Here is a 57,212-nt window from a genome sequence, read left to right on the forward strand (position 1 = left end):
CGGCCAGTCGTACCTCCTATGGGAGCATTGAAATTAACCAATAGGTAACTCAATCACAAACTCCGCTCCCTGTCCAGGTTGGGAATTGCAGTAGAGTTTCCCCCCATGCTTTTGGGTCACAATCTGGTGACTCATTGAGAGTCCTAAGCCAGTGCCTTTCCCAGCATCTTTGGTTGTAAAGAATGACTCAAACAAGCGTAATTTTAACGCTTCATCGATGCCTGAACCATTATCAGCAATCCTAATTCTGACCCAATTATCTTCGATAATTTCAGTTTGAATCTGAATTGAAGGCATCGGGGCTAGTTCAGAATCATCAGAATTTTTACTTTGATCCCTTGCATCCTCTAGGGCATCAATACTATTACCAATAAGGTTCATAAATACTTGATTTAATTGTCCGGGAAAACATTTAATTTTTGGGAATTGACCGTAATTTTTGCTAACAGTAATTTCCCGGTGATTATTGTTAGCTTTAAGTCGGTGTTTCAAAATTAATAGCGTGCTGTTGATACCTTCGTGGATATCGAAAGCAATCTTTTGGGAAGAGTCTGCTCGTGCGAACAACCGCATAGAATAACTGATATCGCGGATACGTTCAGCACTCTGCTGAAGAGATGCCAGCATTAGGGGTAGATCTTCTTCTACAAATTCTAACTCAATGGCTTCGGCGTGTTCGACAATTTCTGACGCAGGTTCGGGGTAATGCTGCTGATAGATGTGCAAATGTTCTAGTAAGTCTTTTAGGTATCTGTCAGTATGGGTTAGGTTGCCGGCTATGGAATTAATTGGATTGTTAATGTCATGGGTTACTCCTGCAATCAACTGTCCCAAAGTCGCCATTTTTTCATGTTGAATTAGGCGTTCTGTGGATGCGGCTTGTTGTTCCTGTAGCAGTTGCTTGACTCGTCGAATCAGTTGATTTAGGGCTGTTGCTAATATACTAATTTCATCTTTAGTGGTAACAGCAGCTTGTAAATCAAAATTGCCCGTTTGGGTTGCTTCCTGAGCAATATTGGTGACTTGTTGGAGAGGACGAGCGATCGCCCGACTGGTATAAATCGCGAGTAAAATGGCGATCGCCACAGATAAAGTCAGAGTCCCAGCAATAACCTGCACTCGTAGCACCTGTACATTTGCAAACTCAGTTTTTGCTTCTGTGTACTCTTTATACGCCCTTACCTTTAATTGCTCTAGATCTTGTAAAAATTTCTTCAATTGCAGCGATGCAGGACTGCTACCAAAAGTCAAAAGCTGGCTGCGGAATATCTGAATTTCTGCTGGTGATAATTCAGCGGCATTAATTGCCTTTAATATCGCCTCTGTCTGCTGCAAGTAAGCCTCTGGAATCTCTTCATTGGCTTGCAGAAAACGTCTGACGGTCTCTATTTCAGCAGGTGACTCCTCAACCTTAGGATTTTTTGTATCCCCTTCTGAAGATTTAAACTCAGACCATTCTTTTTTGAATAGATCCACATGGGTTAAAAAATAGGAATACTGTTGCTCTAGCAAATCTCGATTCTCCAATAGCATCAGGATCTGCTGTTGGTGAAGGAGAACTTGCAAAAGCTGGATCTCCAATTCACTGATGGATTGAGCCTCTTCGATCGCATCTTGTTCGTGTTTAACAGCTTCTTTATGATATTGGTCAGCGATCGATATTCCTGTAGTGGTTCCCAGAATTGCCACCCCCAGCGCCAGTCCATAGCCCAGACTAATCTTTTGTCCTACCTTGAGACAACTGAACCAATGCTTCAGATGACGTAAACGTAACTTTCGTATAACTGAATGCTTGAATAAATGCCTCTCATGTCGATCGAATAAGAGACCGAGTTTGAATCTATTTTTAGGTGCGAGCATAGAACTTATGGTGCAAACTGGATATAATTATAATCACAATTACTTCTAAAAGAACAAAAGTCAGAAATTAAAATAAATCAATTACTTCCAGAAGTTTTTCCAACTTTCATAATAGTAAATGGATCGGATTCCTCGCCAATTAGTTCTCGTTTCTTTTTAGAGATAAAATTGATCGCTCTAACTACCAAGATAAGCGACAGCCAATGAATTTGACAACCCAACCAGGATTTTTTCTCCATCCGCTTCATCACCTGGTTAGCTGGCTGGCTGTCGTCGAGATTTTTTCCACGACTGGTTCCGCATTCTGTGCTTTTTCATTTTGTGTCTGCTTCAATCCTCGACTTTCAAAGCTCTTCTTGCTAACTTCACATAAGTTTTCACAGTTTCATAAGGCATTTCCAAATCAGCAGCAATATCCAACAAAGATTCCCCCAATTCCCGGCGCGCTAAAATCGTCGCCCAAGTTTCTGCAATCTCACCAGCCCGACTCCCGCCTGTACGCTTTCTGTGGGCCATAAACTTCTCTGTCAATTCATCGATTCGCGCCGCCAATACACTTTGGATAGAGACTTCGGGTAGGGATTCTGTCAACCATTGCGATCGCGTTTGTCCCAAACCAAAAGTTGTTTTATGGCCCGTGCCGCAGTAAGGTGCTAATCGCCCCAAGGCATAAAATAATTGTACAAAATCTGGGCGTAATGTGCCCGATCGCCCGATCGCAAATTCTACAGCCCCAGTAAATCCCGTCACCATGCCTTTTTTGCCCGCCGCCACCTTTTGCGACTCCAACTTGTGGCGGCTAATAATTACATTTTCCTCAATCCAAGTCAGAAATTCTGCTTGGTCAAAACTCATACTCGAAAAGTTATTCCAGCGGCGCAAATAGCTGTGAAAAACATTTTCGGGAACTGGTAGGGGGAAATGATGGCCTTTGCTGCGAAAGCTTGTAGGAGTTACAAAACTAAGTTTTACGTTTCTCGATAATGGATGTTCTGCTGTTAGCAATTGCTGGTAAGTTGTGGGAGAAAAAGCAATATCCCAAGAGCGAATTAGTAGCGGAGCATTTCGCAAATCAATCTCTTGGGGCAAATTTTGCAGCCACTGACTCAGCCATTGTACTACTCGCTGGGACAGTCCTGTGACATACCAGCGGTAAATACGATCGCCCAAAAGCTGAAAGTCCTTACCGGCTGGAAGCAAATCACCCTCCAATCCCGAAATAGTAAAGGCTTTTTCTGACTGATCGTCGTGCAAAAGTTGGGATAAATCCGGGTCAGTTTCCTGTATTTGATGCAAAAACCAAGCGTGCAAACCTATAGCATACTGCGCGTACAGATAGCTAGCTGCGCGGGGGGTCAATTCAAACACTAATCCGACTAACTCGGTGTCAGCGGGCCAAATCTGACCAGAGGAAGGAACTTTTTTAGTGGGGGTGGGGTGCGGGGAAATTGCCATAAGATGCCGGAAACAGGGACAGCAGTGTCATATTTTATCTTTTTTTATCCCCGTTGGGGGATGTTTTTGTCTGAGCGGGCGATCGGCAAAATCTATTAGCAGCTCCAAAAACCGGGTCAACCGCCAGTTTCCCGAAACCAGAGGGATGCAGAAAAATCACCAAAAAACCGACAACCTAAAACTCAATTTTTGTCAAGTTTTTCCTCCTTGTAAGTAAAGAGAAATATATAAGTGTTTAAAATCACATTCTGCGGTACAATTGTCAAAAGCTCGTAGCATCCTCAACTCCGATCCTGAACTATGAACACAACAGAAAAATCCAAACTCTCCAACGAAAAAACTTTGGAGGCGATGAAGAATTTCTCCGAAACCTACGCCAAGCGCACTGGAACTTACTTTTGTTCCGAGCCTTCAGTCACTGCTGTCGTCATAGAAGGACTAGCAAAGCACAAAGACGAACTAGGCGCTCCCCTATGCCCTTGTCGCCATTACGAAGATAAAGAAGCCGAAGTCAAAGCCGCCTACTGGAACTGTCCCTGCATTCCCATGCGCGAGCGGAAAGAATGTCACTGTATGTTATTTCTGACGCCAGATAACGATTTTGCTGGAACTAATCAGGAAATTGGCATGGATCAGATTCAAGCTGTCAGAGAGACAATGTAATCGGTTAAGTAGGCGATCGTGAAATTGGCAGCAGTTTTGAAAACAGGTCGTGATTTTTCCTATTTTTAAGACTTAGCTATTAGCAAAAACCGATCGCCGCCTACTCAATCCCAAATCCCAAATTCCCAATCTCCAATCGAATGACAGAGGAAATGCCGATCGAGTTTTGGCAAGGTATCGAAGAATTTAACAGCCAAGATTTTTACGCTTGTCACGATACCTTAGAGGCTTTGTGGATGGAAGCGGGCGAGCCGGATAAAAGGTTTTATCAAGGAATATTGCAAATTTCTGTCGCGCTTTATCACTTAAGCAATCAAAACTGGCGCGGTGCAGTAATCTTGCTGGGAGAAGGCATAAATCGGCTCAGTTATTATCAGCCGAGTTATGGCGGAATTGCCGTTGAAGACTTGATCCGGCAAAGTGCGAAACTTTTGAGTGCGTTGCAACAAGCTGGCTCGGAAGCAGTAACTAATTTTATACCATTGTTCGCAGGTACAGAAGTTGCAGGCTTGCAATTGCCGCGAATTATAAAATTAGAAGGTGAAACCCGATTGAGAAAAGGAGATTCCAACGGTAGGTAAGAAGGGTGGGAAAATCGCGGTATTTTCAGGTTATACCATGTGTTGTACGGCAGATGCGATACAATTATAAGTTGTGCTGCTTAGGTTGTTGATTTCAGTAGTTTTGAGGTTGCCTTTAAGCGGTTTCCATCAAGTTTAAAAAGTATGGATATAGTTGAATTTCGAGGCATTTCGTTTGTTGTAGCGACTCCACCGCTACAGCCTATCTCTATTCAAGATTTATCTGCGATTGAGGACTGTCTAGGCTTTCTATTTCCGGAAGATTACCGTGCGTTCGTGAATACATTAGGACTGGGCGAAACCGACCTGAGCATAAGAACACTTCCTCCACAGGAAATTTTGGATAGTTATCTTAGTGAGGTTCGTGGTAGATTGTCTGGGGACTGGTTCTGGGCTAAAAATCCCGATGTACTTACACAAGCTCAAGCTATTGAGTGTGTCCCATTCTTTGATAGCCCTAGCGGTGACGATATTCTGTTCCATCCATCTGACCTAAATCGTTGGTTCATTTTGCCTCATGAAGGAGAGGAAGCCATTGTTGTTCACTCTTTTCAGGAACTCTGTGATTTCTATTTGCGAAGATCTAATGATTTGCAACCTCCCTATAAGTTCTACGGTTATGATGATATCTGAAAAAAGGTGGGAACGATCGCCACACAATAACGCTCATGCACACAAACCCCCGAAAGTTGATCGGTTGTGATGCAAAGTCTATCTGCGGTGTGCGATGGACAACGTTGCATTTTTCACCGACAGGTGAAATGCGATCGCCCTAGCAATGCGGAGCATTATCGCCCGCAACTTCGGACGATCGATCGCCAGCTTTCCCTATCCTAGAAAAATACAGCCCCCGCCAATACTCAAATGAGATGGAAACTAATTTAAAGAAAGAACCTACCTAATAAATCAAAATTTGCCGAACTCACTGCGGACAGCTTATTCCTTGGTACCTATAGAGTTTGCCCGAAACTTCCGGATGCGAGCAACCGTCAAAAAACTTGCTTTCTCCAGTAAATCATCCAAACAGGCGAAGAAAGGGCTGCTGTCTTGCTAGGATAATTGATTGACGCTCTCGGGCAGGTCGATCGACCTAACCGAAATTTTTCACGGCCGTTAAGATAAAATACCTAACCGATCGCGTGTGGTAGATCTAATCTCCCTAGAGAAAAATCAGGGGTGAGATAATGCCCTTCAGCAATTTCAAAAATTTTGAGGCTTGCCAAGCTATGATGCCCTCCGCTAAACTACTCAATTCCCGCCTATTCAAAGGATTATCGCTGCTCTTGCCGCTGACTCTGGCTGGCGCGATCGCCTCTCCCACCTACCCGCAAGCCGCCCCGCCCCGCACTCTTTCCGTGCGATCGGACGTTCAAGAAGCCGACTCCAAAACAGGCATCGTGACAGCCCGCGGCAACGTCCAAATCAACTATCCAGCCCGCCAAATACAAGCCACCGCAGCCCAAGCTCAATACTTCAGCCGCGAGCGCCGGATCATTCTCAGCGGCGACGTGTACGTATTGCAGCAGGGCAACAGCCTGCGCGGCGAAACCGTGACATACTTGATCGATGAAGGTCGGTTTATTGCCCTGCCAGACAACCCAGGACAGGTAGAATCCGTATATCTGGTGGCGCCAGAACAAGATGCAGCAGCCCAAAATGCGATCGGGCCCAAACCGGCTCCGGTTAATCCAAATCCCGCTGTTAAACCGCCCGCCCGTCCCCGAACAGCCCCCAGATAACAGCCCCCAATCGCAGCAAAATTTCGCACCGGCAAAAACATCAACTGTTGGATATCTGCCTAAAACAATAATTTTTATTGCCATTCTTGTGGAACAGGCATCCTGCCTGTTCCGATATCAAAGCTGAAATGCACGACAATTGAAAGCCCAGAATAGATGCGAATGACAGTTGACAGTTGACAGTTGACAGTTGACAGTTGTTTCTAATGACTAATGACTGATGACTGATGACTGATGACGACTGATGACTGATGACTAATGACTGATGACTAATGACTAATGACTAATGACTAATGACTTCTTCTTAGAATTTGCCTAGGCGAGCATGAAAATTGTACTCGAAAATATTCACAAATCCTACGGAAAACGCAATGTAGTCAGTCGCGTCAACCTTTCAGTAGCCCAAGGAGAAATCGTCGGACTGCTCGGCCCCAACGGTGCAGGCAAAACCACAACATTTTACATCGCCACCGGATTAGAAAAACCCAATCAAGGGACTGTTTGGCTCAACGATTTAGACATCACTAAATTGCCCATGCACAAACGCGCCGAGTTGGGAATAGGCTATCTAGCTCAAGAAGCCAGCATTTTCCGCAATATGAGCGTGCGCGACAACATTTTGTTAGTTTTAGAACAAACTCAAGTCCCCCGCTGGGAATGGAACCATCGAGTCGATTTCCTGTTGCAAGAATTTCGCTTAGAAAAAATATCATCCAGTTTGGGAATTCAAATCTCCGGGGGAGAAAGGCGGCGGACTGAACTGGCGAGAGCTTTAGCTGCTGGGCGAGACGGGCCGATGTTCCTATTTTTAGACGAACCCTTCGCAGGTGTCGATCCGATCGCAGTTGACGAAATTCAGACGATTATTGCCAAACTGCGCGATCGTAAAATCGGCATCCTGATCACCGATCACAACGTCCGAGAAACCCTCGAAATTACCGATCGAGCCTACATCATGCGAGACGGTCAAATTTTAGCCTCCGGGGCTGAAGAAGAACTCTACAGCAACCCTTTAGTGCGGCAGTATTACTTAGGCGACAACTTCGTGCGATAGTCTTTTAAAAGCACAAGACAGAAACAGGACTTACGCATTCAAAGTCCAAGAAACCGGGTTTTTTAGTTAATCTTTGGAATATAACGAAGGATTTTCGTAAAAAAACCCGGTTTCTGACCACCCCTGCGTAACTCCCAAGAAATTTAAAATTGAGAATTTAAATTTTAACTTAAGGAGCGATCGGCAAAAACGCCAAAGTATGAAAATAGCAACGTCCAAATCCTTCAATCCCCTCAACAGGCTGCCGAGAATATCAGTAATGGACTGGTACATTACCAAAGAACTAATCGGCCCATTTCTGTTTGGCGTCGGACTATTTACATCAGTCGCCGTCACCGTGGGAGCCTTATTTGAATTAGTCCGCAGAGTAGCAGAATCAGGCCTCCCCTACGGCGCCGCAATGGAAATTTTTCTGCTGCAAATTCCGTACTTTGTAGTATTAGCTTTCCCCATGTCAATGCTGCTAGCAACCCTAATGAGCTACAGCCGACTTTCCAGCGACAGCGAACTCATCGCCCTCCGCAGTTGCGGAGTTAGCGTGTACCGATTGATAATGCCCGCAGTCATTATGAGTTTAATAGTTGCCGGCTTCACCTTTGCTTTGCAAGAATTAGTCGTACCCGCCGCCAGCTACAGAGCCACATTAACTTTAGACAGAGCCCTGAAGCGAGAAAAACCGACGTTTCAAGATCGAAATATTATCTACACAGAATTTCGCAAACCCGAAAAAGGCGGTGAAGAAATCCTGTCCCGATTTTTTTATGCAGAACAGTTTGACGGCCAGCAAATGAAAGGTTTAACAATTATCGATCGCTCCGCCCCAGGCCTCAATCAAATCGTTTCTTCAGAATCAGCGACTTGGAATCCCTCAGAAAACACCTGGGATTTTTTCAACGGCACCGCTTATATAGTAGCTCCCGACGGCTCTTACCGCAATATAGTTAGATTCCAACACCAGCAATTGCAACTCCCCCGCACGCCCTTAGATTTAGCTGCGAGAGTCCGAGATTTCAAGGAAATGAACATTGCTCAAGCTTTAGAGCGTTTGGAAATCATTAAAAACAGCGGCGATGCACCGCAAATTCGCAAACTCCGGGTGCGAATTCAAGAAAAATATGCTTTTCCCTTTGTCTGCTTGGTATTTGGCTTAGTGGGAGCCGCTTTGGGCACTCAACCGAGGCGATCGGGGAAAGGCACGAGTTTTGGTATTAGCGTGGTGGTAATTTTTACTTACTACGTATTTTCTTTCATCACCAGTTCAATGGGCGTGAAAGCTGTTTTAACACCGATTCTATCGGCTTGGTTGCCGATCGCATTTGGCTTGGGAATCGGCGGATTGTTGTTAGGAAGAGCCGCCTCTCGGTAAGTTTTACCAATCAAATTAGAAATTTGGAAAATTCACATTCCTAGGGTGGATCGCCCAAAAAAAATCTCTAACTCAATATCGACAATCTCATAGCGACGCACCTTATACCATTGCTCAAAAGTCTTACTACAAAAAAGTGTTAGGTTTGTTTCTTCCATCCGTGTTTTTCAGGTGCGTCGCTGTGAAATTGTCTGTCAAATTCAGGGATTTTTAAGGGAGCCACACCCTACAGCTAAGTCACATCATGTCCGGTTGATTACCATCACAAAAACGGTTTGTAGTGCGGACTTCAGTCCGCAGCATAAAGCGGACTGAAGTCCGCACTACAAACCCATCACAAAAACGGTTTGTAGTGCGGACTTCAGTCCGCAGCATAAAGCGGACTGAAGTCCGCACTACAAACCTTGCTTATTGGGTCAATCGATCGGACATGATATCATCCGTTAAATCCGTTAAATCTGTTAAATAATCCGTTGCCGAACTTCCTTCATTTAAGGATTAGCAAAAGTATTGATTTCCCCGCCACCAATATAGCGCCCCGGAGTCAAAGAGCGAGGTGTAGAAAAAGGTTGCGGTTGAATTGGCTGCCCGCCCCGATCGGTATTTTGGGGAACTACTCCAAAGTTAGGCTGGCTTGGCAAATTAATCTGGCTCGGTTGAGGTTGTTGAAATTGAGAATTCGCTGAATAGGGAGAGAATTGAGGGTTAATTATCTTGTTTGCTCCGATCGCACTCGTGCTAGGGGATTGCCCCAAATTCGGAATTAGCGGTATTGGTGAAGGTGTGGCGACAGGAAGCGCCACAGGTTGAACTTCCGGTGCGAAGCCCGAGTCGGATAAATTAGTTTGGTAGGGATTTTTGGGCAAAGCCACCGTTGGAACCTGTGGAGTAATTGTGGGGATGACTGATGCTTTGGAATTTAACCCGGCAAATGATTCAGGAAGTGTAGCTGCCGGGTTTAAAAATTGTTGAGAGTCGCTAATAATTGTATTAGTAGAAGCCGGAACGGGGGAGAGGGGTGCAGGAACATTCACAGGATTTGCTCTCCCTTGAGCTGTAGCTACCGTTGGCAACAAATTTGCCGGATTTGTCCCAGACCCAAAAGAAGCAGGTCGATCGAGCAATTTAGGGGTGTTTGCAGTTTTCACGGCCGCCGCCGTTGCTGAAATGTCAGCAGCGACGTATTTTTTCATGGCTGCTTGCAGCGGACTCAAAGGCAGAGGATTGTCGTTTTGTTTGCTGGAATTACCGCTACCTGATGCCTCCGGTAAAGTTGCTTCCGGTGTACCCGCAGAGTTAGACTCGATCGTTTTTATCCCGGAAATCGTCGTCCCACTGCCAGATAAACTCCAATCTGATGTCGGGTTTGAACTTGGCAAGCTGGAATTTTGCGGGTTATTGTTTACACTCCCAATCGCAGGATTTTGTAAATTTGACAGCGACATAAATGTGTTGATTGCCGTCGGCTTTGGCTCTGAAGATCGCTTAGGCTTTTCTAAGCCGCGAGTGCGAATTTCGTCGAATAAACCTTTGCCTTTGACTGCTGATGAATTCAACAAGTTCAGTTCAGAATTGGAGCGATTGAACTGATTGGCTAGCACCGGCAAGCTGTCGATTTCAGCGGCAATGGCACTATCTTCAGCAGACAGTCCGGGGAGCGCATCTGGATTGTTTGAGCTTGCTGCTTCTTCTTCGCCATCTATGCTCAACCTTTCTGGATTTACGGAGACTTCCCAGATAAATAACCCTCCCGCACACAGCACGGCTAGCGGAGCCCAAACCGACGGTTGCGTCCAGTGGCGGAACCGCGCTATTAGATAGCGGACAGATGTAGGGAATTTCTTGAAATTTGACATAGTTTTGCTTCCATCCGAGCCAGGGGACTTAAAACTATTTTTCATAGTCTACCACATCAATCTTGATGATTTTTGCTGTCCCCAGGTAAGTGCGATCGCGATTTTGATTGCAAGTTGCGAAAAATATAATAGCAGAAGCAAGAACTATCAAGGAAGTTCCACTATATATCATCTTGTGAAAAGTGCAATTAAGAACGTCCTAACTCTCGGGAACGGTTGCTACAGATGTATGCAACAGGTGAAGGTCGATTGAGTACCGACCGAAATAAGTTTTGCCCGGTAAAATAAAGCAGACATAAGAATGATAAAATCCGAGTTGACGCGGTGTAGAGCCTTCCAAGCGTATCAGCCGATCGACCTCAAAGCAAAATGTCAAGGTCAAATTTGGGTAATTGTTGAGATTCAGACGAAGAGGAAAGTTGAGAGGAAATTAATGAAAAAAGTAGTAGAAGTATTAGCAAATCGGGAAGAACTCATAGAGCGATCGCTCGCGGTTGTCCTGTCCAAAATCCCAGCAGCGATCGCAGAACGTGGAGTTTGCACGATCGCCTTGGCGGGCGGAAGCACACCAGAACCTCTTTACAGAGCGATCGCCACCCAAGACCTGCCTTGGGACAAAATTCACGTTTTCTGGGGCGACGAACGCTACGTTGCGCCAGATCACCCGGATAGCAATCAAAAAATGGCGCGCCTCGCTTGGCTCGATCGAGTAAACATCCCCGCCAGCAACATCCACCCCATGCCCACAGGCTCGGCTGACCCCGCAGCCGACGCCTCGGCGCACCAAACCGAATTGCAGCAATTCTTCAAAATATCCGACGGCGAGTTTCCCGCCTTCGACATCATCCTATTGGGCATAGGAGACGACGCCCACACAGCCTCTCTATTCCCCGGCACAGCAGCCCTACAAGTCCGCGACTCCCTAATAACCGTCGGCAACAAAGACGGTCAACCCCGCATCACCTTTACAGTCCCCTTAATCAACCGCGCCCGGTGCGTCATCTTCATGGTCGCAGGAGCCAGCAAACAACCCGCCCTCAGTCAAATTTTTGCCCCCGCAGCCGACTCCACGACATATCCAGCCAGACTCGTTCAACCAGAGGGCGAACTTTGGTGGCTGCTCGATGCCGCAGCAGGCGTTGCAGTAAAATAGGTGAGAGAGCAGGCAGTGTCAGCACTGTCAGCAGTATCCCTAACTCATTCTTTCCCTTCGCTCCGAATGTCACGGCGCGAACTCAGTTGCTAGTATTAGCAAAGCAATATAAGAATTGTGGCGGTTAAAGTTAAAATTTGACCATATACACGACTATTTTTGTCAGGAACCCAACTTTAAAGAGATTGGGCTTGCAAGAGCAATCAAGTAAGCCATTCTGACGGGCCTAAGTCTTCACTGACTACGTTATTTGGGTCACGACACCCTGTGGATGCGACGCTAGTCCCTTGCTCTGTCGCCAGTAGTTAAACAGTTTCAAGGTCACTGAAACAGTGCTGCTGGCCCAACAAGCCCTCATAACTTTGGCGAAGCGAACATTACCCCGGAAGGGAGGCTCCACAAGAGCAAACATTATGCGTACAGGGTTGCAAGGTTTGAAACGGTAACTGTCCCGTCGAAAGTGCATTACAAAAGTACACCAAACCAAGCAACTCGCCCGGCGGTAATGACAAGAAAGATTCAAGGCGGTTGAAACCGCCCGGGTCGTTTCCCTCTCAGGTCTAAAGACTCTGAGTTTCTCACTTACCGACTATTTTTATGAGGCTGATTGGAAAATCTGGCCGATAGCAAGGAGAAATCGATGATTGTCTGTCCCAATTGCAATCACCAGAACCCCGACGGGGCCAGCCAGTGCGAGTCTTGTTACACGCCTTTACCCGTTACCGCCAGTTGCTCAAACTGCGGTGCGGCGGTTCAGACAGATGCAGCATTTTGCGGTCAGTGCGGCTTTAATTTGCGTCCGGGTTCCATAGTTCCAGAAGTTGAGGTGACAGTACCGTCCGCCTCGCCTGTGGGCCCCACAGTGGTATCGCCACTGGTGCCGGACTTAGGAGCAACCGAACCGCCGACGATCGCCATGGAACCTCTAGTTACCCCACATCCGGGGCCGAACTTGGAAAAAACTCCCGCCAGCATTCCGACGATTCCAGATCCCGCGCCGTCCCTCTCGGTTCCTGTTACAACAGAATCGGTGGCAACAGCACCAAATATCTCTCCCCCGGTTCCGGACCCACAGCCAGCGGGTGTGGCTAAAACTCAACTGCAACAGCAGTCGGCGCGACTGATACACGTTCAGACCAATACGCCGATGGAATTGCCTCACAATCTCGCTGTGATTCACATCGGCAAGCCAAATGACTTGGTGCCGCCAGATATTGATGTTTCGGGATTTGCAAATTCTGAGATAGTTTCTCGGGTACACGCAAATCTCCGGGTGGAGGGAGATGCTTGCTACCTAGAAGATGTAGGCAGTTCAAACGGCACTTACGTCAACAATACTCCCCTGCCCAAGGGAAACCGACATCGGTTGCGGCCGGGAGACCGCATCTCTCTGGGGAAAGGAGACCTGGTTACGTTTCTGTTTCAAATCTCTTAGATCGAGTTTGGATTGGGCGATCGAAAGTCTAAAATCTAAAATCGCATCTTGAGGCGCTCTACCAAAACTCAATGCTGCCAATGTGATTAAGCTGACCTTGCTACATCCACTCCAGTCTATTCCCGTCCGCAGTTGGATCTTTGATGACGAACAGGTTGTCCGGATCGGGCGATCGACTGAAAACCACGTCGTTCTTTTTAGCGCTGTGGTTTCTCGTCGCCACATCGAATTGCGACGCAGCGGCATAACTTGGGAACTGATCAATTTAGGTACCAACGGTACTTACCTCGATGGTAAGCCGATCGCTAAGGTTCCCGTTGTGGACGGTCTGATCGTTCACTTGGCTCGCTCGGGCCCGAAAATTCAAATCAACGTCGGTGCGAATCAGTCCTCCGCCCAGTTAGCACAAACTAGCGTTAAGTCAAGGGATGCTAAGGCAATTCACGCTCCCTCCGGGGGCGCACTCCTTAGCACGATTCCTATTCCCAGCCAAAAAGAAATTGGCACTTCGAGGGAAGAGGATGATTTAACTGAGGCAGAAAATACTCCCCATTATTTGGAAGAAAAAGAAGAAGAAGAATATTAAATCGGCATCTTTGGACGATCGACATTTTTCTTGCAGGCGGCACTCAGGAGTTTATTTATGAATACATCACACCAGATTGTTAAGCGCAGCGAACTGATCAACCGCCGCACGATCGACCGCAGAACGGCGGAAGAGGTCGGCAGGGTAGATCGGCTTTGGCTCGATCCTCACTCCCAGCGGACGATCGGCTTTACTTGCAAATCGGGACTTTTGGGCAGCAAAAAACGCTGGTTCGCTTGGGCGCAAGTTGATACGGTGGGCGAAAATGTTTTTGTGACCATTAACCCGGAACTGCCGGAATTGCATCAGCCGGAACAAGCTATTTGTCCGATCGGCCTTGAGGTACTCACGGACGCAGGAAATAAGGCAGGTACGGTGGTTGACTACCTATTTGATGTCCGGACTGGTTCTGTTAGCGATTACCTGTTTAAATCTAGCGGCTGGCGCGGCGTTTTAGACGGGATTTACTTGTTGCCGGTGAAGGCGATTTCGACGCTCGGCAGCAAGCGGGCGATCGTCTCTGAGGCTACTGTATCGGAACCGGTGCAGTACGCGGAGGGACTGCACCACAAAGTCGGCATGGTAGCCGAGTTTTTACAGGAAGATCTTGACAGAACTCTCAAAAATGTGGCTGGTGTGAAGCGGAACGCTCAAAATCTGGCGGAAAAACTTCAAGATAAAGCTCTAGAAGTCAGGGATGTAGCTCAAGAAAAAGTCGCAGAGTTGAAGCGCCAAAAGGATGAATCTGTACCGCCCGATCGGGCTCAACCGCCAGAGTCGGATTTGCCCTGAAGTGCGGCTTTCCCGATCGAGAAAGTAGCTGCTTGCCGATCGCATTTTTGGGGTAGCCCGCGCCCGGAAGGTCGATCGGTATAGATTACGCGAAATAAAGGCTTTTTGGGCGAAGAATTCCAGTGGGGCTCAAAGCATTGTATTTTAAAGGTATCGCATCAATACGAAAAATGTTAGCAACCCTAAAACACCTATGCTGTTTGAGAGAACCAACTCGTATTTTATCTAGAACCCGCAGCCTTAATAATTGGTTGGCTTCTGCAGGGGCAAACAGCGATTCGCCGATCGTCGCAGACTGTCGCCCGCTCGAAAACTCGAATCAGCGGTGCAACCAGCACTCGTCTGAGTTGAATTCTCCGATAGACGGGTGGGAAAATCGTCACTCTACCGATCGATGGGCCCAGATGGGCGAAGCGCCCGGTAGCTGCATCCGAGATCCAATCGATCGAGCGCTTCGCACTGCTGTCAATCACGGCAAAGTTCACCAGATTAATACCATCGCGTTTGGTGGCGATCGATCGCAGGCAAAGTTCGCACCTGGAGTCCAAGCCAACAATCAAAAGTTTGTTCAAATGCCTCAAGCAGTCAAAAGTTCAACTTTTACGGCAAAGCGAGGGAGTAGCGGCGCACTGACAACGCCTTTAAGCATCAAATGTTTTGCGGTTTTATCGCAAAAATTGGTTCTTGAAGCATCCCCGTTTCTGTCATGGGGGGGAGTGTCAAAACATCCGTGATTACCTTAACTCTGCTACATCCTATTCAGTCTGTCCCGGTTCAAAGTTGGTGTTTTGAATCCGAATCTGTGGTTCGGATCGGTCGATCGAACGACAATGATGTAATTATTTACAGCGCTGTAGTTTCCCGCCACCACGTAGAGCTGTGGAATCATTCTTATGGCTGGGAAATTATTAATTTTGGCGCTAACGGCACTTATGTAGATGATAAACCGATCGCTCAGGTGTCAGTAGCGGACGGGATGACCATTCGCTTGGGCAATTCCGGGCCAAAAATCCGCATCCGGGTGGGCGCGACAAATGTGCAACCGAGCAAAATAACTCGGCCGCCACAGCGCGAAAAGGCCGGCAAAAAGGACGAAGTTTCCAAAGAGAACTCAACTACTTGGTCTGGGCCTAGAGCAATCATCGAAGACGATGAAGAGGGAGCGCTCACTCACATCGATTTTGACTGATGTGCGCTATCTCTGCCTGCTCGCCCACTCTCACAAAGCTCAGGGTGCACTATTCTTTCGTCTAGTCTAACTAATATAGCAACCGCGGGCGACGGTACAGACGTTCTTAATTGCTCAAATATAAGCTTTTATGGTTTCTTCTTTCTTCTATAATTAACAACTTATAGCGGTTATCAGAAAGATGAGGTATGGCAAATTCTGCTAGAAGCACCAGGGATCGGACACACTGCTGGCGATAATTTTTACCTTCTGAAACCTCAGTCAGCTTATAGGAACTACCAATTACCAATTACCAGACATAACTTATCTTGCGCTCGACAAGCTATATCTAGTATCCAATCAACCTTCTACAGATAAGATTTGGGGAATATCGCTCGATATTACCTCAGTTTCGCTGCTTGCCCAGCGGCGGTAATCTAAGAGCAACTGATACATCAACCGCTGTTTGACGCCCAGGAGCACACTCTTGAGCAAACCGTTGCCCGTTGCTTCTAAAATAGGTTTGGGCGTCAGCCAAAACGGTGGCGGTAACTCTACTTGCACCTCTAAATCCGCTTTTCCCTTCAAGTACGCTACCCCACTATCTTGGTGCACGTAAAGCTTTCCTTTGAGATTGAGAGCAAAGCGATCGTTTATATAATCCACACCAAGAATCGAGCAGCCGACGGACTCCAAATTAATTGTGCCCTCCGACTGCGCCCATACCCTCATGTCTACTGTGGGTTGAATGCTGAGCATCATAAATTGTAACGGTCGCATTTTCAGGCGGAAACAGTCATCGCTTAGTTGCTCTGTGCGAGTACGATCGACTAGAGCGTTCACCAGTCGCCTCGGCTGGCGCAGATAATGTTGAATGGGAACCCGTTCATCTGGTACGGCGATCTCAACGGATTGGGAAGCATTAAAACGGATATACATGAGAATATGTCAATATATAGGATTCGTAAGCATATCTTAATAAACTATAACTTTTTTAGGGTGATATGAGTTGTGGGTTAACTCGCCCACTCCCGCCATGTCATCCGAGAAATAACGGATAAAAGCTTTCGGGACTCAAGCTAATTTTTTCATCATACTTGCCGACTGATGAGAGTAAAGCAAACATTTGTAACGCAAAATTACCGATTATTATGAAAATTTCGTTAGCGAAGCCCTCGAAGAGGATCGCACATCTCGGCCCTGTAGGTACTAATGCAGAAACAGCCGCTCAGGCTTATGTCAATTGGTTGAGCCGGGAAACTAACTCCGAATGCACCCTCTATCCTTATTCCACCATTTCTCAGGCACTAGAGGCATCTGCCTCCGGGCTGGTTGATTTCTCAATTGTCCCGGTAGAAAATTCCATAGAAGGTAGCGTCACTGTCACCCTAGATACCCTGTGGCGGCTGGATGCACTGCGAATTAAACACGCCTTGGTTTTGCCGATTTCCCACGCGCTGCTGTCAAATGCTCCCAATTTAAACGAGATTCAAAAAGTTTACTCTCACCCGCAAGCCCTAGCTCAGTGTCAGTTGTGGTTGGCCGAGTTTATCCCACAGGCTCAGTTGATTCCGGCAAATTCAACGACGGAAGCGTTGCACTATCTAGAAGATAGCAGTATAGCGGCAATCTCTTCGCCAAGAGCCGCCGAACTCTACAAATTGCCCGTGCTGGCGAGCCCGATTAATGATTATCCCGACAATTACACTCGATTTTGGATACTTGGCTCCGATGCAGGAAAATTAGGAAACTTCGCAGAATCCCACGAGTCATCAATTACATCCGGCGCCACACTAGCGGCTAACTCGCACCTAGATTCAACTTCGGCGAATTGTACTCACACGTCACTAGCTTTTAGCGTACCTGCTAATATGCCGGGAACACTGGTAAAACCTTTGCAAGTATTTGCTAGTCGCGGTATTAACCTAAGTCGCATTGAATCTCGCCCGACTAAGCGATCGCTCGGAGAATACATTTTCTTTATGGACGTTGAAGCGGATGCTGGTTCTACATTAGTGCGATCGGCACTATCCGAGTTAAAAAATCACACGGAAACTTTAAAAATCTTTGGTTGCTACACTGTACTGTCAGTAGTATGATTGTATTAATACTTAGGGGGCTAGCGAGATGAATGCTGATGAACTTCTCAAGCGATATGCAGCCGGAGAAAGAGATTTTCACGAATCCAACTTAATAGGTGCTTCTCTGTCACAAGCTTCCCTACTTCATATTTGCCTCGCCTGTGCCAATTTAAAGGACATAATTCTAGCTGAAGCAGACCTAAGTGGGGCTAACTTAATTGGTGTAAACCTCGAAAATGCCTGTCTGCTCATGGCGGAGCTGAATGGGGCAGATCTCAGGGGATCAAAGCTAACTCGTGCCAGATTAACAGGGGCTGAGCTGATTAATGCAAACCTGGAAAATGCCAACTTGGGAGACACGAAAATGATTGGTGTCAACTTAACCGGGGCAAACTTGTATAAAGCCAACTTGATGGAAGCCAACCTCATAGATGCTTGCTTGGATGAAGCCAATCTCGAAGGAGCAAATCTCAGTGAGGTAAAACTGCGGGGAGCAAGTCTCAGAAGAGCCAACTTGAGAGGAGCATTTTTGTGTGAAAGTAACCTTCAGGACGCGGATTTGAGAGAAGCTGATTTGCGCGGTGCTAATTTGAGCGGGGCATTTTTGTGCGGCGCTAACCGCGAAGGCGCTAAGTTAGATGAGGCCACAAATTTAAGCGGGGCCATTCAGTTTTGCATCAGACAAGTCTAAAATCAGGCAATATATCTGCACATAATCCGACAGCTAAGGACTAAAAAATATATTATTCATTTCGCTGAAAGTGCTGTTAATTTGCTCCTGTACCTTAGAAAAATGAACCTGCATCTTTAGTATTTCTTTCTTAGAATTAGCTTCAGCAATCTTACTTTCCAAAGCTAGCAAGTTGCGGTTGAGAGTTTCTACTCGCACAGTTTGCTCGTCTAAATCAATTTTTACTTCTGCCACCTTATCCAACTCGATTTTCTTGCGAACCAAGGCTTGTTGAACCGAGTTTTCATCGCCTTTCTGAAGAGCTAGCAAAGCTCGCTGCTGCCACTGATTGGCTTGGGATTCAGCTTGATTGTACTGCCACTGAATGCGGAGTTGGGCGGAAATCGCGCTGCCAACAGCTTGGCGCAGTTCTTTGAGAGGTTGTTGAATTTCTAAAATTAACAAATCCCAAAAATTCATCAGTTCGCGGGTAAAGCCTTCGCGTTCTACAGATGCTACTAATGCTTCTAAAAGTAACAAATTGGGTTCCATCTGCTGCACAGTTGTCTCAAATATTAACTGTGCTTCTGATAACTGCCGATCGCCTTTTTCTGAGACTGTACTGGCTGAGTTCTTTAATATTTTTTGAGTTTTGTCTGCCCCTGTTTCTGAATCTAAACTTGCTGGTACAAAGGCTTGCAATTTTTCGCGGGCGATCGCACTTAACCTCTCTCGCAGCAAATCGCAGGCCGCCCGCTGCACAGGCCCAGTTTCGCTTTGACAAATCTTAATGACTATTTTTAAGCCTGCATCGCCGTAATTGAAGGCTTCCTTTAGCGCTGCAATCTGATGTTCGCTGACTGAACTAGACAGTCGGTGTCTGACTCCTGCTAGTCCGCCGAGTACCGCAGCACCCACCGGAGGCGGCAGTTGACCGCCTCTAACTGCATCGTATGGTTTCGGTTGGTCGAGATTTTCTAACACAAGCATCTAATTTTGAAACGGGCAAGATGCCCGTTCCACAGAATAATTTATTTTTGTGGAACGGGCATCTTGCCCGTTGCTACATATTTTTGTAAAAGGTCTATTAATTCTCAATTATTTAATCTCCAATGCTCCAATGCTCCAATGCGAAAATGGTATGATTTCTGTGTAATTTTGGCTTCAATGCAGGCAAAGTCGATCGTACTTTTTGCCTGCGCCAATTCGCTAGTTGAGCGTATCTTTCAGTACAGTCCTCGCCGCCAAGTGGTTGCGAGTGGAAGTTAAAATTTCGGTTTCGCGTTCCAATCTCGCAGCAGTATCTTGCAATTCTAAAAGAGTTTGCTGTTCTGTTGCTGCACCGTAAAGGTAGCTGGCTACCCAGTAGGACAGTTCTGTGGGCAAACTGGGAATGTCTTCGGGTAGGTCGATCGGCTGATCCATCAATTTGCTAGAGAGGCGAACTACATCGCGAAGCAGTTGTTCGACTTCTTTCCCCAAAGATCGGAGGTCTGTTTGTGGCGGTTCGTCTTCAATCCATTCTACTAAACCGACTAAATAGGGTTTTTCCCGAACGGCGTCGAGGACTCGGAACCGCTGCTGTCCGAGAGTCATGATTTTCATGCGATCGTCCGGGAGGCGCTGACAGTGAATGACTTCGGCGCAACAACCAACGGCTGAGACTTTGTTTTGGTTCGGGTCCCACATGAGCACACCAAAACGGCGATCGCCCTCCAGAATCGTATTCATCATGATTCGATAGCGAAACTCGAAGATTTGCAGCGGCAGCGGTCTACCTGGAAATAGAACCACTTCCGGCAACGGAAATAAGGGGAGTTCGCAAACTGCTACAGAGGAAGAGGATGCCATTGTCGCTCAAAGGTGACGGTACTTGCGCTTCTTTATTCTTACTTTAACTGATTACAGGCAATTCCGGGCGGGGTGAGGGGCGATCGGGGGAAAATGCGGTTAAACTCAGATCTTGCACCATTCTCAACTAGCCTTTCACGGACGGGCAGGATGCCCATCCCACAACAAAATTAAATTTTTGTGGAACAGGCATCTTGCCTGTTCTTGAGAATGGTGCAAGATGTAAGGTTAAACGCAAGTGTACTAAGTCCTGTCAGCTTGAAAACATCCGTCATCGGCGATCGGCAGCCGCCATCGGGGGATTTACAGTCTTGGACGCGATCGCGCTACATATAGTGTGCCAAAATTTCCGATCGCCCATTAAATCCGAGCAACATAGGTTTAAAGATTAAAATAAAGTAGGTTTGCCTATTAACCTAAACATATTGCTAATTTTCTACTGCACCTAATGCCTTCAGAGTTGTTTTCTGAACCCCAGTCACGCCTGTAATATTCATGCTTTCATAAAGGCGCTCAGCTTTCAGCGTTTTTATAAAGGAATATGTTGTTATATTCCACAGTTTAATTGTCTCATCTTCACTCCCACTTGCCAGCATCAATCCATCAGGACTAAAAGCAACGGAGCGAACTCGATTTTCATGTTCAGTAAAAGTTTTGAGGCAAACACCACTTTCTACATCCCACAGCTTAATCGTACAGTCATCACTACCACTAGCAAGCAGTTTGCTATTATAACTAAATACAACCGATCTGATTTGATCGGTATGTCCTTTTAATATCTGCAAGCATTTATGTGTGTTGCTATCCCATAGCTTGATAATGAGGTCATCGCTCCCGCTGGCAATAATTTTACCATCAGAACTCCAAGCAACTGAATAAACTCCCTTTTCATGTTCTCCTAAATTAGTAGTTTCTCCTGTTTTCAAATTCAATATTTGTACAATTTTATCATCACTGCCGAGCGCTATATTCTCACCATCAGGACTGATAGCAAGCGATCGAATCCAATATGGATAATCGTAAGTTTGCAGGCAGCGACGCTGTTGAACATCCCATAATTTTATCATGCGATCGTCCCCAGTGCTAATCAGTTTTGTTCCTTCCGCATTAAAAGCTACTAAACAAATCCAATCTCTGTGTTTCTCTGGGAAAGTGAAACAGTTACCAATACCTATATCCCATAATTGCACCCTACCATCATTACCGCCACTGGCTATTTTTGTTCCTTGAGGATGAAATGCAACTGACTGAACGCGCTTTTGGGCTATACCCAATATTTTGCATCTTTTTGTCTCGATATCCCACAGTTTAACTGTGCGATCGTCACTTCCACTAACAAGGGTTTTTCCATCAGGAGAAAAAGCAACTGACCACACTCGTTGAGTATAGCCATAGATAGTTTTCAAAGATTCGCCTTTGCGGACATCCCACAATCTGATACTTTGATCGTCACTACCACTAATGAGAGTTTCACCATCAGGACTAAAAGCTATGGCTCTAATTCGGCGATCGATTTCTGGTAAAGTAAGTAATAATTCACCATTTTCAATATTCCATAACTTGACAGTTAGATGGTCACCGCTAGCCAGAGTTTGACCGTCAGGACTAAAAGCAACTGACCACACTCTTCCATCATGTCCCAAAAATTCTTTGAGACAGTTACCAGTCTTAATATCCAACAATCTGACAAGTTTATCATCCGTACCAATCGCTAAAGTTTTACCATCAGGACTAAAGTCGATCGATCGAACCTGATGCGAGAGGTTTTGCCAGGTATTCTGACATTCACCTGTATTAACATCCCATAATTTTACAGTTCGATCGGCACTCCCACTGGCTAGAGTTGTCCCTCGATCGTTGAAAGCAACTTTGACTACCCAGTAACTATGTGGTAGAGTTCGCAGAAATTGAGGAGAGTCAACATCATCCACATCCCACAATCTTACGGTGCGATCGGCATTATCACTAGCACTAGCCAATATCTTACCGTCATGACTGAAGGCTACTGACCAAACTCGATCGGTGTGTCCCTGTAATGTGGCAAGACTTTCACCCGTATTAATATTCCATAACTTAATGGTGCGATCGTCACTCCCACTAGCTAAAATTTGTTTTTGGGGATGAAAGACAACAGACCTTACCCAATTAGTATGACCTACACAAGTAGTAATTAGTTGACCGTCCGCTACTCGCCAAATATAAATATTTTTATCTGCATCACCTGTCGCCCAGAATTTGCCATCAGAACTAAATGCTACTGAGAGAATGCTGCCTAATGGTTCAGAAAAAACAGATTTAGATAAGTCAGAGTTGGCAAAATTAACATGATGTAATTGAACTCCATGCAGATAAGCTTGGGAAATAGTTAAATCCGAAAAATCATAGTTTGTTAAATCGGTTTCTAGTTCGCACAATATATTGATAATATTACCTCCTAAATATCCAGGCGCTTGAGGCGATTGTTTTTGGCAATTTAAGATAATTTGTTTGAGTTTATTTTCGACATTTCTTTTGCCGCCAAGTTCCTGAACCAATCTTTCGAGCAATGGCCTGATAATTTGGCGAACTTGAGTTTCTCTAATATAGTCTTTGGATGTGGCTTTGCAGAGAGAGTAGCTGTTCAAAAGTTCTATTTGCTCTGTCTTAATTTCTTGGCATATTTTATCTATTAATCTATTGATAACGTGTTCTCTCAATACAGGTAGCTGTGTGTATCCCAATTCGGTATTTTCGATGAGCGATCGTCGCCTCAAAGATGCTAGAGATTGAAGTATTTTTATTTTGAATTCCCTTGAAAAAATATCCTCTTGTAGTTCTTTATATAAAACTGACTCATAATTAATCGCCAGCCAGTACATAATTACTTGTTCGGACGGAGATAGACGGTCAAACTGACGCTCTAATAAATCGTTAATTTTATTAAAAATTAACAAGCCTCCTTCAAAATAATTTTGAACTAAAACAGATAAATTTCCGCTTAATGAATATTGTATCTCTTTTGCTGCCACCTTCAATGCAAAAGGATTACCTGCATAGTGTTCAATAACTAAATTCCACTCATTTTCAGAGCCAAAAAAATCTCCTATTTTGGTAAAAATTTTTCGACCCTCTTCCACTTTTAAACCATCTAACTCTAAGGATTGTATCCTTTGATTTTCGCTCGCCATTAAGTCAATTGCTTCTGGTATCTCTCGACTGGTGATTAGCAAACAGCTTTCATGAGATGATTGAGCTATTCGTTTTAGCAAATCACCATATCCTTGATATCCTTCCAGATATTGACCTATGTGGCTACCACTTTGAAGAATTGACTCTGCATTATCTAATATCAAAAAACAGTGTGAAGATTCTAAATAATGAATCAGTCTGGTTATTTGATCCTCTAAAGTCTCTGGTAGTGTAGTTTCTTGCTGATTAGAAAATAATTTGATTGCATCTGCTAGAAATTTTTCTACTGGTGGCGATTTCTCAAGACTTCGCCAGATTATATAGTCAAATTTATTTTGAATTTCTTTTGCTAATTCGATCGAGAGAGTAGTTTTACCTATACCTCCTTCACCCAGCAGAAAAATTAATTGACATTTGTCCTCTATCCATTTTTCTAATGTACCTAGTTCCTGAGTGCGGCCGTAGCAATAGTAGACACGTTCTGCTGTTCCCCAGTCTACGTTTGGCGTGGTGACTAGCTGTTCGCACTGTTCTCGAACTTGAGACTGCGTAACTTCCTTTGACTGGAAACGCTCCTCCAGTAAGGCTCGGAAGGTTTTTTTGGTAACGGTGACCCCTAAAATCTCTGAAAGTAGCTTCAGCAGTAGGGATGCTTGATTTTTTATATACCCATTGTGGTATTGATGTTGATACTGTTCACGCACATCACTGTATTTTTCGTCTTCCCAAGATACCTGAAGTATTGCATTTTGCAGGGGAGTAAGACTTTTTCCTTTTTTGGCAATAACTAAATCGTTAGTGATTTTTAGCGCTTCCTCAAGGTTCATAGCTTATCGAAGAGTATGATTTTACCCTCAAGTTTACCACAATGTGACTTTTGTGACTATCTGGACATTAAAACTCCTTACTTTTCTTACTGACAGACTTGGGTACCCAAGATTATCGTGTAAATGTCCGAGCAAATCAGAGGTTTGCTAAGACCCTGTAAAATTCTTGGAGGATTTATGATCGACCCCATTAGCATTTTTGTAATTTCCAGTATTGTAGGTGCTGTTTCTGGTGCTGTTGCTGCTGGCGATGAACCCAAAAAAAGCGTGCGATATGCTAAGAGCGTCACAGGTGGACTGGGTGCAGCCGCAGCTACAAGCGCTCTGCTTAATGCAGCTAACGCAGCTCAACAAAATCAACAAGCATCCAATCCCACATCTTCTTCTCTGCCTCCCAGTTTATCAAACCTACCCAATAGCCTGGGTAACTTTAATAACCTTGGTGGCGGTGGCTTTGGTGGAGGGGGTTGCTAGTTGAGTAAGGTGCGTCAGATCTAAAAGTTAGATGTTAAATAATTCACTTTAACATCTGACGCACTCTAGATAAATACCCTTCGGCAGTTTCCTTAATACCCCATTTTAGCAATTCCAAACAACTCTACTCTCTTATCAATCTAAAAACAGGAGCGATCGATATGAGCCTCAATGATAACATCGCACAGACGTTCAAAGATTTGGCAAACCTCGGTAACACTATGGAACGAGAACAATTGAAAAAACAGGTAAAAGGCTACTCCATCAAGGGCTGGAAAGAAGAACGCATAGCGATGGTTGTAGCATCCGGGGGAATATCAGGTGCTTTAGGGGGTCCTATGGGGTTAGCAGCAATTCCTGCGGATCTGGCCTGGTGTGGGAGAGTCAGTGCCTTGGGCTGTTTCGGGATTGGTCATATCAAAGGTATTGATGTAGATTATGACGTAGATATGAATTTAATCATGTCTATTTGGACAGGGCTTGGAGAAGCCGCAAGCACCATTCCAGTAGGAAAAGTTGGAATTAAGGTTTGTAGCAAAGCAACACCGAAGATAGCTGCTAAGGTAGCCGGAGTTCTTGTTTCAAAAGTAGCTCTCAAAGGTGGATCTAAACTTGGTGCAAAATTAGCATCTAAAGCTGCATCTAAAGCTGCTGCAAAGTTAGCTACGAAACTTATGGCAAAGACTGGTACAGGTTGGATTCCCCTGGTCGGTGGAATTGTTTCTGGAGGGGTTAACTGGTGGCTAGTTGATGGGCTTTTAGAGGCTGCTGAACAGTATTACTCACACGAATATATAGTCTTGCGTGATGGCGAACTGGCTTCTGCGGCTTAGATTTTCTACTTTGCAGAGTATAGCTTATGGGTGCGTTATGCCATCTGCTAGCGCACCTTCGTTTGAATAGTTCACAAGAGGAGAATTCAATGAGAACCGAATCAAGAAGTCCTAATCGATTTCAATGACTCCGATGACTGGCGAACAGTAGATAATCCCAAAAATGGGAAAAAATCTGACATTTCAAAAGTCAGCAAAGTCAATTAACTTAATTCAGCGAAAATCTTCACATACATAAGGAGAAACCAATGGCAATTTCGATTTTTACCTCTAGCTCTAACTCTAACATTACTTCCTCATCAAACAATACCAGTCTCGGAGTCATGAATAGCAACCTATCGCTCAATAACTTTTCTAGTCTGCCAGGAATGGATGCAAGTTTATCCCTCGATATGTTTTCCAATATGAGCCCGGGAACGATGAACATGACCACTACAATGAACGCTTTTGGGTCAATGTCTTCTAATCCTACTGGCGCTTCAGGAGTCAATTTTAATATTTGGGGGAACGGCTCGATCGACCTTTCCGGCCGCATCAATCCTAATGCACCAACTTATATCCTCATTCATGGCTGGCGAAATACAGGCGGAAATGCAGGCAATGGTTACAAACCAGGCCCATGGCTGGCAGACCAAGCTCAAGCTATTCGCCAGCGAGAGTCTAATGCGAATATCATCGTGGTTGACTGGGAGAAAATCGCTGGTAATGTCTTGTATTTCCCTTCTGCGGGCAAAACACAGGATGTGGGAAATCAACTAGCTTCCTATTTGAGAAATAGTGGTGTAGATCCCAACCAAACCACCTTAATCGGACACAGTTTAGGGGCGCACGTTGCTGGATTTGCGGGCTCGGCGTATCGTCAATCTACCGGAAAAGCGATCGACCAAATTGTGGGATTAGACCCGGCTGGCCCTGCATTTGAAAGCAAGGGTGCAGGCGATCGCCTAGATCCAACAGATGCGAATCGAGTTGTAGCAATTCACACCAGTATAGTTTTGGGCTACAACGATCGCCTAGGTTCTCTCGATATTTATGCCAACAAAAATGACTGGTTTCAACCTGGAAACTCAATCATTCCTAAAAATTTTCTAGGTGGCGACCATACCTACGGTGCTACTCTCTTTACAGAATTGCTCCAAGGTAACAGTTTTACACAGTCCAACGGCTCTCTTTTCAACCTAAATACAGTAGTCAACGCGGGATTTACTGGGGAAAATGATGCCAGTACCAAAAATAATAAAGGTGTTGTTGCCCTAAACTTGTCGGGTACTGCCAACAACGATAATCTAGCTGGTGGTGGAGCCAATGATAACATTCGTGGCGGCGCAGGAATTGACAAGATTACTGGTGGCGATGGCAATGATTCCCTGTTTGGGGATGCTGGCGGCGATATTTTGAATGGAGGGCGCGGTAATGATTCTGTCTTTGGCGGTACGGGTGGCGATCGCCTTTTTGGTGATGCAGGCGACGACGTGCTAACGGGCGCAGATGCAGCAGCAGGCAAAGGTTTGGGCGAAATTGATACCTTGACTGGTGGGGCTGGGCGCGATCGCTTTGTGCTAGGCACTTCTGGGGCAGCCTTCTACAGCGATGGTAATCTTAGCACTTCCGGGGTCAACGATTATTCTCTGATTGCAGACTTCAATTCCTTAGAAGACACGATTCAACTGTCTGGCTCTAAGTCTAAATATAGTTTGGGAGCGTCACCAATAGGTCTGCCGACGGGTACAGCCATCTTCCTGAATGAAAGCCGTCTGGAATTGATTGCGATCGTTCAAGGTTCCACCAACCTCAACCTCAGCGCCAACTATTTTGTCAATGTCTAGTAGGACTTCAACAAACTGGGCTATATCTAGCTTCCAGTGGGGTTGATCGGCTTTTGCCCGCATTTGTTTTTGCAAGTCGATCGCCCAAATTTTCATCAAACACAATCTTGGACGCACTCATACCACAGAAACTGGGTTTTTTAGCTAATACCAAATCCGGGTTTCCAAACCCCTTTATTCTTCAATCGGCGCAGGCCGATTTTGTTTGTATAGACCCGGTTTCAACCGCCGAGTCATAACTAACCCGGATTTGGTATAATACTTTAGCTACGGCTCAGAATTTGCGTAAAAAACCCGGTTTCTGACTATCTTTGCATAAGTCCTGAAAAAAAAAGGAACAAAGTATTTTTCCATTGTTCCTTCTTGCTCTTTAAATCAGTCAATCTACAGCTTGACTTCGATATCTACGCCGGCTGGCAAATCCAATTTCATCAAAGCATCAATTGTTTTAGCAGAAGGCTGATGAATGTCGATAATGCGGCGGTGCGTGCGGGTTTCAAAGTGTTCGCGAGAATCTTTGTCTACGTGGGGCGATCGCAGCAAGCAATAAATCCGCCGTTTTGTCGGTAGGGGAATCGGACCGATCGCAGTGGCTGCTGTCCGATTTGCTGTATCTACAATCTTTTCGCAGGATGCGTCGAGAATTCGGCGATCGAAAGCTTTGAGGCGAATGCGGATTTTTTGCTGTGGAATTGTTGCCATTTTTTTTGTTGAATTTTCTAGGTTCAGTTTATTTTTAGTCATTAGTCATTAGTCATTAGTCATTAGTCATTAGTCATTAGTTATTCACTATTTAATCGTTAACTACTGACTGCTGACTGCTGACTGCTGACTGCTGACTGATGACTCATCACTAAATAGCAGAAAAGCCACTAAATTTGATTAGGCTTTTCTGCTATTTAAAACGTTAGCGGATTCCTACTTGAGGATTTTGGAAACAACGCCGGCGCCCACGGTGCGGCCGCCTTCACGAATTGCGAAGCGCATTCCTTGTTCGATCGCGATCGGGTGAATCAATTCAACCGTCATTTTAATCCGGTCACCAGGCATCACCATTTCAGCTTCCGAACCGTCATCAGCAGTGAACTGCTTGATCGTACCGGTTACGTCAGTTGTACGGACGTAGAATTGAGGGCGGTAGCCAGAGAAAAAGGGCGTGTGACGGCCACCTTCTTCTTTTTTCAGAATGTACACTTCAGATTCAAACTGAGTGTGAGGACTGATAGATTTTGGCTTGGCAATTACCATGCCTCTTTCAATATCCGCCTTCAAAATACCCCGGAGAAGTAGACCCACGTTGTCGCCGGCCAAGCCTTCATCCAAGGACTTGGTGAACATTTCCACACCAGTCACCGTAGTGCTGCGAGTGTCCTTCAGACCAATCACTTCGACTGTTTCGCCGACTTTGACACTGCCGCGCTCAATCCGACCAGTAGCCACAGTACCCCGACCAGTAATCGAGAATACGTCTTCAACTGCCATCAAGAAAGGCTTGTCAATTTCGCGTTCTGGAGTAGGGATGTAAGCATCTACTTCTTCCATCAGCTTGTAAATCTTGTCAACCCACTCATTATCGCCCTTGACAGTCTTGGGATTGGCAAGCATCGCTTCAAGAGCTTTCAAGCCAGAACCGGTCACGATGGGGATGTCATCACCAGGAAAATCGTAGGAACTCAAAAGTTCGCGAACTTCCAGTTCTACCAATTCCAAAAGTTCAGCGTCATCCACCATGTCTTCTTTGTTCAAGAAGACAACCAAGCTGGGAACGCCAACTTGTTTAGCTAGCAGGATGTGTTCCCGAGTTTGAGGCATGGGGCCGTCTGCCGCTGACACTACTAGGATGCCACCGTCCATTTGAGCAGCACCGGTGATCATGTTTTTCACATAGTCAGCGTGTCCGGGGCAATCCACGTGGGCGTAGTGACGACCTGTGGTTTCATATTCTACGTGAGCGGTATTAATTGTAATACCCCGTGCTTTTTCTTCGGGCGCAGCGTCGATGTCGGCGTAGTTCTTAGCCTTTGCTTGACCCAGTGCAGATAGAGTCATCGTAATCGCCGCGGTCAAAGTTGTTTTGCCGTGGTCAACGTGACCGATTGTGCCGATGTTTACGTGGGGTTTAGTCCGTTCAAATTTTGCGCGTGCCATTCTCGATCTGTTCCTTGTTTTTTTTAGCGATTTTAGACTTGAGATTTTAGATTCTAGATTTTGGATTCAATCCAAAATCCAAAATCTAAAACCTTAAATCATTAGTTCCCTTTGTTCTTAGCGATAATGGCTTCAGCCACATTTCGCGGCACTTCTTCGTAATGGCTGAATTCCATTGTGAAGATGCCTCGACCTTGGGTTTTTGAGCGGATGTCAGTAGCGTAACCGAACATTTCTGCTAGTGGAACTTTTACAGAAACTTTGGCAATTCCCTGATCCGTCTCTTGACCTTCGATCTGACCCCGACGCGAGTTGAGGTCTCCGATGATGTTCCCGATGTAATCTTCGGGAACTTCAACCTCTACTTTCATCATAGGCTCTAGCAGCACTGGCGACGCCTTCATCACGGCTTCTTTGATCGCCATTGAACCGGCGATCTTGAATGCCATTTCTGAGGAGTCTACATCGTGGAAAGACCCGTCTACCATAGTAGCTTTGAGGTCGATCACTGGATATCCTGCTACAATACCTGATTCGCACGCTTCTTTCATCCCTTGTTCTGCAGGGCCGATGTACTCTTTGGGTACAGTGCCGCCGACAATTTTGGAGACAAATTCAAAGCCTGTTCCGACTTCGGTGGGTTCGAGTTCGATCACGACGTGACCGTACTGACCTTTACCGCCGCTTTGGCGAATAAATTTACCTTCGGCGCGGACGGATTTGCGAATGGTTTCCCGGTAGGCTACTTGCGGCTGACCGACGTTGGCTTCTACTTTGAATTCCCGCAGCATCCTGTCTACCAGAATTTCCAGGTGGAGTTCGCCCATGCCGGCGATGACTGTCTGGTTGGTTTCTGGGTCAACGTTGACTCGGAAGGTGGGGTCTTCTTCCGAGAGCGACTGGAGGGCTTTGGAGAGCTTCTCCATGTCTTGTTTGGTTTTGGGTTCGACAGCCACGGAGATGACTGGTTCTGGAATAAACAGGGATTCCAGAATCACTGGCGCTCCATCTTCGCAGAGGGTGTCGCCGGTGAAGGTGTCTTTCAAACCCAAGGCTGCTCCCAGGTCTCCGGCCCGCAGTTCCTCAACTTCTATGCGATCGTCCGCTTTAAGGACAATTAGGCGAGATACTCGCTCTTTTTTGTCTTTGGTGGAGTTGAGGACGTAGGTTCCTTTTTTGAGGATACCGGAGTATACGCGAACAAAGGTCAGGCGGCCGTAGGGGTCTGCCATGATTTTGAATGCCAGGGCTGACAGGGGCGCGCTGTCGTCTGCAAATCGCTCTGCGGTGTCGCCGTTGGGCAGCAGTCCTTGAATTGGAGGAACTTCCAAGGGCGACGGCAGGTAGTCGATCACTGCATCTAACAAAAGCTGAACGCCTTTGTTTTTGAAGGCAGAACCGCAGAGCATGGGGACGATCGTACCTTCGACTGTACCGCGGCGCAGAGCCGAGCGGATTTCGTCTTCTGTTAACTCTTCGCCTTCGAGGTATTTCTCCGTGAGGGCGTCGCTGGTTTCTGCTACAGACTCGATCAGCTTGGTGCGGTATTCTGCGGCGAGTTCTTTTACCTCGTCGGGGATTTCTATTTCCTCGATGTCGGTGCCGGTGTTGTTGTTGTAGATGTAGGCTTTCATCTCCACTAAATCTACAATTCCCCGGAAGTTTTCTTCGCTGCCGATCGGGATTTGGACGGGTACGGCGTTCGCTCTCATGCGATCGCGAATTTGGCCGTAGACTTTGTAGAAGTTTGCGCCCATCCGATCCATTTTGTTGACGAACACAATCCGGGGTACTTTATACCGATCGGCTTGGCGCCAAACTGTTTCGGATTGCGGCTGCACTCCGCCTACCGAGCAGAACACTGCGATCACTCCGTCGAGCACTCGCATCGAGCGTTCGACTTCGATCGTGAAGTCTACGTGTCCGGGAGTGTCGATGATGTTGATTTTGTAATCTTTCCAACTGGTGGTGATAGCGGCGGCAGTAATTGTAATTCCCCGCTCCCGCTCTTGCTCCATCCAGTCGGTGACTGCTGTTCCCTCGTGCACTTCACCCATTTTGTGAACCATGCCTGAATAGAACAGAATTCTTTCAGTTGTTGTTGTTTTGCCCGCATCAATGTGGGCGGCGATGCCGATGTTGCGAGTTTTTTCTAGCGGGACGGTACGTGCCACAGCTACCTCCTTAATCTTGTGTTGCTGTTATAATACTACTATACTACACAGTAACCCTATTTTGCACTCCCCAGCGACTTACTACCATCTCTGGAGCTTATTATTACATTTTAATATTTTTTGCAACATTTGTTTACAAAAATATTAAGGATGCGACATGGAGGATTGAGAGTGCGTGAATTTTAATTTTGGGAGTTTTGAGTTTGCTTCAATAAGGGCAACTAAGCCGTCTCGAAGCAATCTCAGCACTCACAACTTACACTTGCCAATTTGTCGCCGCTTTTATACCGCACGATCGGCTTCTTCTCCATGCCCGACGATTTGGCAATTAGTACCGGTAGTGAGCAAAAGCCTTGTTAGCTTCTGCCATGCGGTGTGTTTCTTCGCGCTTGCGAATGGCAGAGCCTGTTTCGTTCGCTGCATCCATCAGTTCGTTAGCCAGCTTGGCGGCCATCGAGCGGCCTGTGCGGGCGCGGGCAAATCTGATCAGCCAGCGGAGGGCGAGGGTGGTTCCGCGATCGGAACGTACTTCCATCGGCACTTGGTATGTGGCGCCGCCTACCCGGCGGGCTTTTACTTCTACCAGGGGTGTAGCGTTTTTGACTGCTTTTTCAAACAAGTCTAACGGTTCGGCTCCTGTGCGTTCTTGGATGGTTTTCAGGGCGTCGTAGACTATGCTGGAGGCCACGGATTTTTTGCCGTGCTGCATGATCCGTCTCACCATCATGCTTACCAACCGGCTGTTGTAGGTTGGATCGGGCGGAACTGGACGTTTTTGAATAACTGTGCGGCGAGACATAGTTCTATTTGGGATTTTTGATTTTGATTGATTGAATTTGGAGTTTTTAGCTCAAATCTCGATCGATGACGATCGAACTTATTTTTGCTTTTTAACTCCGGCGGGCGAGAGCCGCGTTATTTTTTCTCTTTAGGACGCTTGGCCCCGTACTTGGAACGACCTTGCTTGCGGTCTTTCACCCCGGCGGTGTCTAATGTACCGCGAATGATGTGGTATCTAACTCCGGGTAAATCTTTTACCCGACCGCCCCGGATCATTACTACCGAGTGTTCTTGCAAGTTGTGACCGATCCCGGGGATGTAGGCTGTCACTTCAAAACCGCTTGTCAGCCGTACCCGAGCCACTTTCCGCAGCGCCGAGTTGGGTTTTTTCGGGGTGGTCGTGTACACTCTGGTACAAACTCCGCGGCGCTGGGGGCAACTCTTGAGAGCTGGCGATTTGGTTTTTTTCTGCGTTTGTTCCCGTGCTGAACGGATGAGTTGCTGAATAGTGGGCATGAGTTACGGCATTTCTAGCTTTTTGCTGAATATAGTGATTTGGCGGCATCCGCACTGAAAGTCCCTTCCCCTGTGGGGGGACGGGATAAATGAAAATAATTATGGGTAAGTGAGGATACCAGACTCTATATAGTACACGAAGCGGTTTTTTTTGGCAAGGAATTTGCTTTCTCGGGCGAACTTTCTTGCTGGGAAGGCTGTTCGTTGGGATGCGGCGATCGCCCGCCGTAGCGATACATATGTGGCATTATATATTGAAGCCCAACTTTGAAGAGGGTCACAGCGGCGGTGCAAAATCGATCGCCATCGAAATATCGAACCACCATTTTTCGGAGACGCCCATCAACTCTACCGTGCGATCGCATCACAGCCTCAGGGAGATCGACATCACATAAAGTTATATAAAATTACCTGATAATAAGCCACATACATTTAGTTGAGCGCAGATGAAAACCAAAACTTATATTCCTGAAAGTACAATTTCCGAACTTTACTTGAACATTTGGAAATCCGGTAAGATCGGACGGTGTTGCACCAAATTCAATACGAAATTAATTCTGAGACTTGAAAAAGTTCAGAGGAGCTAAAAATTGTTAGCAGACTGCTCTATGCAGTCCGACGGGGATGGCTTTTAGTCATGGACTAAGTGGCGTTTGGAGTGTTAGTGTTGATATTACCTCCAAAGGCAAGCGCGGACAACGCAGGTGAGTGATTGAGTTTTGAGTTGTGAGTTAAAATCTCATCCATAAAATCATATATAAATTATATAGAGACTCAAATAAGACTCACACTTGACAGGCAATATTAAGGCAAAAGGACAGGGTATGTTTAATTCTACAGAACTGCTGATCGAGGCTTTCATCAAACAACTGGAGAACGGATACAGCCGCACTTACGGAGGCTACAAATCCGACTATGCCGATATTATTGCCTGGGTGGGGGCAATGGCGTTAGAAAACATCGCCAGCAGCGACGCTCTTTATCACAATATCGAACACGCCATTTGCATTACGTTAGTAGGTCAAGAAATCTTGCGGGGAAAACACATTCGCAAGGGCGGAGTCTCCTGCGAAAATTGGCTGCACTTCATCATTTCTTTGCTGTGCCAAGATATCGGATATGTCAAAGGAGTTTGCCGGCAAGACCAAGCATCAGAAGGATTGTATGCTACGGGCAAAGATGGCATGAGAATTGCACTTGCTCCCGGTGCAACAGCGGCTAGTTTATCTCCTTACCGAGTTGACAGAGCAAAACTATTTATTGACGAGCGCTTCGGCAACCACAAGCTAATTAATGCTGAGGTAATTAAGCAGAACATAGAACAAACTCGTTTCTCGGTGCTTGACGGCAACATTGACCAAAATGCAGGTAATTATTCTAGTTTAGTTCGCGGTGCTGACTTGATAGGTCAGCTCAGCAACCCACAATATTTACAGAAAATTGGCGCGCTGTTTTACGAGTTGGAAGAAAGCGGTGCTACTAAACTTTTGGGCTACCGACATCCGGGCGACTTGCTGCAAAGCTACTCTAAGTTTTACTGGAGCGGAATTTATCCTCACATCAGCGAATCTCTCGGTTACTTGCAGTTGACCCAAGAAGGCAAACAGATTGTTGCTAGTTTGTACGCTAACGTATTTCGGATGGAACACCAACGCTGCGATTCTGAAGTTGCTTGAGTACAAGTGAAGTCAGCAGTCAGTTGGCAGTTGGCAGCAGTCAGCAGTCATTAGTCATGGGTCATTAGTATTCCTAGGGTGTGTCGCTTGCGAACAATCCGTAAATTTAACCTATAATCTCATAGCGACGCACCTTGTGCATTGGGTGGATGAAACACACCCTGCAAATCTATTGTTGCATTTTTTTCTAAACGGTATAACTAACAACAAATAATCAATTACCAATTACCAATTCCCAATTCCCAATTCCCAATTTCCAATTCCTGTAGTTTATTTCATCCAACTTAACTAACCTCATCCTCAAGTTCCGAATGATATCTCGGGCACAACCAATTGCTCGGCACCAAAGAAGGCCATCCCTCCCGCAGCGCTTCCAAGCACACAGCACGCACAGTTAATTGACAGTCTAGCAGTTCTACACCAGCTTTTTCAACTTGCTTTTTGCCAATTTTACCAATCGATTCATCGCTAAATTCAAAGGTTTTGTGACACTGAATGCAAACCAGATGATGGTGGTGGTGCAATTCCGGTAGATTAAGTTCGTAATGTTTGTGTCCTTCTGCTAATTCTAATTCGCGCAAAATCCCAATTCTTGCTAATAAATGCAGGGTTCGGTAAACTGTAGACAAGCCAATTCGTTCTCCTTGGTTCTGCAAAGTATTGTATAATTCTTCCGCACTCAAATGATGGCCTTGCCGCAGAGTTTGAAAGACACTCAAAATAGTTTCTCGCTGGGGAGTCAGGCGGCAGCCTCTCTGGTTTAGTTCGAGTTTGAGTGAGTTAGCGCTGTATAAATTCATAGCGAATTTGTCCAAATAATTGTGATCTATCCCCTTTTCCCGGGGTAATTTACTAGCTCCTAATTCCGGTTGCTAAAGGTGGAACAGAAGGATTGGTTGTCGGTATTTCTGCATAAGCTTTGTGAGCCCTAGAGCAATGTTGCTGGCAAGAATTAGCAAAACAAGTCTTAGGTTCAAAGTCAGTACAGCCGATCGCATCCTCAGTAGAAGCAACACACGGCCGCACCGTGCATTTGAGGCGGTAGTCATTAGTAAAAAATTCGCAATCTGAACAAGGAATTTGATGTAGGCGCCGAATTTGATGAAATCCTTCTCGCAATGCTAGGGAAGCGCTCCACAAAAACAGAAGCATCAAAATACCGAGACAGAAGCAGTAAATAAAAACAGTCATAGGGTAATTTCTCAAAGTATACACAAATTTGAAACCGATTTAAGTCAGAAACAAAGTAGCAAGAAACTTTGTTTCTGACTTTGCATCGCATTCAGGTTCTATTAAGACGGGCGCGAGAAGCGTGCCAAATGTGACCTGCGAGGGCTAATATACCCAATAGAAATTGTGCATTTGCCAATCCCAGGCGATCGCTCCCGTAGAATTGGGGAGGATACACAGTCGTGTTATACCCCACGAAAGCACAGGAAACAAAAGCCATAAAAGCCAGACCAGCTAAACTATAGGAAAGAATAGCATCAGCCTCCACAATCAAAAGTCGCTTAGCCCAAGGAAAAGGCTCAATCAGAATGTGCCACACGCCGCCTGCAATCAGCATCGCACCAATCCAAATGTGACCGCCGATTACATCCTCCAAGTTATTAACACTAGCCATTCCTAGGATTGTCCAGCCACCATTAGCAAATCCGAACAGATAGCCAAAAATTGTCGCCGGATTGAGATTGGGGCTAGCAATCAGGCGTACATCGCCAATTGCACTATCATAAATTCCCCCAAACTTCATTGCTTTGAGCACTAGCAAAAAAGCACCCAATCCTAAAATAATTAAGTGGCTTCCCAAAATGGAACCCAGCTTCTTAGCGTCATTCCATTCATAGTGAAAATTAGCAACAATTCCGCCTTCGGTGTGCAAAATTGCCGGGCCGCGAAAAACATGATAAAGACCCCCAGCACCCAAAACAGCAGATGCAACTAAATGCAATATGCCGATCGCAAAATAAGGATAAGTATCGATCGCAGCACCCCCCGCACCAACACCCCAGCCCAAAGTTGCTAAATGCGACAGTAAAGTCAGGTTTTGCTCGTACATCGGCACGTTTGGTAAAAAACGAGAAACTTCCGAAATAGTAGTTGCTCCCGCCCAAAACATAATCAAACCAGCGTGAGCGACATGAGCACCCAACAACCTACCCGACAAATCAGTTAAGCGGGCATTACCGAGCCACCACTTAACATTATTTCCATCCATTCCAAAATCATTAATATTAGCGATCGTCACAGTTTTTTACCTCGTAAAATTAATAGCTATGCGGGCAATTTATAACTTGAATATTGTTGCCTTTCGCATTCCTTGGGTCAGAAACCGGGTTTTTTACGAAAGATGTGTTGTCACCCGTAGATTTGGTAAAAACCCGGTTTCTTTAGTGGAGTGCGTCCAGAAGTGTTTAAGTCTTACGACTCAGTTCCCACCGCATTCAAGGAAGTTTCAACTTGCTTGAAATTAAAGCCGATCGCCCGCAGAGCGTGCCACAAATGACCTTGCAAGAAGAAGAAAGCCAAGAAAAAATGAGAATTAGCCAGCCAGCAGCGCGGAGTGTGAGCACCTAACGGTAAGGCGATCGTATCCGCAAAATAGGGGGTAATACCCAGCTTGGTTTCCAGCACCGGGCCGTAGAATTCAACCGGATAAGCCAAAGTATTAACCGCACAGAAATAAGCCGCTGTAAACCCGGCCAAAGCAATACCGCCGAGAGAGTAAGACAGAATAGCTTCCCCAGAGAAACTCAACACTCGCTTAGCCCAAGGAAAAGGCTCTTTGACGATGTGCCACACGCCACCGAGAACCAGCATGATGCCGACATAAATGTGACCGCCAACCAAATCTTCCAAATTGTCAACACTGGCAAAATGAGTTTGATAGCCGTAGATAACTAACGGATCGAGAGTAGGACTCACAACTGTGCGGACTTCGTGAATTGTCGAGTCGTACAAACCGCCGAAAAACATCGCTTTCGCTACCAGCAGCAGCGCACCCGCGCCCAGGAAAATCAGGTGGTGTCCTAAGATGAAGCCCAGTTTTTTCGGGTCTTCCCATTCAAAGTGAAACTTGCCAGCGCGACAAGCGGCATCTTTCAAGTTTTTAGGCCCTTTAAAGGTGTGAAATAAAGCACCAGCACCCAAAACAGCCGATGAAATCAGGTGTACCATTCCCACCACAAAATACGGATAGGTATCCACAATCTTGCCGCCCGCTCCTACACCCAAACCAAGAGTAGCTAAGTGAGGCAACAAAATTAATCCCTGTTCGCCCATTGCAATCTCAGGGTTGTAGCGAGACATTTCAAACAGAGTAAATGCTCCCGCCCAGAAAGTAATTAAAGCTGCTTGACCGACGTGAGCGGAAATGAAATATCCCGAAAGATTGGCGAAGCGGGCATTGCCTGCCCACCAGTCATATTTAACGTTGGGATTGTCGTAGGTTTGCATCGTTTTTTGTTTGCTTGTTGTACTTGTTTGGTCTGAAACAAATTGAATTTGTTCGTAGTGCGTCCTGGTGTCTGCAAGCTCGGAGCGGACTTAAGTCCGCACTACAAACCGTTTTTATTCAGTTAATAACGCCCCGGAAAATTGCATCAATCCCAGCAAAGTTGTCTAGCAGTAAATAGGCGAGGAAGGCTCCGCTCGTACCGCCCATCACAAAACCGCCCCGGAACAAACTCCAATCTTCCGGCGTTTTGTGCCAGTACAAAACTTTACCTGCTTCGATTTTCCGGGTTTCGTAAACCGAAAGCCCGATCGCCAAAATCAACACCAAGGCCAGAGTTGCCAGCAATCCGGCCAGCGGTGCTAAACCTTTTTCTTGTAAAGGTAGCAATACCGCAAAAGCTCCTACCAGGAAATATCCGTGAGCTAAGCTAACTTCCAATCCCCGGACTATCGGAGACAAACCCTTGCGGTAAATCGGCAAGTTACGCAGAAAAGTTACAGTCACATCCGAAAAACTCACTGCTGTTGCGGCCGCAGGTTGAGGTTGAAGCCGATCGGACTTTTCAACCTTGCTGGCAGTTGCCGTTACAAATTCACCCGATCGAAAATCAAATCCCGCCGCTTTTGTCCGAACGCGCAGTGCGTGCCAAATATGACCGGAAAGCGCCAAAATTGCTAAAACAAAGTGACTTGTTGCCAGCCAAGTCCGGGAAGAAACAACCGCTGCATCCGGGCCAGTCAGACCTACAGGCCCGTAAAAAACCTCGGGATAAACAGTGTCATTTACAGTCACGAAATAGGCAGCCAAAAAGCCCATGTAAGCCAGAGCGCCCAAACTGTAAGAAAGGTAAGCTTCTCCCGACCAAAACAGCACTCGCTGTGCCCAAGCAAAAGGCTTAGTAAAGATATGCCAGAAACCGCCAAGAATGCAGAGCAAGCCAACATAAATGTGACCGCCGACAACATCTTCTAAGTTGTCAACTGCTGCCATTCCTTCCGGGCCGTGCACTGGCAAAAGATAGCTGAAAATGCGGGCGGGATTGAGAGTCGGTTCGCTAATTACCCGCACGTCAGCGACGTGGGGATCGTAAAGACCGCCCCAAAATACAGCTTTTGCTACTAACAACCAAGCACCTAAACCTAACAGCAACAGGTGAATGCCGATGATGGTTGTCATTTTGTCTTTGTCTTCCCAGTCGTAGCCGAAGGAACCAAAGAATGTTTTGTTTTGCGGCAATACTTTCGGGCCGAGCAAGGAATGGTAAAGACCGCCGGCACCCAAAACGGTAGAACTAATTAGATGCAAAACTCCGATCGCAAAATACGGATAGGTATCAACAATTTGACCGCCATGTCCTACTCCAAAACCCAAACTTGCCAAGTGCGGCAGCAGGATTAACCCTTGGTCGTACATCGGCAACTCTGGGTTAAAGTTTGAAAGTTCAAACAAAGTCATTGCCCCAGCCCAGAGTACGATTAAGCCCGCGTGAGCTACGTGAGCTCCCAAAATTCGCCCTGAAAGGTCGATGAAACGGGCGTTGCCGGCCCACCAGCCGTATTCGCTTTCCGGTTTGTCCGGTTCTGGTATTAAATTCGGATCTGCGATTGCTTGCATTTTTGCTTTCCTCCTGGTGCGGTTAACTGGCTGGACTGGCTGCGATTCCTTCGCCCCCCGGCTGGATGTCTTCGCGCATTGGTTGCACGACTTTGCCTCGGCGGAAGTCAAATCCTGCCGATCGCAGGGCGTGCCAGAAATGTCCTTGCAGAACGAAGAAAGCGAGCCAGAAGTGGGTGTTAGCCAACCAGACGCGGGAGGTCAGCATTCCTTCGCTGTGAAAGTAGGGAAACTGCTCGAAGCCAATTTTTAGGGCCGGCCCGTAGAATTCCTCTGGGTAAACTAGGGTGTTGACCGACACAAAGTAGGTGGCGATGAAGCCCATTAAGGCTAAGGCGCCGAGGCTGTAGGAGAGGTAAGCTTCTCCTGACCAGATGAAGAGGCGTTTTGCCCAAGGGAAAGGCTGAGTGCGAATGTGCCACAAGCCGCCGGCAATGCAGAGGATTCCTACCCACATATGTCCGCCGACAACATCTTCGAGATTGTCAACGGAGGCTAGCCAGTGTTTGCCGCCTGCACCGAACAGGTAGCCGAAAATCACAGCGGGATTGAATGTGGGCTCGGAAATTACCCTCACTTGCCCGATCGTGGTATCATACAAACCATCGAAATACATAGCTTTGGCCACCAACAAGAAAGCACCGACACCCAGCAAAACTAGGTGGATGCCTAAGATTGTGGTCATTTTTTCTGCGTCTTCCCATCTGTAGCCGAAGAAAGGAGTTCTTTCTTCGAGGGTGGCAGGCCCTTTGAGCGAGTGAAAGATGCCGCCGAAGCCCAGAAAGGCTGAGCTAATTAGATGAATTACACCAATCTGAAAGTACGGATAGGTATCGACAATTTTGCCTCCCGCACCGACACCCCAGCCGAGTCTGGCTAGGTTGGGCAACAGGATTAAGCCTTGTTCGTACATGGGCAATTCTGGGTTAAAACGGGAAAGCTCAAATAGGGTATAAGCTCCCGCCCAGAGGACGATGAGGCCGGAGTGGGCGACGTGGGCGCCGAGCAAACGACCGGAAAGGTTGATTAAGCGGGCGTTGCCTGCCCACCAGGGAAATGATTCTCCTTCGGCTGGGAAGGATTTTTTTGCCATGCTTGTCACGGCGATTTACCTCTTGAGAAGGATGTCAGTTGAGTTTTAAGCGCTTGCGGCTTATTGATATAGATAATCAACAATTTTGGGAGTTTCGTCAAGAGCTATTTGATAAACTTTTTCACTTATTTTAGTTAAGATATGTAACAAGATAGTAAAAAACATCGCGAAACCAAGTTTATAACTGCTTTTGAGGCGGGCGGGGAAGTTTGGTTGCCGTTAGGAAAAATAGCAACTAGAGCAATTTTTCATATTTTATTGATAAATAGTCTTAGTAAGGGTAGAGTGTTGTTTAAGTAGCTATCTAATCCTCTCGGAAAAGACAAGGTGGCACAAGAAATCCGGTACTTTCTTCTGGGCAAGCTTCGATCGAAGTGGGACTCGCAGGGGGTGCGGGATTGTTTTTTCTCAATTAAGAGAATAAATGGCTACTTTTCGGCCTATTCAACTCAAACTCCAAACAACAAAGCCTGAGAGCATTTGCTCTCAGGCTTTTCTAGTTGGATTTTTAATTGCTCGCGGCATCTGGGGCGCTAGCTCAAGCAGAGGATTTGCTTTCCTCGGCGACTTGCTCGTTGCTGGGCAATTCCAGGCAATAACCCGCCCCGTATACGGTTTTGATGTACCGAGGATGGCGGGGATCGGGTTCCATCTTGGTTCTCAGGTGCCTGATGTGGACGCGAATTGTTTCGATGTCGTCGTCGGGGTCGTAACCCCACACTTCTTTGAGAATTTCGCTGGGAGAGACTGTCTGACCGTGGCGCTGGAGCAAGCAGTGCAGCAACTCGAACTCTAGGTGAGTCAGTTTGACGGTATTAACGTACCAAACAGCTTCAAACCTTTCGGGGACAAGGGTCAGCGGGCCGTAATTCAGGATTTCTGAGTGTTTGGCGGCTTGGGGGATGCGGTCTGTGCGCCTGAGCAAGGCTCGCACTCGTGCCAGCATTTCTTCTAGTTCAAAGGGTTTGGTCAGGTAGTCGTCGGCGCCGGAGTTGAAGCCTTCTACTTTGTCTTGAGTTTGACTTAAGGCTGTCAACATCAAGACTGGTATGTCGGCTGTGCGATCGTCCCGCCGCAACCGCTGACACACTGTGAATCCGTCTACTCTAGGCAGCATCAGGTCTAGCAGGATCAGGTCGGGGAGCATTTGTATTGCTAGTGCCTGACCTTTGATGCCGTCTTCTGCCTGGGTGACTTCGTAGCCAGCCATTTCTAGGTTGACGGCTACGAGTTCGGCGATCGCCGCGTCATCATCAATAACAAGTATCCGAGGCATCATTATTTATCTCACCGCTAACCAGATGGGGGAGGCTACAGCCTTCTGGGGGTTCCAGGTAACTTTAGCGAACAATTTACTAATTTTAAGCTTCATTTAAGGATTCTAAGGTTTATTAAGAACTTTTTGAGCTTTGTAAATATTCTTGTAGTAATTATAAGTGAAGAGGGTATCTATCAGAAAGTGCGATCGCCAAAAATCTCGCCTGGAGTAGAACATCTACCTGTGGGCGAGACTTCGGAAGAGGAATTTTTCCTGCGATGTGAGATTTTAGAGAAGATTCTGGGTAGGTGGGCAGGCAAAGGGATGATAACTACGGAGCAATTGTTGTCTCTTGAGTAGGCTGAGTATTTTTGCCCGAAACGGTTGCCTTAGTAGCTAGTTTTTGGAAATAAAGACTGCCGACGGTGGCTAAGAATATTGTGTAAGTCGCAGCTTGGACGAGATAAAGTCGATCTCTGTATCCAAACAGTGCTTTGAGAATCACTCCCGGAAATTGTCGATCGGGCAAAACTCCTGCTGCATTCCACACCATCGGGCCTAAAATACAAGAGTGGACTGGTGCAGTGCGATCGTAAAAAACACAAATCGCGGCATACTGGCGATCGATCTGCGACAAAATAGCAGCAGAGGCGTCAAAATGCTTGAGTGCAGATACTGCTAAACCCGCGACAATTAACAGCAACAAAATCCCCATAAACTTGAAAAACAGGCGGATATCAATTTTGACGCCCCACTTAAACAGCAGCGCGCCAAGGATTGCCGCCCCAGTCAAACCGCCCAAAGCGCCCAAAGCTGGACTTAAACCTTGCTGAAATTGAGCGCTGACAAATATGACTGTTTCAAAACCTTCGCGCAGTACCGCAATGAAAATCAAGCCAAATACGCCCAAGCCGGCATTGGTATTTTTTGTCAAAGCTGCTGTAACGGCTCCTTCAACTTCAGCTTTGAGAAACCGGGCTTGCTGAGTCATCCAAATTAGCATCCAGCTTAGCATGGCGATCGCCACAATTCCCAACACGCCCTGTAATAGCTGTTTGATTACCGGCGCGTAAGGCTGAGTTGATGTCGATACTGCTGCGAGCAATCCATTAAACAATACTCCCACAAAAGCGCTAGCAGCAATGCCCGCTCCGACTCCGGCATAAACCCAAGAATTGAGGTGACTTTGCTCGGCTTTCTTGAGACAAGCTAGGACAATTCCCACAACTAATGCTGCTTCCACACCTTCACGCAGAGTAATTACAAAAGTCGGTATGGCTTCACTAAAATTCAGTTCCATAAAGTTTGTAGTGAGGACTTCAGTCCTTCTTAAGTTCGTAGTGAGGACTTCAGTCCTTCTTAAGTTTGTAGTGAGGACTTCAGTCCTCCATAAAGTTTGTAGTGAGGACTTCAGTCCTCCATAAAGTTTGTAGTGAGGACTTCAGTCCTCCCCTGCGAGACTTTTAGTTAATAAGGACTAAAGTCCTTACTACAAACTAATTTGATTAATAACTAAGGACTGCCGGCTATTACTTCCCTTAACTAAAATCTCTCAGCATTTTTTTCAGTTCTACTTGATGCAATTCTTCTTGACCGATTAAGGTGCGGGCGTATTCTTCCAGATAAACGCTGGAGTCGGTCACTACTTCAAGTAAAGATTTATACTTTTTGAGCGCTTTTTTTTCGTGGTTCAGACTTTCTTCCAAAAGGTCTTTTACCGAGTGTTTGTAGGTTTCTTCTATGGCGGCAATTTTTTGGGTGGGATGCCCTTCTAAACCTGTGAGAATTTCTCCGGCTTGTTGCGCGTGGAGCAGGGATTCAGTTGCTTGTGCTTTAAAAAATTGCACGATGGGGATTCGGTTTGGGCCCGTCACCATCAGTGCATAGTGGGTGTAGCGCACGACCCCTGCTAGTTCCCATTCCATGATGGTGGCTAGCAGTTCTTGGGTTTTTTTCTCGTCAAGTTCTTTCATTTGTTGTGTTTGATGTAGAATGCAATAAAGCGCAATGTTTAGGATATCATATTTTTTGAGTGAATGGAATTTAGGCAAAAAATGTTTTTTTTGAAGGCCTAAAGCGGTAAGGTGCGCTTGGGAGCACCTTACCGCTTTAGATATTGGGCTTTTGTCCTGATTTCCCGAAAAAATTTCAATGCAAGGCGCGCGTCGCGCAGCTTACCCGATAGTTTTTTTGCCTCAGTTAGGGGTTAACTTCTAAGATTCCATTAGGAGCAAACACTACGGTAAACTTGGCTGCGGGTGCTCCACCGCTGTTAATGTCTGTCTGGGAAGACTTATGCAAATTTGGCAGGGGAGTTTCTTGGGTGAAATCTTTGGCTGGTTGGTTGAGCGGCTCGAAATTGGCGATCGCCCCGTCAAGACTCGCACTCACGCGGTACACTAGATTTTGAGTGAAGGTAGGGCTAGTTTGCCAACCTTGATTGATGCGATCGTAGACTTTGAGAGTTAACTCTTCTAGCTTGGTGCGATCGGTAATTTCCGCTGTCCGATCGGTCCCATTGACCGCCTGAGCTTCCTGCTGACCTGCTGATACAGGCACAGCTTGCACAGTCTTGTCTGTAACGCTATTTGCAATAGCGGTTTCAGTAGACTGATTAGTGAAAGGTACAACATCAGGAGACTTGTCAGGCAGCTTTTTTTGACTGTCAACAACTAAATTGGAATTATTTGCAACCGGAATAGTAGCGCTACTGGCAATAGCTGGTTCCGCAGGTTTATTAGCAACAGCATTAGCAAGATTTTTCCCTTCAATAGTCAAAGACTTGACGTGAAAACCGCGAAACTTTTCTTTTTGGCTAACCCGCCACATTGCAATGGGAAAAGTTACAAAGAAAAGAACCAAAACTCCCGTACTCATCCAAACTATTTTGTGCATCTCCCTGGCTGGGAGCGGCTTATTTTTTGTTTCCATCATCAAACCTCGCATTAGTTAAGTTAACGGCAAATAGGGGAATAAAGGATGCCAGGACATAGCTGTCGCAGCAACTAACAAAGCAAACATCCAGAAAAATATAGTGCGGCTTTTCACGCTCTTATTTTTCCAAATCGCATGCAGAATCGGCCAACTGACAAGCCAACCTATGAGCAACATAGTTTCTTTACCGGTGTAACTCCCGATATTGCCCCACAATTCATCATTAGTCTTGCTTCCCGGAATCCAACTACCGAGATTCCAAAGCCATTCGTTTGTAGCTTTGGACGTGTCCCCTAAATGGTGACTCACCATCATTGTAAAACAACCAATTGCAGCACTAATTATTGCTGCTGCTGCCGGACCAGAAACGCTAGGCGCATTTTCAGAACCTTCAGCTAAACCGCTGGGAAAGTGTTTTAATTTGCTCCAAAGTTGACCGTAAAAAGGTTCTCCACCCGCAACATTTTGGCGGGGTAATTGTCGAGTCATTTCGCAAATTTCCTAATATAGTAGACAGTTGATAGCTGATAGTTGATAGCTGATAGTTGATGATTGATAGTTAATAGTTGGATAACTACTGACTAAGGACTGCTGACTAAGGACTGCTGACTACAGAGACTGAATTTTGGCAACGCCAAGGCCGCTCACCATGCCTCCCATTGAAAAAAACATGATTGCCATCAAAGCTACGCAGGTTGCGGTTAAAACTGGGCGGTTTTGCTTGTCTAAAATCTTGTCGCCATAATTCCACAAAATCCAAGTACAAGCTACTGCTAAAGGCAAGGTAAACAGCACGCTAAATTCGTGATATTCCATCAAAACGTACTGCACTAAAGGCGAGTTTTCTTTCAGCAAAGCGCGAGCTCCGCCGAAATCTATGCCCGCCCGATACCGCATATAAGCCCAATTGCCCGTAGCGATGGCTAAAAAGCTCAAAATAGATGACCAAAAGGCTAAAGTGCGGATTTGCGGCAGGATTTTTCCGGAGCCCCGCAGCAAGGGGAAAGCCAAATGTCCCGTGTAAACCATCACTACCATTGCCAACATTGCACCCATGCCGTGAATGGTGCCCATCAACCGCTGCCAATGGCTCGGATGCAGCAGGTTAACTAAAGGTAAAAACAGAAACATACCTGCAGATAAAAAGCTCAATCCGTAGATAGAAACTTGAGCGATATCTAACTGTTTGGGAAATTCTGATGGAACTAAATCGGTAGTTGAGTCTGATGTTGAGTGTTGCACCACGGACATACCTCCTGTAGGTTGTGCGGAAAATTACTTGACAATAATTGCATTAGTATTTTGGGTTTCTTGAGAATGCTGTCCGTGCCCAAAGAGCCGATCGCACTTTTGGGCGATCGACAACCGCCAAAACACCGCTTCAGACAGATTGAGTGCAATAAGAACTGGGTTTTTAGTTTCTCAAAAACCAAAAAACCTTGCAGTGACTAGCTCAAAGCTAATTTGACTGCTTTTATTGTTGCGCCACTAATACTATTAATTCTCAATAGAGTAAGGATAAAACTAATTATTGGCTTTCATTTATAATTTTATACTTTCTTAATATTTTTGTCCCAGCTTTGAGCTGAATACATTCGGCTGTAAAATTCTACAAATTTATTGATAATAATTATCAAAAAGTTTTAAGTCCGGGCTGTAGGTATTAAATTGGATTAATTTTTAAGAATTATTTAATGTCCGATCGCGAAGGAGTGAAAATTCTGGTTGTGTTGCCGGAATCCTTGTAGGATAAGACGATCGCCCGCCACGACTTGCCCGATCGCTCGATCGCACCAATGCCCCCAGAGGGGATTGTAAACTTTTGTAAAAAACAGTTGACTAAAGGGTTGGGAGTTCTCTCGTTTGGGATAGATCGATGCACATACCTGATGGTTTTCTTTCACCAACCGTAGCCATTGCCACGGGCATAGCAAGTGCAGCAGTAATTGGGGTTGCCCTAAATCGCACCCGCGCGAATCTTGGACTGCGGCAAGGCCCAATCATGGGATTGACTACGGCTTTCGTGTTTGCAGCCCAGATGATCAACTTTCCCGTAGCCGGGGGCACCAGCGGGCACTTGTTGGGAGGGGCGCTGGCATCCGTGGTTTTGGGGAGCCCTTGGGCGGCCACTTTGGCGATGAGCACGGTTTTTATAATTCAAAGCGTCTTGTTTGCCGACGGGGGGATCACCGCCCTGGGTGCAAATATTTTTAACATGGGGCTAGTGGGAATTTGGGTGGGCTGGTGGCTGTTAAAGCCGTTGCAGCAACTCTTGGGAGGTTCCCGAAATCGTTTACCCCTAGCTGCGGCCATCGCCGCCGCCCTGAGTGTGGTTGCGGCTTCTGTTTGTGTGGCGATAGAACTGGCAATTTCTGGTACAGTACCGCTGAATATCGCACTCCCAGCAATGGTAGGCGTGCATATTTTAATCGGCATTGGCGAAGGGGTAATTACAGGCAGCGTTTTAACTTATCTCGTCAAAGTGCGGCCGGATTTATTGCCGGGAGAACAGCCACAATTGCAGAAATGGCTAGCACCAGTAGTCGGAGTTTTGTTGATTTCCGGCTTGCTTTCGCTGTTCGCTTCAAGTTGGCCCGATGGGTTAGAGGCTGTAGCTGAAAAATATGGCTTTAAAGATAAAGAAGCTGCGGCGATCGAAAATCCGACTCCTTTAGCAGATTACACAGTTAAAGGATTAGAAGAACAGCCAATTGGTACTAGCATTGCTGGACTTTTGGGATCGGCAGTCAGCTTCGGCACGGCCTTTGGTATTGCTCAGTTGGTAAAACCGAAAGATGTCTAAACTCTCCATACCTTTTCGATTGCGCCTGTCTTTGATAATTGTCATCGGCATTGGTTTTATGAAGACTGGCGCTTGGCTGTGGCTGGGGATTTATGGGGCGATCGCACTTTTTTGGTCGTTTTGGCTCAGAGCTCCGCTGCGAACCCTAGCGCAACTGTTGGGAGCAGAATTGGTTTTTCTCTCCTTATTAGTGCTGCCCCAAGGTTGGGAACGAGCTAGTTTTCTGTTGCTGCGTTCCCTAATTTGCCTGCTAATTATGAACAGTTTTCTGCTAACTTTGCCGCCCCACAGTTTCGGAATCGCCCTCAAAGGATTGCCCCTACCAGCAGGTTTACAAGAGATTGTACTTTTAGCCGGACAATACTTAGAAATCTTGCTCGCCGAAGTCAACCGCATGAAAAGATCCGCCCAACTCCGAGGCTTATCCGGTACGGGAGGATGGTTGCGCTACGCTAGTGCTTCCATGATCGGAGCGCTGTATTTGCGAAGTCTCGATCGCGCTGAGAGAGTACACGCAGCCATGCTCATTCGCGGCTATCAAGGAAGTTTGCTCACCGACTCAAAATCAACACCAAAAGAGCGACTCTGGCTGACAGCAACAATTTTAACCGCAGCCGGATTAACAATAGCCTCTTACGGGAATTGGGCATAGGGCATGGGGCAAACATGGCATTAGGAATTGATTAATTCATGCCTCTATCTTTTGTCTTATCCCCTCCCCTCTCTGCGCTCTCTGCGCCCTCTGCGGTTAAAAACTCTTAATCCAAAAATCGAGGCAAAAATTGACTAATCTCAAATCACCGCCAACAATAGAAGTGCAAGACTTAGTATTCGGATACCCGCAGCAAAAACCTGTGTTGCAAGGAATTTCATTCACCTTACAACCAGGAGAAAGAGTTGCTTTACTCGGTTTAACGGGTGCTGGAAAAAGCACTTTGCTAGAAAACTTAATCGGCTTAAAAATGCCGCAATCCGGCGAAATTAGAGTGCAGGGAACTAAGCTAGAAGCGGCGACTTTATCGCAAGCGCGGAGGCAGATTGGATTTTGCTTTCAAGATGCGAACGATCAGCTATTTATGCCGACTATTTTAGAGGATGTAATGTTCGGGCCGCGCAATTATGGAGTTCCGCCGGGAGTTGCGCGCGATCGAGCTTTAGCTTTGTTAGACGAATTCGGTTTAGTAGAATTTGCCAACCGTTCGGCCCACGAACTGTCTGGCGGTCAAAGAAGGTTAGCAGCTTTGGCAGCAATTTTAGCATTAGAGCCTGCCATTTTAATCTTAGACGAGCCGACTAACGGGCTAGACCCCTCGTGGCGCCGTCATTTGGCGTCAGTTTTGTCGCAATTGCCGATCGAGGTAATTTTGATCGCGTCCCACAATTTGAATTGGATCGGGAAAACGACTCAAAGGGCGCTAATTTTGGCTGACGGGCAGATTCAGGTCGATCGCCAAACTGAAGATTTGCTGAAAGATAAATCCACTCTTGAATATTACAATTTGCCTCCAGATTGGTAATTAGTCATTGGTTCGTAGTGAGGACTTTAGTCCTTCATGAATGCGGACTCAAGTCCTCACTACAAACCTTTAATTATTCATTGGTTCGTAGTGAGGACTTTAGTCCTTCATGAATGCGGACTCAAGTCCTCACTACGAACCTTTAATTAGTCATTGGTTCGTAGTGAGGACTTTAGCTACGAACCTTTAATTAGTCATTGGTTCGTAGTGAGGACTTTAGTCCTTCATGAATGCGGACTCAAGTCCTCACTACGAACCTGAAGGCAATTTAATGGACATGATGTGACAGGCAATATCTAGCTTTGATTAAAGCTGGAATTTGCGAACAGTGTCGTTGTACAGATGAATAGCTAAATCCCGAAGAACTTCTTCATTTTCAATATGACTTCCTAACTTCTGTTTCGCCGAGTTGACGCACATTTGCATTAAGTCGGCGGAACTTTCGACGTAAAGCGCGATCGCCCTTTGCTGTTGTTCAAAATCAATCTCGACTTCCCCGAGCCTTTGTACTGATTGACAATTAGCAGATTGGTCTAAATTTACCCCCATTTTTTCCTGTTTTTTCCTTTGCACTTCCTCGGAAAAACCCGAAGCAATTATACCCGCCGGCAGTGCAAAAATCCCGATTCCCAAAAATGCTAATATTGCTCCTAACAATTTGCCCAAAGGAGTGATCGGATAAATATCGCCGTAGCCGACAGTCGTTAAGGTCACAACTCCCCACCACATTGAATCGAGGATACTCCCAAAAGCTTTGGGATGCGCTTCGTATTCAACAAAATACATGACGCTAGATGCAAATATTAAGAGAATAAAAACTGCAAATGCAGTGGCGATTAGTTCCTCTTTTTTAGCGTACAATACTGCTCCCAAAGTTCGTACAGACTCTGAATAACGGCTCATTTTTAGCAACCGCAACAAACGCAGCAGGCGAATTAAATTAACGAAGCTTAAATTCGGAAATAATAGCAAGGCGTAAAAGGGCAATATTGAAACTAAATCGATTAGGCTTAGCGGTGTCAGACCGTATTTCAATCTTCCCCAAAGTGGGTGGCTGTATCTGCGATCGACCGTACATACCCACAACCTCAAAGCATACTCTATTGTAAACACTAAGGATGAAACAATTTCGATGTTTTCCAACAATACCTTGTGTTCGTGCGACAAGTGAGGCGAAGTAGAAGCAATAAAAGCTGCGACGTTGATCAAAATTAAACAGGTGATAACAATGTCGTCGGCTAAGCTGTATAAATTGCTACTTTCTGAGGCTTCTAAAATTTCATAAATTAGTGTTTTGAGTTGTTTTCGCATCTGAGTTTCTCCTAAAAAATTAGTAAGTGAAGGCTCGTGCTTTACTATAGTTTAAGAATTTTTTTTTTAAACGTCACCAGGATTTGCGATCGCGCGAAAAATCTGGTGGCTTCAGAGATGCTATAGTTGCAAAACTCAGTATTTCTCATGGAAACTCGGTTTTTTGGGCAAAGCCGTCTCAGTAAGCAAAGAGAGTTAATCTGGAAAGAATTGCCAACTATTACTGGATTTGCAGGCAAACATCATGAAGGTAGCCGTATTCAGCACCAAATCCTACGATCGCACTTTTCTGACAGCAGCCAATGTCGGCGGCCAACACGAGTTGGTGTTTTTTGAACCGCGCCTGAACCTGGAAACCAGCGTTTTAACTGCTGGATTTCCGGCTGTCTGCGCGTTCGTTAACGACTGTTTAGACGCAAAAACGCTCCGGGCGATCGCCCAAAAAGGCGTGCGCTTGCTGGCTTTGCGATCGGCCGGATTCGATCGCGTCGATTTAGCGGCAGCCCGCGATTTAGACTTAACTCTTGTCCGAGTTCCCGCTTATTCTCCCTACGCTGTCGCCGAACACGCAGTCGCGATGATTTTGTCTCTCAACCGCAGAATCCACCGCGCCTACAACCGCGTCCGCGAAGGGAATTTTGCCCTAGACGGCTTGTTGGGTTTTGACCTCCACGGTAAAACTGTCGGAATCGTGGGGACTGGCAAAATAGGCGCGCTAACTGCCAAAATTCTGCACGGATTCGGCTGTCGCTTGCTGGGATACGATGTTTCCCCAAACCCGGATTGCCAAGCCCTACAGATGGAATACGTGGCACTCCCGAAACTGTTTGCCGCTTCTGATATTGTCAGCCTCCACTGTCCGCTGATACCGGAAACTTATCATTTAATTGGTGCAGAGGCGATCGGGCAAATGAAACCGGGGATGATGCTGATCAACACCAGTCGCGGTCAGTTGATTGACACCAAAGCTGTTACCAAAGGACTGAAGTCTGGTAAAATTGGCTACCTCGGCTTAGATGTGTACGAACAAGAGACCGATCTGTTTTTTGAGGATTTGTCAAATCAGGTGATTCAGGACGACGTATTTGGGCGCTTGCTGACTTTCCCGAACGTCCTGATTACCGGACATCAAGCTTTTTTCACCGAGGAGGCGTTGAAAAATATCGCTGAAACTACGATCGCCAATATCACGGATTTTGAACGAGGGCGCACTTGTCCCAATCAAATCAACCTTGAGGAATTGAAAAAATGAGTCAAAAGAGCGATTTGACAGCGTAGGCAATTGTTTACAATTAAGTCATATCGTTATTTTTGCTTGCAATTTGTGAATATCTGCCTTAATCTCATCAATTAGTCCCGGCTGCCAGAATGCTGTGTTAATTGCCAGAGAATTACAGTGACAGCAACTCAAAGCCTGCAATATTACTTGACATCGGAGGAAGTATCAAATGACACAATCTAACTTTTCGGATGACACACAAACAGTCACTGAAGTCGTCACAGTAGACGTGGTGACGGAAAAGCCCGGGGTGATGACTACAGTGACAACCGCAGAAACACCGACAAGCCAGTTACAAGATATTAAAGACCAAGTTCTCACAATTTTGTCGGAACTTCCAGCCTATGCCTCCAATTTTTTTACTGAATACCAAAAGCCCTTAGTAACTGTTGGTTTATTCCTGGCAGGTGCTATTAGCATTAAGGTAATGCTGGGAGTTTTAGATGCTCTTAATGATGTCCCTTTGGTAGCTCCATTTTTTGAGTTGATTGGTATCGGATATACGGGTTGGTTTGTTTACCGCTATCTGCTCAATGCTTCTAGCCGCCAAGAGTTGTTAACGGAAATTGATTCTTTAAAAGAACAAGTTGTAGGCAAAGATTCTTAAAAGAAGAAAGTTCGGCAGCGGATTTTGTAGCGGATGTAACGGATGTTTAGAGTATTGGGAAGGAGGAGATGGGAATTGGGAATTGGGAATTGGGCAATTCTCCCCCACTCCCACTTCTCCCTCTCCCCATCTCCCATTCTCCCCTCTCCAACTCTTAATTGGGATGGCAAACTTGTTGCAAAGTGGCGGTAAAGTCGGGGTAGGAAATGGCTGCGGCTTCGGCGCGGTGAATGTTAGTAACACCTGTGGCGTTGAGGGCTGCGATCGCCAAACTCATCGCTATTCTGTGATCGGTGTAGCTGTCAACATCGGCGCCAGTTAACGGAGTTCCCCCGGTAACTTCCAAACCGTCGGGTAACTCGGTAATTTTGGCTCCCATGCGGTTGAGTTCCGCAGCAGTCACGGCCAGCCGATCGCTCTCTTTGACTCGCAACTCGGCCGCATCTCGAAATATGGTAGTACCCGACGCAAAGGCTGCGGCTACTGCCAAAATCGGGATTTCGTCAATCAGTCGGGGAATTAAGTCGCCAGCAATGGTGCATCCCCGCAACTGTGGGGAACAGCGAACCAAGATATCTGCTACCGGTTCCCCCGCGGCTTCTCGCTGATTTTGCAGTTCAATGTCCGCCCCCATCATCTCCAAAGCTTCTAAAATACCTGTGCGAGTTGGGTTAACTCCGACATTTTCCACTACGAGCTCGGAACCGGGGACGATCGCCCCAGCTACCAGCCAAAATGCCGCCGAACTAATATCTCCCGGTACAATCACATTTTGTCCTTGCAGTTGTGCTCCACCAGTGACTGTCACGCTACAAGTTTCTGGATCGACGGTTAATTGAGCTCCAAACGCCCGCAGCATCCGCTCGCTGTGATCCCGCGAGAGAGCAGGTTCTGTGACTGTAGTTTCTCCATCCGCCATCAAACCTGCCAGCAAAATGCAGGATTTAACTTGAGCTGAGGCGATCGGCGAATGGTAGTGAATCCCTTTTAACTGCTGTCCGAGTATCCCTAAAGGAGCTAAAGAATTGCTCTTTCTCCCCCAAATTTGCGCGCCCATTTGTTGCAGCGGTTTAATGACGCGCGACATGGGGCGCGATCGCAAAGAACTGTCACCCGTTACCGCATAAAAACGCTCGGGATGAGACGCTAAAATTCCCAACATCAACCTCATCGTCGTCCCGGAATTGCCCGCATCCAAGACTTCCACAGGCTCCTGTAATTCGCCAATTCCGACGCCCCTGACAGTCACCTGTTCCTCGTTGAGTTCCGAAACGGAGGCTCCCAGGAGCGAGAAACATTTAGCAGTGCTGCGGGGGTCTTCTCCTAGCAGCAGTCCCTCAATTGTCGTTTCACCGCGGGCGATCGCACCCAACATCAAAGCTCGGTGAGAAATCGACTTATCGCCCGGAACTCGAATCCGGCCTCGCAGCGACAAGCCCGAGGCTGGTTTTTGAATGCTTAAAGTTTGACTTTCGCTCAAGAGCGAAGTAGTTATAATGTCAACTGCCATGAGATAGACTAGGATGGGACGGCGTTAGCTATCCTACCCTTTTCCCAGTCCTCGCGTCATACCATTTTAGATTTGAGATTTTAAATTTTAGATTGGGGAATGACAGACTGCATAAGGGTTTGGAGCAGGTGCATACAGTTCCGTTATTTGCTGAAATGGAGAGCGGCGACAGGGGAGACCAGATGCAACTGCACGGATTTTACCTGAATTTCACAATTATTGTCTGTATATCTGCTGAGATTTCAGGTTCAGCTTTCAGTTATCGACCAGATGATGGAATTTTGACTGAACAATTTTATATTTCTGACTGCGAGTGGTAGATTTTGCATTTTTTTCAAGCAAAAGCTCCGGAATTTGGAACCCAGATCCTCTAAAATCTAAAATCTCAAGTATAAAATCTCAAATCTCAAACCTCCCGATCCACAATAACTCCTACACTTTTATTTATGCTGACGCATCACCGCAAGCCTGTAAGTTTATCGCTGGTATCCACAGATTTACCTTTGTGGTCAGTTGTTGAAACCGCTGGTACCCTGTATCAAAAAGACCGGGATCGCTTTCACTTGTTGTTGCACGAACCAGCCATACTCGATCGGCAATTTTCCGACGCATCTGACACATCTGGCGAGCAAGTTACGATCTTACCAACAACTACAAAACCCCGGTTGCTGTGGCTGGAAGTTTCGCCCTATCGAGTGATTATGACGATGCAGGGAAACGGCAAATACAGTTACCGCCACTGCTGGGAACGCGGAATGTACGGACTGAGCCGTTATTGGCTTCAGGGCGAATCGCTGGCGACTCCCGAACAATTGCGCCTCCGCAACTTCACTCGCAACTTGACGCTGACCGGAAAGCCGGAACCGCAACACCTGCGGTTAGAATATGAGTTGTGGTCGGAAAAAGTACAACTCGGTCAGTATATTTTGAATTTAGAAATTCATCATTAGTCAGTAGTCAGCAGTCATTAGTCAGCAGTCATTAGTCATTAGTCAGTAGTCATTAGTTAGGAGTTAGGAGTTAGGAGTTAGGAGTCATTAGTTGGAAGTCAGTAGTTATGAGTCATTAAGTAGGCGATCGCCAAAAACAATAACATCTTGCTGGGTTTTATAATTGATGTTATGGTTTTTTGACAATGACTTATTTAGCGATCGCTCTTACAATAATTAATTAGTTTGCGAGTCAAAGCGTCTTGATTGTCGGCTGCTCGATTCGCCTGCTGTCCGGCTCTGATAATATCCGCTTGAGCTGTTTTGATTTGCTCTCGACCTTCTATACTTGTAGAAGCCCGGTTTGCTGCCTCAAGAGCTTTGCCGATGTCGCCGAGTCCTTGACCCATTTCTCGGAAAGATTTAACCGACGGCCCCTGAATTTCTTTGAGGGTTGCATCTGTGATTCGCAAAGCCTCAATTTGTTTAGCTGTCTGGTTCAAATCTTTAGCTAAGTTCTTGCTCGTTGCAGCATCGTAGCTGCCGTTCTTAATATCGATGAGAGCGTTACCTTTGGTGACAATTTCAGTGAGTTTAGTACACTGGACAGTTCGGTTATCGCCGCTGCAACTAATCGTCAGCGTACAGCAAGCAACAACTACGAACAGGATGACAATCTGTTTGCGAAAAAAGTACATGAATCCTCGGTTGCAAAAAAAAGTAGATTCTGGGATTTTGTAGTAGAGTGCGATCGCGCGATCGATATATCGACTGTCGAAAAACTTTCGCGACATCCAGACACGCTCTGCTAAACTAAACTACGTAGCCGTTTGGGAACTATGGTCAAAAACAGCAATAACCTACAGAAGGGCAGCATTTGGGGATATCTTACCCTGCTTTTGCCTATTTGCTTGACGGCGGTTGCCAGTTTCGAGTCGGGAACGATGTTTTGGGCGATCGCCACCACAGCGGGCATTGCTTGGGCTTACAAGCTTTACCAGCAGCAGCAAAAACACAGACTCGCTCATTTAGACTCGGTTTTCTACAGGTTGATCAAGGAAAATCAAGGGCGAGTTACGGCCTTGGATTTGGCGATGAATGCGAAACTCCCGGGAGAAAAGGTTCAAGAGTATCTCGACGAACGAGCTCTTGAGTTTGCTGCCGATTTTCAAGTAACCGAAGAAGGCGGAATTTTGTATTATTTTCAAATAGCTCCAACTGTCACTCAAAGCGAAACACCTAATGCCACAGTAGCTGTTCAAGAGCCTCCCACAAATCGGGAAAAAGCACAAGAGAAAAAACCAAATTTATTTCCGATTGCTCAAACCAAGACTCCTCAAAATCCCAAAATCTCTTTTACCCAAACGGAACTTTCCCGCAGGTTCAAGGTTCACGCAAGTACGATCGGCAAATGGAAAGTTAAGCCGGAGTTTGCTCAGTGGAGTAGCGAAAAAGACCCGGAGGCGATCGCCTGGGAATATTCTACGGACAACAAGCGATTTTATCCCAAAGATTGAGAAGAAGGAAGAAGGAAGAAGGAAGACGGAAGAAGGTAGAAGGTAGAATATACCAAGAAACAACGTTTGTAGTGAGGACTGAAGTCCTCATCCAAGAGAGGACTGAAGTCCTCACTACGAACCTATTTTATTGTTCTGGTTACCGCAGACATGATATAAAATAATGTTCAATAGATTTTACCCGATAAATATCGGTAAATTCGATCGCCATATCTGTTAATTTTTTCTCCTATGTCCACACCAACCTTGCGAGTAGTCGCCCGCCTCGTAGCCTTTCCCGACAAAGTAGCAGAACTTAAATCTCTGCTGCTGAGCATTATGGAGCCAACTCGCCAAGAAGAAGGCTGCATCAAATACGAACTACTGCAAAATCAAGCCGATCCTACAGATTTTACCTTCGTTGAAGAGTGGGAAAGTGCAGCTTTGCTCGAACAGCATCTCGCTTCCACTCACATTCAAGCCGCAGTGCAGAAATTAGAGGGTTTAGCAGTTGCACCTCCAGATATCCGCCGCTATGAATTGCTAGCTTAATCGGTTGTTTATACTCAAGCTGGTAACAGCGGTAAGGTGCGCATTGCGCACCCTACATAATATAGGTTTTGCACAGGTAACAGCGGTAAGGTGCGCATTGCGCACCCTACATAATATAGG

At 46.2% G+C, this 57,212-nt stretch carries 58 protein-coding genes and 1 pseudogene; 29 read left to right on the forward strand and 30 right to left on the reverse strand.

From position 1 onward, the window contains the following. Nucleotides 1-33 precede the first annotated feature (33 nt). Both JGK39_RS07220 and cas6 read right to left on the reverse strand, forming a co-directional pair. Nucleotides 34-1,689, reverse strand: coding sequence for a HAMP domain-containing sensor histidine kinase (locus JGK39_RS07220; RefSeq protein WP_293249689.1), 1,656 nt, complete (start codon nucleotides 1,687-1,689; stop codon nucleotides 34-36). Between the two features lie 501 nt (nucleotides 1,690-2,190). After that, entirely contained in the window at nucleotides 2,191-3,315 is a 1,125-nt protein-coding gene (gene cas6, locus JGK39_RS07225; RefSeq protein ID WP_293249692.1) for a CRISPR-associated endoribonuclease Cas6, read from the reverse strand. 300 nt (nucleotides 3,316-3,615) lie between these two features. Between cas6 and JGK39_RS07230 the strand changes: the two genes are divergently transcribed. The 7 genes from JGK39_RS07230 (at nucleotide 3,616) to JGK39_RS07260 (ending at nucleotide 8,718) form a co-directional block, all read left to right on the forward strand. Further along, complete coding sequence (locus JGK39_RS07230; protein ID WP_194012549.1) at nucleotides 3,616-3,978, forward strand: ferredoxin-thioredoxin reductase catalytic domain-containing protein; 363 nt, start codon at nucleotides 3,616-3,618, stop codon at nucleotides 3,976-3,978. Between the two features lie 140 nt (nucleotides 3,979-4,118). Next, complete coding sequence (locus JGK39_RS07235) at nucleotides 4,119-4,559, forward strand: DUF309 domain-containing protein (RefSeq protein WP_293249696.1); 441 nt, start codon at nucleotides 4,119-4,121, stop codon at nucleotides 4,557-4,559. A 144-nt stretch (nucleotides 4,560-4,703) separates the two neighbouring features. Next, the gene (locus tag JGK39_RS07240) at nucleotides 4,704-5,192 is read left to right on the forward strand and encodes an SMI1/KNR4 family protein (RefSeq protein ID WP_293249699.1); all 489 of its coding nucleotides are present in this window, start codon (nucleotides 4,704-4,706) and stop codon (nucleotides 5,190-5,192) included. A 66-nt stretch (nucleotides 5,193-5,258) separates the two neighbouring features. Further along, nucleotides 5,259-5,396, forward strand: coding sequence for a hypothetical protein (locus tag JGK39_RS07245; protein WP_293249702.1), 138 nt, complete (start codon nucleotides 5,259-5,261; stop codon nucleotides 5,394-5,396). A 389-nt stretch (nucleotides 5,397-5,785) separates the two neighbouring features. Beyond that, complete coding sequence (locus JGK39_RS07250) at nucleotides 5,786-6,298, forward strand: LptA/OstA family protein (protein WP_293249762.1); 513 nt, start codon at nucleotides 5,786-5,788, stop codon at nucleotides 6,296-6,298. 325 nt (nucleotides 6,299-6,623) lie between these two features. Further along, the gene (lptB, locus tag JGK39_RS07255; RefSeq protein ID WP_293249705.1) at nucleotides 6,624-7,352 is read left to right on the forward strand and encodes an LPS export ABC transporter ATP-binding protein; all 729 of its coding nucleotides are present in this window, start codon (nucleotides 6,624-6,626) and stop codon (nucleotides 7,350-7,352) included. A 199-nt stretch (nucleotides 7,353-7,551) separates the two neighbouring features. Beyond that, the gene (locus JGK39_RS07260) at nucleotides 7,552-8,718 is read left to right on the forward strand and encodes an LptF/LptG family permease (protein ID WP_293249708.1); all 1,167 of its coding nucleotides are present in this window, start codon (nucleotides 7,552-7,554) and stop codon (nucleotides 8,716-8,718) included. Between the two features lie 491 nt (nucleotides 8,719-9,209). On the opposite strand, the gene JGK39_RS07265 is transcribed toward JGK39_RS07260, so the two are convergent. Beyond that, on the reverse strand, nucleotides 9,210-10,574 hold the full coding sequence (locus tag JGK39_RS07265; protein WP_293249711.1) for a hypothetical protein: 1,365 nt from the start codon (nucleotides 10,572-10,574) through the stop codon (nucleotides 9,210-9,212). Between the two features lie 433 nt (nucleotides 10,575-11,007). On the opposite strand from JGK39_RS07265, the gene pgl reads away from it, so the two are divergent. The 6 genes from pgl (at nucleotide 11,008) to JGK39_RS07295 (ending at nucleotide 15,729) form a co-directional block, all read left to right on the forward strand. Continuing rightward, complete coding sequence (pgl, locus tag JGK39_RS07270) at nucleotides 11,008-11,727, forward strand: 6-phosphogluconolactonase (RefSeq protein WP_293249765.1); 720 nt, start codon at nucleotides 11,008-11,010, stop codon at nucleotides 11,725-11,727. A gap of 640 nt (nucleotides 11,728-12,367) precedes the next feature. Further along, nucleotides 12,368-13,162: an FHA domain-containing protein gene (locus JGK39_RS07275; protein WP_293249714.1), complete on the forward strand. Its 795-nt coding sequence runs from the start codon at nucleotides 12,368-12,370 to the stop codon at nucleotides 13,160-13,162. 82 nt (nucleotides 13,163-13,244) lie between these two features. Then, nucleotides 13,245-13,748 carry an FHA domain-containing protein gene (locus JGK39_RS07280; protein ID WP_293249717.1) on the forward strand — a complete coding sequence of 168 codons (504 nt, stop codon included), beginning with the start codon at nucleotides 13,245-13,247 and terminating at the stop codon, nucleotides 13,746-13,748. 57 nt (nucleotides 13,749-13,805) lie between these two features. Next, nucleotides 13,806-14,540: a PRC-barrel domain-containing protein gene (locus JGK39_RS07285; RefSeq protein ID WP_293249720.1), complete on the forward strand. Its 735-nt coding sequence runs from the start codon at nucleotides 13,806-13,808 to the stop codon at nucleotides 14,538-14,540. Nucleotides 14,541-14,710: 170 nt separating this feature from the next. Beyond that, the gene (locus JGK39_RS07290; protein WP_293249723.1) at nucleotides 14,711-15,274 is read left to right on the forward strand and encodes a hypothetical protein; all 564 of its coding nucleotides are present in this window, start codon (nucleotides 14,711-14,713) and stop codon (nucleotides 15,272-15,274) included. After that, nucleotides 15,271-15,729: an FHA domain-containing protein gene (locus tag JGK39_RS07295; RefSeq protein WP_293249726.1), complete on the forward strand. Its 459-nt coding sequence runs from the start codon at nucleotides 15,271-15,273 to the stop codon at nucleotides 15,727-15,729. Before JGK39_RS07290 ends, JGK39_RS07295 begins: the two co-directional genes overlap by 4 nt. Before the next feature lie 339 nt (nucleotides 15,730-16,068). On the opposite strand, the gene JGK39_RS07300 is transcribed toward JGK39_RS07295, so the two are convergent. Further along, entirely contained in the window at nucleotides 16,069-16,647 is a 579-nt protein-coding gene (locus JGK39_RS07300; protein ID WP_293249729.1) for a DUF1997 domain-containing protein, read from the reverse strand. Between the two features lie 212 nt (nucleotides 16,648-16,859). Here JGK39_RS07300 and pheA point away from each other — a divergent pair, with 212 nt between their 5' ends. Then, a complete protein-coding gene (gene pheA, locus JGK39_RS07305; protein ID WP_293249732.1) occupies nucleotides 16,860-17,807 on the forward strand; it encodes a prephenate dehydratase in 948 nt (315 codons plus the stop codon). A 28-nt stretch (nucleotides 17,808-17,835) separates the two neighbouring features. Continuing rightward, nucleotides 17,836-18,480, forward strand: a complete 645-nt coding sequence (locus tag JGK39_RS07310; protein ID WP_293249735.1) for a pentapeptide repeat-containing protein — start codon at nucleotides 17,836-17,838, stop codon at nucleotides 18,478-18,480. A gap of 33 nt (nucleotides 18,481-18,513) precedes the next feature. On the opposite strand, the gene JGK39_RS07315 is transcribed toward JGK39_RS07310, so the two are convergent. Next, nucleotides 18,514-19,449: a PspA/IM30 family protein gene (locus JGK39_RS07315; protein ID WP_293295804.1), complete on the reverse strand. Its 936-nt coding sequence runs from the start codon at nucleotides 19,447-19,449 to the stop codon at nucleotides 18,514-18,516. Between the two features lie 219 nt (nucleotides 19,450-19,668). Further along, on the reverse strand, nucleotides 19,669-20,310 hold the full coding sequence (locus tag JGK39_RS07320; protein ID WP_293249741.1) for an LON peptidase substrate-binding domain-containing protein: 642 nt from the start codon (nucleotides 20,308-20,310) through the stop codon (nucleotides 19,669-19,671). Nucleotides 20,311-20,490: 180 nt separating this feature from the next. Between JGK39_RS07320 and JGK39_RS07325 the strand changes: the two genes are divergently transcribed. Next, entirely contained in the window at nucleotides 20,491-20,646 is a 156-nt protein-coding gene (locus JGK39_RS07325) for a hypothetical protein (protein WP_293249744.1), read from the forward strand. Between the two features lie 92 nt (nucleotides 20,647-20,738). Here JGK39_RS07325 and JGK39_RS07330 read toward each other — a convergent pair whose 3' ends face one another. Further along, nucleotides 20,739-24,305 (reverse strand): NB-ARC domain-containing protein, encoded by a 3,567-nt coding sequence (locus JGK39_RS07330; RefSeq protein WP_293295806.1) that lies wholly within the window; start codon nucleotides 24,303-24,305, stop codon nucleotides 20,739-20,741. Nucleotides 24,306-24,482: 177 nt separating this feature from the next. On the opposite strand from JGK39_RS07330, the gene JGK39_RS07335 reads away from it, so the two are divergent. From JGK39_RS07335 to JGK39_RS07345, 3 genes are all read left to right on the forward strand, one after another. Next, nucleotides 24,483-24,779, forward strand: coding sequence for a hypothetical protein (locus JGK39_RS07335; protein WP_293295808.1), 297 nt, complete (start codon nucleotides 24,483-24,485; stop codon nucleotides 24,777-24,779). 161 nt (nucleotides 24,780-24,940) lie between these two features. Beyond that, nucleotides 24,941-25,612: a hypothetical protein gene (locus JGK39_RS07340; RefSeq protein WP_293295810.1), complete on the forward strand. Its 672-nt coding sequence runs from the start codon at nucleotides 24,941-24,943 to the stop codon at nucleotides 25,610-25,612. Between the two features lie 248 nt (nucleotides 25,613-25,860). Next, entirely contained in the window at nucleotides 25,861-27,438 is a 1,578-nt protein-coding gene (locus JGK39_RS07345; RefSeq protein WP_293295812.1) for a hypothetical protein, read from the forward strand. 384 nt (nucleotides 27,439-27,822) lie between these two features. Here JGK39_RS07345 and rpsJ read toward each other — a convergent pair whose 3' ends face one another. From rpsJ to JGK39_RS07375, 6 genes are all read right to left on the reverse strand, one after another. After that, on the reverse strand, nucleotides 27,823-28,131 hold the full coding sequence (gene rpsJ / locus JGK39_RS07350) for a 30S ribosomal protein S10 (RefSeq protein WP_265238410.1): 309 nt from the start codon (nucleotides 28,129-28,131) through the stop codon (nucleotides 27,823-27,825). Between the two features lie 225 nt (nucleotides 28,132-28,356). After that, complete coding sequence (gene tuf / locus JGK39_RS07355) at nucleotides 28,357-29,586, reverse strand: elongation factor Tu (RefSeq protein WP_293256139.1); 1,230 nt, start codon at nucleotides 29,584-29,586, stop codon at nucleotides 28,357-28,359. 101 nt (nucleotides 29,587-29,687) lie between these two features. Beyond that, nucleotides 29,688-31,760 carry an elongation factor G gene (gene fusA / locus JGK39_RS07360; RefSeq protein ID WP_293256142.1) on the reverse strand — a complete coding sequence of 691 codons (2,073 nt, stop codon included), beginning with the start codon at nucleotides 31,758-31,760 and terminating at the stop codon, nucleotides 29,688-29,690. A 328-nt stretch (nucleotides 31,761-32,088) separates the two neighbouring features. Further along, entirely contained in the window at nucleotides 32,089-32,559 is a 471-nt protein-coding gene (gene rpsG / locus JGK39_RS07365; RefSeq protein ID WP_006632196.1) for a 30S ribosomal protein S7, read from the reverse strand. A 116-nt stretch (nucleotides 32,560-32,675) separates the two neighbouring features. Next, entirely contained in the window at nucleotides 32,676-33,056 is a 381-nt protein-coding gene (gene rpsL, locus JGK39_RS07370) for a 30S ribosomal protein S12 (RefSeq protein ID WP_006632197.1), read from the reverse strand. Between the two features lie 125 nt (nucleotides 33,057-33,181). Beyond that, nucleotides 33,182-33,304 carry a hypothetical protein gene (locus JGK39_RS07375; protein WP_293256145.1) on the reverse strand — a complete coding sequence of 41 codons (123 nt, stop codon included), beginning with the start codon at nucleotides 33,302-33,304 and terminating at the stop codon, nucleotides 33,182-33,184. Here JGK39_RS07375 and JGK39_RS07380 point away from each other — a divergent pair. Next, complete coding sequence (locus tag JGK39_RS07380; protein ID WP_293256148.1) at nucleotides 33,296-33,451, forward strand: hypothetical protein; 156 nt, start codon at nucleotides 33,296-33,298, stop codon at nucleotides 33,449-33,451. The two genes, JGK39_RS07375 and JGK39_RS07380, sit on opposite strands and share 9 nt — an antisense overlap. 429 nt (nucleotides 33,452-33,880) lie before the next feature. Then, a complete protein-coding gene (locus JGK39_RS07385) occupies nucleotides 33,881-34,732 on the forward strand; it encodes an Npun_R2479 family HD domain-containing metalloprotein (protein WP_293256156.1) in 852 nt (283 codons plus the stop codon). 284 nt (nucleotides 34,733-35,016) lie between these two features. Here JGK39_RS07385 and JGK39_RS07390 read toward each other — a convergent pair whose 3' ends face one another. The 14 genes and pseudogenes from JGK39_RS07390 to JGK39_RS07455 all read right to left on the reverse strand — a co-directional run bounded on the left by JGK39_RS07390 (nucleotide 35,017) and on the right by JGK39_RS07455 (nucleotide 46,970). Next, nucleotides 35,017-35,532: a transcriptional repressor gene (locus tag JGK39_RS07390; RefSeq protein WP_293256159.1), complete on the reverse strand. Its 516-nt coding sequence runs from the start codon at nucleotides 35,530-35,532 to the stop codon at nucleotides 35,017-35,019. A gap of 52 nt (nucleotides 35,533-35,584) precedes the next feature. Then, entirely contained in the window at nucleotides 35,585-35,923 is a 339-nt protein-coding gene (locus tag JGK39_RS07395; RefSeq protein ID WP_293256164.1) for a hypothetical protein, read from the reverse strand. 91 nt (nucleotides 35,924-36,014) lie between these two features. After that, nucleotides 36,015-36,980 (reverse strand): chlorophyll a/b binding light-harvesting protein, encoded by a 966-nt coding sequence (locus JGK39_RS07400; RefSeq protein WP_293295814.1) that lies wholly within the window; start codon nucleotides 36,978-36,980, stop codon nucleotides 36,015-36,017. Between the two features lie 173 nt (nucleotides 36,981-37,153). Further along, complete coding sequence (locus JGK39_RS07405) at nucleotides 37,154-38,188, reverse strand: chlorophyll a/b binding light-harvesting protein (RefSeq protein WP_293256170.1); 1,035 nt, start codon at nucleotides 38,186-38,188, stop codon at nucleotides 37,154-37,156. A 118-nt stretch (nucleotides 38,189-38,306) separates the two neighbouring features. Then, nucleotides 38,307-38,708, reverse strand: coding sequence for a photosystem I reaction center subunit XI (locus JGK39_RS07410; RefSeq protein WP_293256247.1), 402 nt, complete (start codon nucleotides 38,706-38,708; stop codon nucleotides 38,307-38,309). 84 nt (nucleotides 38,709-38,792) lie between these two features. Next, nucleotides 38,793-39,803 (reverse strand): annotated as a pseudogene (locus JGK39_RS07415) (chlorophyll a/b binding light-harvesting protein); the annotation flags it as partial. A 22-nt stretch (nucleotides 39,804-39,825) separates the two neighbouring features. Next, the gene (locus tag JGK39_RS07420) at nucleotides 39,826-40,896 is read right to left on the reverse strand and encodes a chlorophyll a/b binding light-harvesting protein (protein ID WP_293256173.1); all 1,071 of its coding nucleotides are present in this window, start codon (nucleotides 40,894-40,896) and stop codon (nucleotides 39,826-39,828) included. Between the two features lie 538 nt (nucleotides 40,897-41,434). Further along, nucleotides 41,435-42,172 carry a response regulator transcription factor gene (locus JGK39_RS07425; protein ID WP_293256250.1) on the reverse strand — a complete coding sequence of 246 codons (738 nt, stop codon included), beginning with the start codon at nucleotides 42,170-42,172 and terminating at the stop codon, nucleotides 41,435-41,437. Between the two features lie 313 nt (nucleotides 42,173-42,485). Continuing rightward, on the reverse strand, nucleotides 42,486-43,448 hold the full coding sequence (locus JGK39_RS07430; RefSeq protein WP_293256253.1) for an FTR1 family protein: 963 nt from the start codon (nucleotides 43,446-43,448) through the stop codon (nucleotides 42,486-42,488). Between the two features lie 244 nt (nucleotides 43,449-43,692). Then, nucleotides 43,693-44,127 carry a ferritin-like domain-containing protein gene (locus tag JGK39_RS07435; RefSeq protein WP_293256176.1) on the reverse strand — a complete coding sequence of 145 codons (435 nt, stop codon included), beginning with the start codon at nucleotides 44,125-44,127 and terminating at the stop codon, nucleotides 43,693-43,695. A gap of 226 nt (nucleotides 44,128-44,353) precedes the next feature. Next, entirely contained in the window at nucleotides 44,354-45,088 is a 735-nt protein-coding gene (locus tag JGK39_RS07440; protein ID WP_293256179.1) for a hypothetical protein, read from the reverse strand. Between the two features lie 15 nt (nucleotides 45,089-45,103). Next, nucleotides 45,104-45,577: a hypothetical protein gene (locus JGK39_RS07445; RefSeq protein ID WP_293256182.1), complete on the reverse strand. Its 474-nt coding sequence runs from the start codon at nucleotides 45,575-45,577 to the stop codon at nucleotides 45,104-45,106. Nucleotides 45,578-45,697: 120 nt separating this feature from the next. Further along, nucleotides 45,698-46,339, reverse strand: coding sequence for a hypothetical protein (locus JGK39_RS07450; protein WP_293256185.1), 642 nt, complete (start codon nucleotides 46,337-46,339; stop codon nucleotides 45,698-45,700). Between the two features lie 436 nt (nucleotides 46,340-46,775). Continuing rightward, nucleotides 46,776-46,970, reverse strand: a complete 195-nt coding sequence (locus JGK39_RS07455; RefSeq protein ID WP_293256188.1) for a hypothetical protein — start codon at nucleotides 46,968-46,970, stop codon at nucleotides 46,776-46,778. On the opposite strand from JGK39_RS07455, the gene JGK39_RS07460 reads away from it, so the two are divergent. From JGK39_RS07460 to JGK39_RS07470, 3 genes are all read left to right on the forward strand, one after another. Continuing rightward, nucleotides 46,965-47,891, forward strand: a complete 927-nt coding sequence (locus JGK39_RS07460) for an energy-coupling factor ABC transporter permease (protein ID WP_293256191.1) — start codon at nucleotides 46,965-46,967, stop codon at nucleotides 47,889-47,891. The two genes, JGK39_RS07455 and JGK39_RS07460, sit on opposite strands and share 6 nt — an antisense overlap. Continuing rightward, nucleotides 47,884-48,543, forward strand: coding sequence for an energy-coupling factor transporter transmembrane protein EcfT (locus JGK39_RS07465; protein ID WP_293256194.1), 660 nt, complete (start codon nucleotides 47,884-47,886; stop codon nucleotides 48,541-48,543). Before JGK39_RS07460 ends, JGK39_RS07465 begins: the two co-directional genes overlap by 8 nt. Nucleotides 48,544-48,673: 130 nt before the next feature. Next, nucleotides 48,674-49,408 (forward strand): ABC transporter ATP-binding protein, encoded by a 735-nt coding sequence (locus tag JGK39_RS07470; protein WP_293256197.1) that lies wholly within the window; start codon nucleotides 48,674-48,676, stop codon nucleotides 49,406-49,408. Between the two features lie 306 nt (nucleotides 49,409-49,714). On the opposite strand, the gene JGK39_RS07475 is transcribed toward JGK39_RS07470, so the two are convergent. Continuing rightward, on the reverse strand, nucleotides 49,715-50,719 hold the full coding sequence (locus JGK39_RS07475) for an ion transporter (RefSeq protein WP_293256200.1): 1,005 nt from the start codon (nucleotides 50,717-50,719) through the stop codon (nucleotides 49,715-49,717). A gap of 244 nt (nucleotides 50,720-50,963) precedes the next feature. Here JGK39_RS07475 and JGK39_RS07480 point away from each other — a divergent pair, with 244 nt between their 5' ends. Together JGK39_RS07480 and JGK39_RS07485 are read left to right on the forward strand one after the other, a co-directional pair. Continuing rightward, on the forward strand, nucleotides 50,964-51,971 hold the full coding sequence (locus tag JGK39_RS07480) for a 2-hydroxyacid dehydrogenase (protein WP_293256203.1): 1,008 nt from the start codon (nucleotides 50,964-50,966) through the stop codon (nucleotides 51,969-51,971). 196 nt (nucleotides 51,972-52,167) lie between these two features. Continuing rightward, on the forward strand, nucleotides 52,168-52,605 hold the full coding sequence (locus JGK39_RS07485; protein WP_293256206.1) for a CAAD domain-containing protein: 438 nt from the start codon (nucleotides 52,168-52,170) through the stop codon (nucleotides 52,603-52,605). Between the two features lie 154 nt (nucleotides 52,606-52,759). Here JGK39_RS07485 and aroA read toward each other — a convergent pair whose 3' ends face one another. Continuing rightward, on the reverse strand, nucleotides 52,760-54,115 hold the full coding sequence (aroA, locus tag JGK39_RS07490) for a 3-phosphoshikimate 1-carboxyvinyltransferase (protein ID WP_293256209.1): 1,356 nt from the start codon (nucleotides 54,113-54,115) through the stop codon (nucleotides 52,760-52,762). Nucleotides 54,116-54,561: 446 nt separating this feature from the next. Between aroA and JGK39_RS07495 the strand changes: the two genes are divergently transcribed. Then, the gene (locus tag JGK39_RS07495; RefSeq protein WP_293256212.1) at nucleotides 54,562-55,065 is read left to right on the forward strand and encodes a hypothetical protein; all 504 of its coding nucleotides are present in this window, start codon (nucleotides 54,562-54,564) and stop codon (nucleotides 55,063-55,065) included. 194 nt (nucleotides 55,066-55,259) lie between these two features. On the opposite strand, the gene JGK39_RS07500 is transcribed toward JGK39_RS07495, so the two are convergent. Next, entirely contained in the window at nucleotides 55,260-55,838 is a 579-nt protein-coding gene (locus tag JGK39_RS07500; protein WP_293256215.1) for a hypothetical protein, read from the reverse strand. Between the two features lie 45 nt (nucleotides 55,839-55,883). On the opposite strand from JGK39_RS07500, the gene JGK39_RS07505 reads away from it, so the two are divergent. Both JGK39_RS07505 and JGK39_RS07510 read left to right on the forward strand, forming a co-directional pair. Continuing rightward, entirely contained in the window at nucleotides 55,884-56,561 is a 678-nt protein-coding gene (locus JGK39_RS07505) for a hypothetical protein (RefSeq protein ID WP_293256218.1), read from the forward strand. A gap of 231 nt (nucleotides 56,562-56,792) precedes the next feature. Continuing rightward, nucleotides 56,793-57,092: a putative quinol monooxygenase gene (locus JGK39_RS07510; RefSeq protein ID WP_293256221.1), complete on the forward strand. Its 300-nt coding sequence runs from the start codon at nucleotides 56,793-56,795 to the stop codon at nucleotides 57,090-57,092. Nucleotides 57,093-57,212 lie beyond the last annotated feature (120 nt).

The organism is Microcoleus sp. PH2017_12_PCY_D_A (assembly GCF_020738565.1).
Classification (GTDB): Bacteria; Cyanobacteriota; Cyanobacteriia; order Cyanobacteriales; family Microcoleaceae; genus Microcoleus.

Coding starts and splice junctions, on each gene's coding strand:
- cas6 (WP_293249692.1), bottom strand. CDS start 3,315: ATGGCAATTTCCCCGCACCCCACCCCCACTAAAAAAGTTCCTTCCTCT.
- JGK39_RS07230 (WP_194012549.1), top strand. CDS start 3,616: ATGAACACAACAGAAAAATCCAAACTCTCCAACGAAAAAACTTTGGAG.
- JGK39_RS07235 (WP_293249696.1), top strand. CDS start 4,119: ATGACAGAGGAAATGCCGATCGAGTTTTGGCAAGGTATCGAAGAATTT.
- JGK39_RS07240 (WP_293249699.1), top strand. CDS start 4,704: ATGGATATAGTTGAATTTCGAGGCATTTCGTTTGTTGTAGCGACTCCA.
- JGK39_RS07250 (WP_293249762.1), top strand. CDS start 5,786: ATGATGCCCTCCGCTAAACTACTCAATTCCCGCCTATTCAAAGGATTA.
- lptB (WP_293249705.1), top strand. CDS start 6,624: ATGAAAATTGTACTCGAAAATATTCACAAATCCTACGGAAAACGCAAT.
- JGK39_RS07260 (WP_293249708.1), top strand. CDS start 7,552: ATGAAAATAGCAACGTCCAAATCCTTCAATCCCCTCAACAGGCTGCCG.
- JGK39_RS07265 (WP_293249711.1), bottom strand. CDS start 10,574: ATGTCAAATTTCAAGAAATTCCCTACATCTGTCCGCTATCTAATAGCG.
- pgl (WP_293249765.1), top strand. CDS start 11,008: ATGAAAAAAGTAGTAGAAGTATTAGCAAATCGGGAAGAACTCATAGAG.
- JGK39_RS07275 (WP_293249714.1), top strand. CDS start 12,368: ATGATTGTCTGTCCCAATTGCAATCACCAGAACCCCGACGGGGCCAGC.
- JGK39_RS07285 (WP_293249720.1), top strand. CDS start 13,806: ATGAATACATCACACCAGATTGTTAAGCGCAGCGAACTGATCAACCGC.
- JGK39_RS07290 (WP_293249723.1), top strand. CDS start 14,711: ATGTTAGCAACCCTAAAACACCTATGCTGTTTGAGAGAACCAACTCGT.
- JGK39_RS07300 (WP_293249729.1), bottom strand. CDS start 16,647: ATGTATATCCGTTTTAATGCTTCCCAATCCGTTGAGATCGCCGTACCA.
- pheA (WP_293249732.1), top strand. CDS start 16,860: ATGAAAATTTCGTTAGCGAAGCCCTCGAAGAGGATCGCACATCTCGGC.
- JGK39_RS07310 (WP_293249735.1), top strand. CDS start 17,836: ATGAATGCTGATGAACTTCTCAAGCGATATGCAGCCGGAGAAAGAGAT.
- JGK39_RS07315 (WP_293295804.1), bottom strand. CDS start 19,449: ATGCTTGTGTTAGAAAATCTCGACCAACCGAAACCATACGATGCAGTT.
- JGK39_RS07320 (WP_293249741.1), bottom strand. CDS start 20,310: ATGGCATCCTCTTCCTCTGTAGCAGTTTGCGAACTCCCCTTATTTCCG.
- JGK39_RS07330 (WP_293295806.1), bottom strand. CDS start 24,305: ATGAACCTTGAGGAAGCGCTAAAAATCACTAACGATTTAGTTATTGCC.
- JGK39_RS07335 (WP_293295808.1), top strand. CDS start 24,483: ATGATCGACCCCATTAGCATTTTTGTAATTTCCAGTATTGTAGGTGCT.
- JGK39_RS07340 (WP_293295810.1), top strand. CDS start 24,941: ATGAGCCTCAATGATAACATCGCACAGACGTTCAAAGATTTGGCAAAC.
- JGK39_RS07345 (WP_293295812.1), top strand. CDS start 25,861: ATGGCAATTTCGATTTTTACCTCTAGCTCTAACTCTAACATTACTTCC.
- tuf (WP_293256139.1), bottom strand. CDS start 29,586: ATGGCACGCGCAAAATTTGAACGGACTAAACCCCACGTAAACATCGGC.
- rpsG (WP_006632196.1), bottom strand. CDS start 32,559: ATGTCTCGCCGCACAGTTATTCAAAAACGTCCAGTTCCGCCCGATCCA.
- rpsL (WP_006632197.1), bottom strand. CDS start 33,056: ATGCCCACTATTCAGCAACTCATCCGTTCAGCACGGGAACAAACGCAG.
- JGK39_RS07380 (WP_293256148.1), top strand. CDS start 33,296: ATGTGGCATTATATATTGAAGCCCAACTTTGAAGAGGGTCACAGCGGC.
- JGK39_RS07375 (WP_293256145.1), bottom strand. CDS start 33,304: ATGCCACATATGTATCGCTACGGCGGGCGATCGCCGCATCCCAACGAA.
- JGK39_RS07385 (WP_293256156.1), top strand. CDS start 33,881: ATGTTTAATTCTACAGAACTGCTGATCGAGGCTTTCATCAAACAACTG.
- JGK39_RS07390 (WP_293256159.1), bottom strand. CDS start 35,532: ATGAATTTATACAGCGCTAACTCACTCAAACTCGAACTAAACCAGAGA.
- JGK39_RS07395 (WP_293256164.1), bottom strand. CDS start 35,923: ATGACTGTTTTTATTTACTGCTTCTGTCTCGGTATTTTGATGCTTCTG.
- JGK39_RS07405 (WP_293256170.1), bottom strand. CDS start 38,188: ATGCAAACCTACGACAATCCCAACGTTAAATATGACTGGTGGGCAGGC.
- JGK39_RS07420 (WP_293256173.1), bottom strand. CDS start 40,896: ATGGCAAAAAAATCCTTCCCAGCCGAAGGAGAATCATTTCCCTGGTGG.
- JGK39_RS07425 (WP_293256250.1), bottom strand. CDS start 42,172: ATGCCTCGGATACTTGTTATTGATGATGACGCGGCGATCGCCGAACTC.
- JGK39_RS07435 (WP_293256176.1), bottom strand. CDS start 44,127: ATGAAAGAACTTGACGAGAAAAAAACCCAAGAACTGCTAGCCACCATC.
- JGK39_RS07440 (WP_293256179.1), bottom strand. CDS start 45,088: ATGATGGAAACAAAAAATAAGCCGCTCCCAGCCAGGGAGATGCACAAA.
- JGK39_RS07445 (WP_293256182.1), bottom strand. CDS start 45,577: ATGACTCGACAATTACCCCGCCAAAATGTTGCGGGTGGAGAACCTTTT.
- JGK39_RS07450 (WP_293256185.1), bottom strand. CDS start 46,339: ATGTCCGTGGTGCAACACTCAACATCAGACTCAACTACCGATTTAGTT.
- JGK39_RS07460 (WP_293256191.1), top strand. CDS start 46,965: ATGCACATACCTGATGGTTTTCTTTCACCAACCGTAGCCATTGCCACG.
- JGK39_RS07465 (WP_293256194.1), top strand. CDS start 47,884: ATGTCTAAACTCTCCATACCTTTTCGATTGCGCCTGTCTTTGATAATT.
- JGK39_RS07475 (WP_293256200.1), bottom strand. CDS start 50,719: ATGCGAAAACAACTCAAAACACTAATTTATGAAATTTTAGAAGCCTCA.
- JGK39_RS07480 (WP_293256203.1), top strand. CDS start 50,964: ATGAAGGTAGCCGTATTCAGCACCAAATCCTACGATCGCACTTTTCTG.
- JGK39_RS07485 (WP_293256206.1), top strand. CDS start 52,168: ATGACACAATCTAACTTTTCGGATGACACACAAACAGTCACTGAAGTC.
- aroA (WP_293256209.1), bottom strand. CDS start 54,115: ATGGCAGTTGACATTATAACTACTTCGCTCTTGAGCGAAAGTCAAACT.
- JGK39_RS07495 (WP_293256212.1), top strand. CDS start 54,562: ATGCTGACGCATCACCGCAAGCCTGTAAGTTTATCGCTGGTATCCACA.
- JGK39_RS07500 (WP_293256215.1), bottom strand. CDS start 55,838: ATGTCGCGAAAGTTTTTCGACAGTCGATATATCGATCGCGCGATCGCA.
- JGK39_RS07505 (WP_293256218.1), top strand. CDS start 55,884: ATGGTCAAAAACAGCAATAACCTACAGAAGGGCAGCATTTGGGGATAT.
- JGK39_RS07510 (WP_293256221.1), top strand. CDS start 56,793: ATGTCCACACCAACCTTGCGAGTAGTCGCCCGCCTCGTAGCCTTTCCC.